This window comes from Pseudomonas sp. HP_14 (assembly GCF_055283875.1).
Genome location: NZ_JBTOQI010000007.1, coordinates 57,252 through 114,262 on the forward strand (window position 1 = coordinate 57,252; position 57,011 = coordinate 114,262).

Annotated in this window: 51 protein-coding genes (1 of these 51 only partly in view); 23 read left to right on the top strand and 28 right to left on the bottom strand. The window is 57.5% G+C overall.

Going from position 1 to position 57,011, the window contains the following annotated elements:
- Positions 1 to 159 precede the first annotated feature (159 nt).
- Entirely contained in the window at positions 160 to 834 is a 675-nt protein-coding gene (locus ACYASS_RS07070) for a gamma-glutamylcyclotransferase (protein WP_463585598.1), read from the bottom strand.
- Between the two features lie 376 nt (positions 835 to 1,210).
- Between ACYASS_RS07070 and ACYASS_RS07075 the strand changes: the two genes are divergently transcribed.
- Positions 1,211 to 1,654: a sn-glycerol-3-phosphate transporter gene (locus tag ACYASS_RS07075; protein ID WP_463585672.1), complete on the top strand. Its 444-nt coding sequence runs from the start codon at positions 1,211 to 1,213 to the stop codon at positions 1,652 to 1,654.
- Between the two features lie 12 nt (positions 1,655 to 1,666).
- Here the strand turns inward: ACYASS_RS07075 and ACYASS_RS07080 are convergent, their stop codons facing one another.
- The 5 genes from ACYASS_RS07080 to ACYASS_RS07100 form a co-directional block, all read right to left on the bottom strand.
- Complete coding sequence (locus ACYASS_RS07080; RefSeq protein ID WP_463585599.1) at positions 1,667 to 2,635, bottom strand: CDP-6-deoxy-delta-3,4-glucoseen reductase; 969 nt, start codon at positions 2,633 to 2,635, stop codon at positions 1,667 to 1,669.
- A complete protein-coding gene (gene ubiD, locus ACYASS_RS07085) occupies positions 2,635 to 4,101 on the bottom strand; it encodes a 4-hydroxy-3-polyprenylbenzoate decarboxylase (protein WP_122667047.1) in 1,467 nt (488 codons plus the stop codon). The genes ACYASS_RS07080 and ubiD overlap by 1 nt, the downstream gene beginning before the upstream one ends.
- A gap of 239 nt (positions 4,102 to 4,340) precedes the next feature.
- Positions 4,341 to 5,600, bottom strand: coding sequence for a transcription termination factor Rho (gene rho, locus ACYASS_RS07090; RefSeq protein ID WP_024689162.1), 1,260 nt, complete (start codon positions 5,598 to 5,600; stop codon positions 4,341 to 4,343).
- Positions 5,601 to 5,831: 231 nt separating this feature from the next.
- A complete protein-coding gene (gene trxA, locus ACYASS_RS07095; RefSeq protein WP_005792406.1) occupies positions 5,832 to 6,161 on the bottom strand; it encodes a thioredoxin TrxA in 330 nt (109 codons plus the stop codon).
- A gap of 287 nt (positions 6,162 to 6,448) precedes the next feature.
- A complete protein-coding gene (locus ACYASS_RS07100; RefSeq protein WP_243244334.1) occupies positions 6,449 to 7,153 on the bottom strand; it encodes a FadR/GntR family transcriptional regulator in 705 nt (234 codons plus the stop codon).
- Positions 7,154 to 7,405: 252 nt separating this feature from the next.
- Between ACYASS_RS07100 and ACYASS_RS07105 the strand changes: the two genes are divergently transcribed.
- Genes ACYASS_RS07105 through ACYASS_RS07120 form a run of 4 tightly spaced genes read left to right on the top strand, consistent with a single transcriptional unit; the run spans position 7,406 to position 10,257 of the window.
- Positions 7,406 to 8,191, top strand: coding sequence for a transporter substrate-binding domain-containing protein (locus ACYASS_RS07105; RefSeq protein WP_463585600.1), 786 nt, complete (start codon positions 7,406 to 7,408; stop codon positions 8,189 to 8,191).
- A 29-nt stretch (positions 8,192 to 8,220) separates the two neighbouring features.
- On the top strand, positions 8,221 to 8,886 hold the full coding sequence (locus ACYASS_RS07110; RefSeq protein ID WP_243243947.1) for an amino acid ABC transporter permease: 666 nt from the start codon (positions 8,221 to 8,223) through the stop codon (positions 8,884 to 8,886).
- Positions 8,883 to 9,533, top strand: a complete 651-nt coding sequence (locus ACYASS_RS07115) for an amino acid ABC transporter permease (RefSeq protein WP_243244335.1) — start codon at positions 8,883 to 8,885, stop codon at positions 9,531 to 9,533. The genes ACYASS_RS07110 and ACYASS_RS07115 overlap by 4 nt, the downstream gene beginning before the upstream one ends.
- Entirely contained in the window at positions 9,520 to 10,257 is a 738-nt protein-coding gene (locus tag ACYASS_RS07120; protein WP_463585601.1) for an amino acid ABC transporter ATP-binding protein, read from the top strand. Before ACYASS_RS07115 ends, ACYASS_RS07120 begins: the two co-directional genes overlap by 14 nt.
- Before the next feature lie 138 nt (positions 10,258 to 10,395).
- Here the strand turns inward: ACYASS_RS07120 and ACYASS_RS07125 are convergent, their stop codons facing one another.
- Positions 10,396 to 11,763, bottom strand: a complete 1,368-nt coding sequence (locus tag ACYASS_RS07125) for a CYTH domain-containing protein (protein ID WP_463585602.1) — start codon at positions 11,761 to 11,763, stop codon at positions 10,396 to 10,398.
- A gap of 337 nt (positions 11,764 to 12,100) precedes the next feature.
- Here ACYASS_RS07125 and argE point away from each other — a divergent pair, with 337 nt between their 5' ends.
- Complete coding sequence (gene argE, locus ACYASS_RS07130) at positions 12,101 to 13,249, top strand: acetylornithine deacetylase (protein WP_463585603.1); 1,149 nt, start codon at positions 12,101 to 12,103, stop codon at positions 13,247 to 13,249.
- A 125-nt stretch (positions 13,250 to 13,374) separates the two neighbouring features.
- A complete protein-coding gene (gene argA, locus ACYASS_RS07135) occupies positions 13,375 to 14,679 on the top strand; it encodes an amino-acid N-acetyltransferase (protein ID WP_463585604.1) in 1,305 nt (434 codons plus the stop codon).
- Between the two features lie 163 nt (positions 14,680 to 14,842).
- Here argA and gshA read toward each other — a convergent pair whose 3' ends face one another.
- The 3 genes from gshA to ACYASS_RS07150 all read right to left on the bottom strand — a co-directional run bounded on the left by gshA (position 14,843) and on the right by ACYASS_RS07150 (position 19,321).
- A complete protein-coding gene (gene gshA, locus ACYASS_RS07140; RefSeq protein WP_463585605.1) occupies positions 14,843 to 16,432 on the bottom strand; it encodes a glutamate--cysteine ligase in 1,590 nt (529 codons plus the stop codon).
- A gap of 181 nt (positions 16,433 to 16,613) precedes the next feature.
- Entirely contained in the window at positions 16,614 to 16,997 is a 384-nt protein-coding gene (locus ACYASS_RS07145; RefSeq protein WP_463585606.1) for a PaaI family thioesterase, read from the bottom strand.
- Positions 16,997 to 19,321 (bottom strand): Tex family protein, encoded by a 2,325-nt coding sequence (locus ACYASS_RS07150; protein ID WP_463585607.1) that lies wholly within the window; start codon positions 19,319 to 19,321, stop codon positions 16,997 to 16,999. The genes ACYASS_RS07145 and ACYASS_RS07150 overlap by 1 nt, the downstream gene beginning before the upstream one ends.
- Positions 19,322 to 19,613: 292 nt before the next feature.
- On the opposite strand from ACYASS_RS07150, the gene ompR reads away from it, so the two are divergent.
- Both ompR and ACYASS_RS07160 read left to right on the top strand, forming a co-directional pair.
- A complete protein-coding gene (ompR, locus tag ACYASS_RS07155) occupies positions 19,614 to 20,354 on the top strand; it encodes an osmolarity response regulator transcription factor OmpR (protein ID WP_027902703.1) in 741 nt (246 codons plus the stop codon).
- Positions 20,355 to 20,520: 166 nt separating this feature from the next.
- Positions 20,521 to 21,843, top strand: coding sequence for an ATP-binding protein (locus ACYASS_RS07160; protein ID WP_243243961.1), 1,323 nt, complete (start codon positions 20,521 to 20,523; stop codon positions 21,841 to 21,843).
- 143 nt (positions 21,844 to 21,986) lie between these two features.
- Here the strand turns inward: ACYASS_RS07160 and rimK are convergent, their stop codons facing one another.
- From rimK to rimA, 3 genes are read right to left on the bottom strand one after another with little or no spacing between them, the layout of a single operon-like run.
- A complete protein-coding gene (gene rimK, locus ACYASS_RS07165) occupies positions 21,987 to 22,892 on the bottom strand; it encodes a 30S ribosomal protein S6--L-glutamate ligase (RefSeq protein ID WP_020293260.1) in 906 nt (301 codons plus the stop codon).
- The gene (rimB, locus tag ACYASS_RS07170) at positions 22,889 to 23,371 is read right to left on the bottom strand and encodes a retropepsin-like aspartic endopeptidase RimB (RefSeq protein ID WP_027899917.1); all 483 of its coding nucleotides are present in this window, start codon (positions 23,369 to 23,371) and stop codon (positions 22,889 to 22,891) included. The genes rimK and rimB overlap by 4 nt, the downstream gene beginning before the upstream one ends.
- Before the next feature lie 16 nt (positions 23,372 to 23,387).
- Positions 23,388 to 24,170 (bottom strand): S6 modification regulatory phosphodiesterase RimA, encoded by a 783-nt coding sequence (gene rimA / locus ACYASS_RS07175; protein ID WP_243243963.1) that lies wholly within the window; start codon positions 24,168 to 24,170, stop codon positions 23,388 to 23,390.
- Between the two features lie 118 nt (positions 24,171 to 24,288).
- Here rimA and ACYASS_RS07180 point away from each other — a divergent pair, with 118 nt between their 5' ends.
- Entirely contained in the window at positions 24,289 to 24,693 is a 405-nt protein-coding gene (locus ACYASS_RS07180; protein ID WP_463585608.1) for an RNA-binding S4 domain-containing protein, read from the top strand.
- Positions 24,694 to 24,770: 77 nt separating this feature from the next.
- Here ACYASS_RS07180 and ACYASS_RS07185 read toward each other — a convergent pair whose 3' ends face one another.
- Positions 24,771 to 25,586, bottom strand: a complete 816-nt coding sequence (locus ACYASS_RS07185; RefSeq protein ID WP_463585609.1) for a phosphatase PAP2 family protein — start codon at positions 25,584 to 25,586, stop codon at positions 24,771 to 24,773.
- Positions 25,587 to 25,687: 101 nt separating this feature from the next.
- Between ACYASS_RS07185 and hslO the strand changes: the two genes are divergently transcribed.
- Both hslO and ACYASS_RS07195 read left to right on the top strand, forming a co-directional pair.
- Positions 25,688 to 26,581 (top strand): Hsp33 family molecular chaperone HslO, encoded by an 894-nt coding sequence (hslO, locus tag ACYASS_RS07190; protein WP_463585610.1) that lies wholly within the window; start codon positions 25,688 to 25,690, stop codon positions 26,579 to 26,581.
- Between the two features lie 178 nt (positions 26,582 to 26,759).
- Positions 26,760 to 28,304, top strand: coding sequence for a phosphoenolpyruvate carboxykinase (locus ACYASS_RS07195; protein ID WP_463585611.1), 1,545 nt, complete (start codon positions 26,760 to 26,762; stop codon positions 28,302 to 28,304).
- Between the two features lie 88 nt (positions 28,305 to 28,392).
- On the opposite strand, the gene ACYASS_RS07200 is transcribed toward ACYASS_RS07195, so the two are convergent.
- Positions 28,393 to 29,523, bottom strand: a complete 1,131-nt coding sequence (locus ACYASS_RS07200) for a hypothetical protein (RefSeq protein WP_463585612.1) — start codon at positions 29,521 to 29,523, stop codon at positions 28,393 to 28,395.
- A gap of 267 nt (positions 29,524 to 29,790) precedes the next feature.
- A complete protein-coding gene (locus ACYASS_RS07205; protein WP_463585613.1) occupies positions 29,791 to 30,612 on the bottom strand; it encodes a hypothetical protein in 822 nt (273 codons plus the stop codon).
- 185 nt (positions 30,613 to 30,797) lie between these two features.
- On the opposite strand from ACYASS_RS07205, the gene ACYASS_RS07210 reads away from it, so the two are divergent.
- Complete coding sequence (locus tag ACYASS_RS07210; protein ID WP_463585614.1) at positions 30,798 to 32,735, top strand: RecQ family ATP-dependent DNA helicase; 1,938 nt, start codon at positions 30,798 to 30,800, stop codon at positions 32,733 to 32,735.
- A 101-nt stretch (positions 32,736 to 32,836) separates the two neighbouring features.
- The gene (locus ACYASS_RS07215) at positions 32,837 to 33,268 is read left to right on the top strand and encodes an acyl-CoA thioesterase (protein WP_463585615.1); all 432 of its coding nucleotides are present in this window, start codon (positions 32,837 to 32,839) and stop codon (positions 33,266 to 33,268) included.
- A gap of 56 nt (positions 33,269 to 33,324) precedes the next feature.
- On the opposite strand, the gene ACYASS_RS07220 is transcribed toward ACYASS_RS07215, so the two are convergent.
- From ACYASS_RS07220 to ACYASS_RS07235, 4 genes are all read right to left on the bottom strand, one after another.
- Positions 33,325 to 33,786, bottom strand: coding sequence for a YMGG-like glycine zipper-containing protein (locus ACYASS_RS07220; RefSeq protein WP_463585616.1), 462 nt, complete (start codon positions 33,784 to 33,786; stop codon positions 33,325 to 33,327).
- Positions 33,787 to 34,107: 321 nt separating this feature from the next.
- Positions 34,108 to 36,444, bottom strand: a complete 2,337-nt coding sequence (locus tag ACYASS_RS07225; protein ID WP_463585617.1) for an FdhF/YdeP family oxidoreductase — start codon at positions 36,442 to 36,444, stop codon at positions 34,108 to 34,110.
- Positions 36,441 to 37,280: a formate dehydrogenase accessory sulfurtransferase FdhD gene (gene fdhD / locus ACYASS_RS07230; RefSeq protein ID WP_463585618.1), complete on the bottom strand. Its 840-nt coding sequence runs from the start codon at positions 37,278 to 37,280 to the stop codon at positions 36,441 to 36,443. Before fdhD ends, ACYASS_RS07225 begins: the two co-directional genes overlap by 4 nt.
- 94 nt (positions 37,281 to 37,374) lie before the next feature.
- Positions 37,375 to 38,262 (bottom strand): LysR family transcriptional regulator, encoded by an 888-nt coding sequence (locus ACYASS_RS07235; protein WP_463585619.1) that lies wholly within the window; start codon positions 38,260 to 38,262, stop codon positions 37,375 to 37,377.
- Between the two features lie 151 nt (positions 38,263 to 38,413).
- On the opposite strand from ACYASS_RS07235, the gene lysM reads away from it, so the two are divergent.
- Positions 38,414 to 38,863 carry a peptidoglycan-binding protein LysM gene (lysM, locus tag ACYASS_RS07240; protein WP_463585620.1) on the top strand — a complete coding sequence of 150 codons (450 nt, stop codon included), beginning with the start codon at positions 38,414 to 38,416 and terminating at the stop codon, positions 38,861 to 38,863.
- Between the two features lie 126 nt (positions 38,864 to 38,989).
- Here lysM and yrfG read toward each other — a convergent pair whose 3' ends face one another.
- Positions 38,990 to 39,652 (bottom strand): GMP/IMP nucleotidase, encoded by a 663-nt coding sequence (gene yrfG, locus ACYASS_RS07245; protein WP_463585621.1) that lies wholly within the window; start codon positions 39,650 to 39,652, stop codon positions 38,990 to 38,992.
- Between the two features lie 99 nt (positions 39,653 to 39,751).
- On the opposite strand from yrfG, the gene nudE reads away from it, so the two are divergent.
- Both nudE and cysQ read left to right on the top strand, forming a co-directional pair.
- Positions 39,752 to 40,318: an ADP compounds hydrolase NudE gene (gene nudE, locus ACYASS_RS07250; RefSeq protein WP_463585622.1), complete on the top strand. Its 567-nt coding sequence runs from the start codon at positions 39,752 to 39,754 to the stop codon at positions 40,316 to 40,318.
- Positions 40,315 to 41,157 (top strand): 3'(2'),5'-bisphosphate nucleotidase CysQ, encoded by an 843-nt coding sequence (gene cysQ, locus ACYASS_RS07255; protein WP_463585623.1) that lies wholly within the window; start codon positions 40,315 to 40,317, stop codon positions 41,155 to 41,157. The genes nudE and cysQ overlap by 4 nt, the downstream gene beginning before the upstream one ends.
- A gap of 238 nt (positions 41,158 to 41,395) precedes the next feature.
- On the opposite strand, the gene ACYASS_RS07260 is transcribed toward cysQ, so the two are convergent.
- From ACYASS_RS07260 to rfbB, 7 genes are all read right to left on the bottom strand, one after another.
- Positions 41,396 to 41,851 carry a thioesterase domain-containing protein gene (locus ACYASS_RS07260; RefSeq protein ID WP_463585624.1) on the bottom strand — a complete coding sequence of 152 codons (456 nt, stop codon included), beginning with the start codon at positions 41,849 to 41,851 and terminating at the stop codon, positions 41,396 to 41,398.
- Positions 41,852 to 41,868: 17 nt separating this feature from the next.
- Positions 41,869 to 43,236, bottom strand: a complete 1,368-nt coding sequence (locus tag ACYASS_RS07265) for a sigma-54-dependent transcriptional regulator (protein ID WP_122667018.1) — start codon at positions 43,234 to 43,236, stop codon at positions 41,869 to 41,871.
- Positions 43,233 to 45,047, bottom strand: a complete 1,815-nt coding sequence (locus ACYASS_RS07270; RefSeq protein WP_463585625.1) for a sensor histidine kinase — start codon at positions 45,045 to 45,047, stop codon at positions 43,233 to 43,235. Before ACYASS_RS07270 ends, ACYASS_RS07265 begins: the two co-directional genes overlap by 4 nt.
- A gap of 136 nt (positions 45,048 to 45,183) precedes the next feature.
- Entirely contained in the window at positions 45,184 to 46,065 is an 882-nt protein-coding gene (gene rfbD / locus ACYASS_RS07275; protein WP_463585626.1) for a dTDP-4-dehydrorhamnose reductase, read from the bottom strand.
- Positions 46,062 to 46,610, bottom strand: a complete 549-nt coding sequence (rfbC, locus tag ACYASS_RS07280; RefSeq protein WP_243243995.1) for a dTDP-4-dehydrorhamnose 3,5-epimerase — start codon at positions 46,608 to 46,610, stop codon at positions 46,062 to 46,064. Before rfbC ends, rfbD begins: the two co-directional genes overlap by 4 nt.
- Positions 46,607 to 47,482 (bottom strand): glucose-1-phosphate thymidylyltransferase RfbA, encoded by an 876-nt coding sequence (gene rfbA / locus ACYASS_RS07285; RefSeq protein WP_463585627.1) that lies wholly within the window; start codon positions 47,480 to 47,482, stop codon positions 46,607 to 46,609. The genes rfbC and rfbA overlap by 4 nt, the downstream gene beginning before the upstream one ends.
- On the bottom strand, positions 47,479 to 48,561 hold the full coding sequence (gene rfbB, locus ACYASS_RS07290) for a dTDP-glucose 4,6-dehydratase (RefSeq protein ID WP_463585628.1): 1,083 nt from the start codon (positions 48,559 to 48,561) through the stop codon (positions 47,479 to 47,481). The genes rfbA and rfbB overlap by 4 nt, the downstream gene beginning before the upstream one ends.
- 258 nt (positions 48,562 to 48,819) lie before the next feature.
- Between rfbB and ACYASS_RS07295 the strand changes: the two genes are divergently transcribed.
- The 6 genes from ACYASS_RS07295 to ACYASS_RS07320 form a co-directional block, all read left to right on the top strand.
- On the top strand, positions 48,820 to 51,732 hold the full coding sequence (locus ACYASS_RS07295; RefSeq protein WP_463585629.1) for an aminotransferase: 2,913 nt from the start codon (positions 48,820 to 48,822) through the stop codon (positions 51,730 to 51,732).
- 322 nt (positions 51,733 to 52,054) lie between these two features.
- A complete protein-coding gene (aguA, locus tag ACYASS_RS07300) occupies positions 52,055 to 53,161 on the top strand; it encodes an agmatine deiminase (RefSeq protein ID WP_463585630.1) in 1,107 nt (368 codons plus the stop codon).
- A 657-nt stretch (positions 53,162 to 53,818) separates the two neighbouring features.
- Positions 53,819 to 55,105, top strand: coding sequence for an OprD family porin (locus ACYASS_RS07305; protein WP_463585631.1), 1,287 nt, complete (start codon positions 53,819 to 53,821; stop codon positions 55,103 to 55,105).
- Positions 55,106 to 55,335: 230 nt separating this feature from the next.
- Positions 55,336 to 56,103, top strand: a complete 768-nt coding sequence (locus tag ACYASS_RS07310) for an AraC family transcriptional regulator (RefSeq protein WP_463585632.1) — start codon at positions 55,336 to 55,338, stop codon at positions 56,101 to 56,103.
- 146 nt (positions 56,104 to 56,249) lie between these two features.
- On the top strand, positions 56,250 to 56,423 hold the full coding sequence (locus tag ACYASS_RS07315) for a DUF1427 family protein (protein ID WP_122667007.1): 174 nt from the start codon (positions 56,250 to 56,252) through the stop codon (positions 56,421 to 56,423).
- A gap of 31 nt (positions 56,424 to 56,454) precedes the next feature.
- A protein-coding gene (locus tag ACYASS_RS07320) for a quinone oxidoreductase family protein (RefSeq protein ID WP_463585633.1) crosses the window boundary here: on the top strand, positions 56,455 to 57,011 show its 5' portion. It continues 403 nt past the right edge of the window; only the first 557 of its 960 coding nucleotides appear in the window; its start codon is at positions 56,455 to 56,457; its stop codon lies beyond the right edge, outside the window.

The window sequence follows — 57,011 nt, forward strand, 5'->3', positions numbered from 1 at the left end:
GAGCTTGCTCGCGATTTGGTCTCCTGGCCGACGAATTTTGTCGGTTGAACAGCCCCTATCGCGAGCAAGCTCACTCCTACAGTAAAAAGTATTCCAATCCGTGAGCCCGTCTGCGTTGCTGCCTCCCTGCCTCTTCCCGGATAAATCCGGTCCCACGGGTTAAGCCCCTTGCTCCTCAACCCAACACCGCTTCAACCTCGCCTCCAGATTCAGATCCGGCATGGCGTGGCTGCGCAGTGCGTTGGCGGTTTGTTCGACGTAGTCGCGTGTTGTGCCGTAGCGGCCGCTGGCGCTGGCCAGCACCTGACTGAGTACGCTATCTGGCAGGTTACCCGCATAGCTGGGCAAGTGTCGCTCCAGCACGAATCCGAGCGCTTGAACCCGGCGTCCATCTGCAAGGCGGCAGCTCAGCCAATGCGGACGGTAAGAAGGGAAGGGCATTTCTCGCTGCCACAAGGCAAGCAGAGATTCTTCAAGATTGTCCTCCGGCAAGCGGTAGGCAAAGCCGCTGCAAGAGCCGCCGCGATCAAGGCCAAACACCAGTCCGGGCATTTCCGGGGTACCACGATGTTCGTGAGACCACAGGTACAAACCTCGATGGTAGCCATGAATACGGCCGCGCTGGCGCTCGACAGCGGTGCATTCGGGCCGCCAGATTAATGACCCGTAAGCGAACAGCCATACGGGCCCACCTTCATGGCGTTGCATCGTGTTCTTCATCGAGAGCATCAGTTGCTCGCGGGTCAGTTGTGGACCCAGATCGATAACAGGCGGATACGTCAGCCCGAGACCGTCGTGTACGGCCGCTGACAAGCTATTGATTTGATTCTCCATTCGGGCTCCCCTGGCCGTTACGCTGCCAGTTGTAGCGGATCTAGTGTGGTGAGCGCAGTGACGCGGCGGACAATGTGGCTTGGCCAGTGCCTGCGAGGCTTCGACTTCAAGCGCTGGCAGGGCGTTTCACTGCTGAAACGATTCGATATCTTTAATGCAATTAGCAATCCATGCAAGTTACCTGTCGGCGGATCGCTCGGACTTCCCGATAAGCGACACAACGGGTCTATGTTTAATTCAAGGACCATTCCTACATAACGGCAGGACTATTCAACTATTGAGCCTTTGATGTGCGCTGTATAACGCCGAGCCTTGGAATGTATTAAGCGAAGCTCGGGGTACGAAGGTGGAATCAATAATCAAGCTGGCACTTTGTGTGGTGCTCTGTGCACTCACCGCTCAGGTTAAGGCCGATAAGCCTCAGCAGGGCTTTTGGGTCATACAGACCAGTGTTTATACCCGGCATTTTTCTCCCGCGCCGGAGCACAACAACCATCAGAATCTGATTGGTCTGGAGCGCAACGAGGCTTCAGGACTTGTTTATGGTGCGGCCACATTCCGTAATTCTTTCGCCCAACGCTCTGTTTATGGCTATATGGGGAAACGCTTCGACAGCAGTCGGTATCCGGTCTATGTGAAGGTGACGGGTGGGTTGCTGCACGGCTATCGGGGTGAGTACCGCGACAAGATTCCGTTGAATCGCTACGGTATAGCCCCGGTGGTTATCCCTGGGATAGGGGTTCATCTAGGGCCGGTCAACGCGGAGGTCATCCTGTTAGGAGCCTCCGCTGCGATGCTCAATGTGGGGTTTCGTTTCTAACGTCGTGGGGAATCAGGGCCGTGGCGCGTAGGCGAATACGTCGGCACGCATTTGATGTGCATCCATCCCGGCGCTGACCAGTGCGTCGAGGGTGCCGTAAATCATCGCGGGTGATCCGCTGGCATAGACATGGACTGCCGACAGGTCGTCGATGTCTTCGCAAACGGCTTCATGCAGCAGGCCGCAACGTCCTTCCCAGCCACACAGGTCGCTGACTACTTTGTGCAGGAACAGGTTGGGCAGCTTTTTCCACTCTTCCCAATGTTTGATTTCGTAGAAATCGTCCGGGCGGCGCGCGCCCCAGTACAGGTGCACCGGGTGGCTAAAGCCTTTGGCGCGGCAGTGTTCGATCAGGCTGTGCATCTGAGCCATGCCGGTACCGGCTGCGATCAGTACCAGCGGGCCATCGGGCAGGTCGGCCAGATGAGTGTCCCCGAACGGCAGCTCAATCCTGGCCATCTGATTGCGTTGGAGTTGCTCGATCAGGCTTTGTGCGCTGGCTTCGCGGACCAGTACGTGCATTTCCAGGTCGCGACCGCTGTGGGGTGCGGAAGCCAGCGAGAACGCCGATTTCTCGCCGCTGTCCTTGTGGATCATCAAGTACTGACCAGCGTGATAGCGCGGTGGCTTGCCAGCCGGAGCACGCAAGCCGACGCGCCAGACGTCGCCGCCCACTTCCACGCATTCGCTCAACTGACAGGCAAGCGTACGCACGGGTAGTTCACCCAGGGCGAGCACACCGTCCCATAGCACTTCGCAGTCTTCCAGCGGTTCTGCGAGGCAGGTATAGATCTCGCCGTGGGTCAGCTCGTCGTCGGCTTGCTTCACCCGCCCATGCACCAACAGGGCAGAGCACACGTGGCAATTGCCGTTACGACAGCTTTGCGGGCACTCATAACCCAGCCGTTGAGCCGCATCGAGGATCCGCTCGCCGGGTAAGGTTTCCAGCACCGCACCCGAAGGCTGCAAAGTTACGCGCATCAATCTATTCCCAACTGATTCCAGATTTCGTCGACCCGACGTGTAACAGCTTCGTCCTTGACGATAACCCGACCCCACTCACGCGTGGTCTCGCCCGGCCATTTGTGCGTTGCATCCAGTCCCATTTTCGAACCCAGCCCGGAGACCGGTGAGGCGAAATCGAGATAATCGATCGGCGTATTTTCGATCATTACCGTGTCGCGCTTGGGGTCCATGCGCGTGGTAATGGCCCAGATCACGTCGTTCCAGTCCCTGGCATTAATGTCGTCGTCAGTGACGATAACGAACTTGGTGTACATGAACTGTCGCAAAAACGACCATACACCGAGCATCACGCGCTTGGCGTGGCCGGGGTACTGCTTCTTCATGGTCACCACGGCCATCCGGTACGAGCAGCCTTCAGGCGGCAGGTAGAAGTCGGTGATTTCCGGGAACTGCTTTTGGAGGATCGGTACGAATACTTCGTTCAACGCGACGCCGAGAATCGCAGGCTCATCAGGTGGGCGGCCTGTGTAAGTGCTGTGATAAATCGGCTTGATACGATGGGTGATTCGCTCGACGGTGAATACCGGGAAGCTGTCGACTTCATTGTAATAACCGGTGTGATCGCCATACGGGCCTTCATCGGCCATCTCGCCGGGATGAATCACGCCTTCCAGAACGATTTCCGCGCTGGCCGGCACTTGCAGGTTATTGCCCCGGCACTTGATCAGCTCGGTACGATTGCCGCGCAGCAGGCCTGCGAAGGCGTACTCGGAGAGGCTGTCTGGTACCGGTGTCACTGCGCCGAGAATGGTTGCCGGGTCCGCGCCCAAGGCGACGGATACCGGGAACGGCTCGCCTGGGTGCTTGATGCACCATTCTTTGAAGTCCAGCGCGCCGCCACGATGGCTCAACCAGCGCATGATGACTTTGTTGCGGCCAATGACTTGCTGGCGATAGATGCCCAGGTTCTGCCGTTCTTTATTAGGGCCGCGGGTGACGGTCAGGCCCCAGGTGATCAGTGGCCCAACGTCGCCAGGCCAGCACGTCTGTACCGGCAGCATGCCCAGATCCACGTCATCACCTTCGATGACGATCTCCTGGCAAGGCGCATCTTTGACGACCTTGGGCGCCATCGAGATGACTTTCTTGAAAATCGGCAGCTTGGACCAGGCGTCTTTCAAGCCTTTAGGTGGCTCGGGCTCTTTGAGGAAGGCCAGCAGCTTGCCGATCTCCCGCAGCTCGCTGACTTCTTCGGCACCCATGCCCATGGCCACTCGTTCCGGTGTGCCGAACAGGTTGCCCAGCACCGGAATATCAAAGCCCACCGGCTTTTCGAACAGCAGAGCCGGACCCTTGGCGCGCAAGGTCCGATCACAGATTTCGGTCATTTCCAGTACTGGGGAAATGGGCATCTGAATGCGTTTCAACTCTCCGCGCTGCTCAAGCTGCTGCACGAAATCCCGTAGATCCTTGAATTTCATTAACCCGGCCACCGATAAAATAGGTTCGTATCGTACCTGCTCTGACGTTTTGTAGCAGCTTTGGTGTGTTGAAGGTGCAACCTGTTGGAGCGAGGCTTGCCCGCGAAGAAGGATAATGCGGTGTGCCTGCCTGACCGTGTCGTATGGTTCGCGGGCGAGCCTCGCTCCAACAAAGCCCGTATTCAGAATAAAAAATGGCGCCCCTGAGGGCGCCATTTTTTGTGCTGCAGTTCTGCCTGTTACTTGCGTTTCATCGACAGGAAGAACTCGTCGTTGGTCTTGGTCTGCTTCAGCTTGTCGATCAGGAACTCGATAGCAGCGACTTCGTCCATCGGGTGCAGCAGTTTGCGCAGGATCCACATACGTTGCAGCTCGTCATCGGCGGTCAGCAGCTCTTCGCGGCGGGTGCCGGAACGGTTGATGTTGATGGCCGGGAACACACGCTTCTCGGCGATCTTGCGATCCAGAGGCAGTTCCATGTTGCCGGTGCCTTTGAATTCCTCGTAGATCACTTCGTCCATCTTCGAGCCGGTTTCAACCAGCGCGGTGGCGATAATGGTCAGCGAGCCGCCTTCTTCGATGTTCCGTGCTGCGCCGAAGAAACGTTTCGGTTTCTCCAGGGCGTGGGCATCGACACCACCGGTCAGTACCTTGCCGGAGCTAGGAATCACGGTGTTGTAGGCGCGAGCCAGACGGGTGATGGAGTCGAGCAGGATCACCACGTCTTTTTTGTGTTCGACCAGGCGCTTGGCCTTCTCGATCACCATTTCAGCAACCTGTACGTGACGGGTTGGCGGCTCATCGAACGTCGAGGCAACCACTTCGCCGCGCACGGTGCGCTGCATTTCGGTTACTTCTTCCGGGCGCTCGTCGATCAGCAGAACGATCAGATGCACTTCCGGGTTGTTACGCGTGATGTTCGACGCGATGTTCTGCAGCATGATGGTCTTGCCCGCTTTTGGCGGAGCAACGATCAGGCCGCGCTGGCCTTTACCGATCGGTGCGCACAAATCGATCACACGGCCGGTCAGGTCTTCAGTGGAACCGTTACCGGCTTCCATCTTCATGCGTACGTTCGGGAACAACGGCGTCAGGTTTTCGAAGAGGATCTTGTTCTTCGCGTTTTCCGGACGGTCGTAGTTGATCGTGTCGACCTTGAGCAGAGCGAAATAACGCTCACCTTCTTTCGGTGGACGGATCTTACCGACGATGGTGTCGCCAGTACGCAGGTTGAAGCGGCGGATCTGGCTCGGCGAGACATAGATATCGTCTGGGCCGGCGAGATAGGAAGCGTCTGCAGAGCGCAGGAAACCGAAGCCGTCCTGGAGGATCTCCAGCACGCCATCACCGGAAATTTCCTCGCCGCTTTTGGCGTGCTTTTTCAGCAGGGAGAAAATCACATCCTGCTTGCGCGAACGGGCCATATTTTCTATGCCCATCTGTTCGGCCATTTCGAGCAGATCGGTAATCGGCTTTTGCTTGAGTTCAGTCAGATTCATAGGGGAATGACGTAATCATGTAGGGAGGGGAAAAATTAAGCTGTTGGGCTTAATGAGGCCGCGCCGCAGAGAAGGCGACAGGATCGCGTACTAAATCGAAAGGAGAGCGTCGGCGACGGCTAGCAGGGGGCAACGGAGAAGCCGTTGCGGGGCCGAATGTACCACTTGATTTTCAGGCCGTCTAGTACGACGGCCGAAAAAAAGCCCCGCAATTTGCAGGGCTTTGGCGCATCAGATGTTGGCGTCCAGGAACGCTGCCAACTGAGACTTCGACAGCGCACCAACCTTGGTGGCCTCGACGTTGCCGTTTTTGAACAGCATCAGAGTCGGGATACCACGCACGCCATGCTTGGCTGGAGTTTCCTGGTTCTCGTCGATGTTCAGTTTGGCGATGGTCAGTTTGCCTTTGTAGGTTTCGGCAATTTCGTCCAGAACCGGGGCAATCATTTTGCACGGGCCACACCACTCAGCCCAGTAATCAACTAGTACAGCACCGTCAGCCTTGAGGACGTCGGCTTCAAAGCTGGCGTCGCTGACATGCTTGATAAGGTCGCTACTCATGGAGTTCTCCGAGTTAGTAGGCTAAAAAACGTGGCCCATCATAGCGGGCCTTGCCCCGTTCAGGAAGTCGGCTTTGATTGAGTCTGGCTATAGACGTCCATGAGTCTGGTTATAGCGGGAGGGTTTCTGGTCCTCCATGGCGCCGCGCCGTCTCGCGGCGCACACGGACCTGTAGGAGCGACCTTGCTCGCGATAGCGTCAGGTCAGGCGATAAATTAGTCGACTGGTAGACCGAATCGCGAGCAAGCTCACTCCTACAGGGGCCGTGTTTACGACGGATTAACGCTCTAGCTCGCTGGCGAAACAAACACAATCCCGGTCCGAAGTGCCGCATTGCGAATGTGCTCGTGCATGGCCTTTTGCGCAGGGCCCGAGGCATGGCGGGCGAGGGCGCGGAGGATCTTGCGGTGCTCCTGCCAGGTTTCCATGGCCCTTGAGGGGCGGATGAAGGGCATTTTCTGGCTCTCCAGAAAAATATCGGCCCCTGCTGTGATGATGCCGAGCATCGCCTGATTACCGCTGGCGATCAGGATGTGCCGATGGAACTCGAAATCCAGTCGTGACGCTGATTCGAAATCCCCGGCGCGCAGTTCAAGGCGCATGGCTTCGACGTTGTCCTCCAGCACATCACGTTCGTCGGCGGTCAAGGTTACGGCAGCCAGCCCTGAAGCAAAGCCTTCCAGCGCATAACGCAGTTGAAAGGTGTCAGCCGGTGAAACCTGTGCGTCGAAAGGCCAGGAAAAACCGCTTGTGCGCTTTTCTGGTTCAGAAGTCGCCTGAACGAACACGCCTTTGCCTGGCTGCACGCTGACCACGCCAAGTGCGCTCAGCGAAGACAACGCTTCACGCAAGGACGCACGACTGACCCCAAGCAATGCCGCGAGATCACGCTGTGACGGCAGGCTGTCACCCGGCATATAGCCTTGCTCGGCAATCAGTTTACGGATCGCCCTCAGGGCAGATTCGGGTACGGCTAGTGGGCTATGGGATATCACTGTTCAGGCCAGTCAGTCCGCTAAAAGTCCCTTTTATAACCATCTGTGCAATCCGGCAAGCGACGCCCAAGCCTAGGGCGGCCGGGCATCAGGGCGCGCCAAAGCAGGGCGTCGAATGATCTTGCTGGTCAGACCAGTAAGACCGAAATAACGCGCAAAGCCTTGGTTTATGGCTGTGCATGATGGGATGGCATGGGCTGTGCACTGAGGTTGCGTACAAACACCTGTCGTCCACCACGGAGTCTTCCTATGACCAAGCGTTACAGCGCTCTGCTTACTGCCCTGTTTGCCAGCCTCATGCTCAGCCAGGCACCTGCCCACGCCGATGGTCTGGACGACGTCGTGAAACGCGGCACTTTGAAAGTTGCTGTTCCGCAGGACTTCCCGCCGTTCGGCTCGGTGGGCCCGGACATGAAGCCTCGTGGCCTGGACATCGACACCGCGAAGCTGATCGCTGACCAGCTCAAGGTCAAACTGGAACTGACTCCGGTCAACAGCACCAACCGTATTCCGTACCTGACCACTGGCAAGGTGGATCTGGTGATCTCCAGCCTTGGCAAAAACCCTGACCGCGAAAAAGTCATCGACTTCTCCAAGGCCTACGCGCCTTTCTACTTGGCCGTATTCGGTCCACCTGAAGCGTCGATCAAAGGTCTGGACGATCTGAAAGGCAAAACCATCAGCGTGACCCGCGGTGCCATCGAAGACATCGAGCTGACTGCTGTTGCGCCGAAAGAAGCGACCATCAAGCGCTTTGAAGACAACAACTCCACGATTGCGGCTTATCTGGCAGGTCAGACCGACCTCATCGCCAGCGGTAACGTGGTGATGGTTGCGATCAGCGAGAAGAACCCGAAGCGTATCCCTGAGTTGAAAGTGAAACTCAAGGATTCCCCTGTTTACGTGGGTGTAAACAAGGATCAGGCCGCCTTGCTGGCCAAGGTCAACGAAATCATCGAAGCGGGCAAGAAAGACGGTTCGCTTGAAAAGAACTCCCAGACCTGGCTCAAGCAACCTTTGCCCGCTGACCTCTGATACCTGCTCACTGATTTCGGAGGCTGCCAATGGCTTACAACTTTGACTTCGTACCGGTCATGCAGAATGCCGATCTGCTACTGCGCGGGGCGTTGTTCACCCTGGAGTTGACCGCCATTGGCACTGTGCTCGGGGTTGGACTGGGTATCATCGGCGCCATCGTGCGGGCCTGGAAAATTCAACCGTTCTCGGCGATTTTCGGGGTTTATGTCGAGCTGATACGCAACACCCCGTTCCTGGTGCAGTTGTTCTTCATCTTCTTCGGGCTACCGTCTCTGGGTGTGCAGATCTCCGAGTGGCAGGCCGCGATTCTGGCCATGGTGATCAACCTGGGCGCTTACTCGACGGAAATCATCCGTGCAGGTATTCAGGCGATCCCCAAAGGTCAGCTTGAGGCGGCTGCCGCACTGGCAATGACGCGAATGGAGGCGTTCCGATACGTGGTTTTGATTCCGGCGCTGGGCAAGGTCTGGCCCGCGCTGAGCAGCCAGATCATCATCGTGATGCTCGGTTCGGCGGTCTGTTCGCAGATCGCAACCGAAGAGTTGAGCTTCTTCGCCAACTTCATTCAGTCGCGTAACTTCCGCGCCTTTGAGACGTATATCGTCACCACGCTGATTTACCTCTTTATGGCGCTAATGGTTCGCCAGTTGCTGGCCTGGATCGGTCGTCGCTACATTTCGAGGAAAGGCTGATGGATTTCACCCTTTGGGATGTTGTGCGCAATTTGCTCACGGGCCTGCAATGGACGCTGGCGCTGTCACTGGTAGCGTTCGTGGGTGGCGGCGTGATTGGGTTGCTGGTCATGTGCATGCGCATTGCCAAACTCAATGCGCCAAGAGTGATTGCCAAGGTTTACATCGAGCTGTTCCAGGGTACACCGCTGCTGATGCAGTTGTTTCTGGTGTTTTTCGGTGTGGCGTTGCTGGGCTTTGATATTTCCCCATGGGCCGCGGCTGCACTGGCCCTCACGCTGTTTACCAGCGCGTACCTGGCCGAGATCTGGCGTGGTTGCGTCGAGTCGATTGCCAATGGTCAGTGGGAAGCATCTGCCAGTCTGGCGATGACGCCACTGGAGCAACTGCGTTACGTGATTCTGCCCCAGGCGCTGCGCATTGCCGTCGCGCCTACGGTCGGGTTTTCGGTGCAAGTCGTCAAAGGCACCGCAGTGACCTCGATCATTGGTTTTACCGAATTGACCAAAACCGGCGGCATGCTCGCCAACGCTACGTTCCAGCCCTTCATGGTGTATGGCTTCGTCGCTCTGGGCTATTTCATGCTCTGCTATCCCCTGTCGCTCAGTGCCCGTTACCTGGAAAGGAGACTGCATGCCTCTGCTTAGAATATCCGCGCTGCATAAATATTACGGCGACCATCACGTCCTCAAAGGCATCGACCTTTCCGTTGAAGAAGGTCAGGTCGTGGCGATTATCGGCCGTAGCGGCTCGGGTAAGAGTACGTTGTTGCGTACGTTGAACGGGTTGGAGTCGATCAACGACGGCGTTATCGAAGTCGATGGCGAGTACCTGGATGCAGCCCGCGCAGACCTGCGCTCGTTGCGGCAGAAAGTCGGCATGGTCTTCCAGCAGTTCAACCTGTTCCCGCATCTGAGTGTTGGCGAAAACGTGATGCTGGCACCGCAGGTGGTGAAGAAGGTTTCGAAAGCTGAAGCCAGGAAGATTGCCAAAGAGATGCTTGAGCGTGTCGGGCTGGGGGAGAAGTTCGACGCTTTCCCTGATCGGCTGTCAGGTGGTCAGCAGCAGCGCGTGGCGATTGCCCGTGCTCTGGCGATGTCGCCCAAAGTATTGCTCTGCGATGAAATTACTTCGGCCCTGGACCCGGAGCTGGTCAACGAAGTGTTGAGCGTGGTGCGCCAGCTGGCGAAAGACGGCATGACGCTGATCATGGTGACTCACGAAATGCGCTTCGCCCGGGAAGTGGGCGACAAACTGGTGTTCATGCACCAGGGCAAGGTGCACGAAGTCGGCGATCCGAAGATCCTGTTCGCCAACCCGAGAACGCCAGAGCTGGCGAATTTTATCGGGTCGGTGGAGCAGGGGGCTTAAAAGGCCTATACAACCAGATTTGAAAAGTAATCTCTTGTGGGAGCCGGGCTTGCCCGCGATAAGGCCAGGCGCGATCTAGAGTGAATCGCGTCCAGCCTTATCGCGGGCAAGCCCGGCTCCCACAGTTATCAGCGTTGCTTAGAGGCGCAGCAGCGTCTTCCACGCACGGCTCTGGAACACGACGATGGTCTGTTGTACGCGAGCATCCAGCACTTCATCGCTGATCGGTTGTTCAGCCAGATGCACCAGCTTGTTCAGCTCCCCGTACAGACGGTCCAGCTCCGGCAGATCCAGTGCACCACGTGCATGGTGCAGCCAGGCCTGAATGCGCTCGATACGCGGCAGTTGTTCAGCGAGATCTTCCGGCTGCTGCTGATAACGACCCAACTGCAATGCCGTGGCTTCATCGGCCAGAAAACGCGGCAACCAGCTGTCCAGCTGCGCAGCGCCCTGGCGATTGCCACGGTTATTGCGTTCTACCGTCCAGCTACGTGCCAGCAACCAACGCGACGTGGTCAGCGAGAACAGGCCCCAACGCGGGTCTTGCAGCTCTTCAAGGAACTGCTCGTGAGCGGCGCCGCGCACATCCTCATCCTCCTGGCCAGCTTGAACCAGCGGGCGCCAGTCTTCCAGCAAGGCATCCAGCGAGGAACGCAGTTCGCTGCTGGTGCTGCGTGGTGCGGCCTGACCGAGGCTACCCGTCAGCGCGCGCAACTCCGTGAGCAAGGCAACCCAGTCCTGAAGCAAGCGCCAGTGGCCGTTGAAACGGTACTGCTCGGCCAGACGCTGGCTGCTGCCCAACAAGTGCAAGGCCAGTGCGGCGTAAGCGTCATCCAGCGGCATTTCGGCGTGGAACTGCGGAGCAGGCAGCGTCAACGAGTAGCTGTTAGCGTCCAGCAGACGATAGCCGCGCTCGGCTTTGCTGATGTCGCACGGCATCAGTGGCAGGGTCACGGCCAGTTCAGCGGCCAGCTCCAGTAGTGCAGCCGGGTCGCCTTCGCGCAATTCCAGCTCCAGCTCGCAGATTTCCTCCTTCTGCTTGCCCGCTACCACGTGGCCGAGATCGAGTGCGGCTTCGATCACAACCTTGGTTTTGCCACGGCCCCAGGCGATTTCTGCCCGCTCACGAACGAAGTCAGTGGTGAACAGTGGCTTGATGGTTTTCTTGTCCAGATCAGCCAACTGCTCAGGCCAGCATTCGCCGTCGAGCTTCTTAAGGTCCAGCTTGGCCTTGGGCAGGTCCCAGTTGAACTCGTTACGCTCGGAAAACCCGGCAACGCTTTGGCCGCGAGTCTTCATGGTCTGGATGATTTGATCGCCATCACGACGCACGCGCAGTGCAACTTTGGCGTTGGCCAGATCGCGCTCCGGGGTATCGAAATATTGATTGGAAAGCTCCACGCTCTCCCAGCCGCTCTTGTTGCGCTTCTTCAGCAGCGGGTGATCGCGCAGTGCAGCGAGGGTTTCGCGGCTGACGCGGAGTTTGATTTCTGTTTCTTTCTGCATGGCCGGGAATCCAGACGCTTGTACTGATAACGGGGTGCAGCCGGTTGTTGCGTGGCTACTTAGGGTGGGCAGTGTACAGGACATGTGTCTTGAACAGGCTGGATCAAATCCCGTTGGCTGGGATGCCATACCTGTGGGAGCGGTGCTTGCCCGCGATAGAGACGCCTCGATTTACCTGCATAACCGCGTAATCGCTCATCGCAGGCAAGCACCGCTCTCACAGGCTCTGCGTTTCTCCGCCGCTGTGAGATGTCTGGCAAACCGCCCTTAACGGTTTATTCCCACCACCCGATAGCCCTATGATGGTCGGCACGCTCTCCCGTTAAAGGAATCGCACATGCCCTTGCCGCCCATGAAAGACCAATTCGCCGCATTGATCGCCGCGCCTTCGGTGAGCTGCACCCAGCCGTCACTGGATCAGTCCAACCGTGTGGTGATCGATCTGTTGGCGGGTTGGCTGGGCGACCTGGGTTTTGCGTGCGATATACAGCAGGTTTCACCGGGCAAGTTCAATTTGCTGGCGAGTTTCGGCAGTGGCCCTGGCGGACTGGTGCTCGCCGGGCATAGCGACACCGTGCCATTTGACGAGGCGCTGTGGAAAACCGATCCGCTGAAGCTGACCGAAGTCGATAACCGTTGGGTCGGGCTGGGCAGTTGTGACATGAAAGGCTTCTTCGCGTTGATTATCGAAGCTGTTCGGCCACTGCTGGATAAGCCTTTCAAGCAGCCGTTGTTGATTCTCGCCACCTGTGATGAAGAAAGCTCCATGGCAGGCGCTCGTGCGCTGGCTGAGGCGGGACGGCCGCTGGGTCGTGCGGCTGTGATCGGCGAGCCGACGGGCCTCAAGCCTATTCGTCTGCACAAGGGCGTGATGATGGAGCGCATCGATATTCTCGGGCGCAGTGGCCACTCTTCTGACCCAAGCCTTGGGCACAGCGCGCTGGAAGCGATGCACGATGCGATCAGCGAGCTCAAGGGGCTGCGCACGCAATGGCAGCTCGAATACCGCAATCCACAGTTCAGTGTGCCAACGCCAACCCTTAATTTCGGTTGCATCCATGGCGGCGATAATCCCAACCGGATTTGCGGCCAGTGCTCCCTGGAGTTCGACTTGCGGCCGTTGCCGGGCATGGACCCAAGCGTGCTGCGCGCCGCAATCCGTCAGAAGCTTGAACCACTTGCCGAGCTGCATCAGGTCAAAATTGACTACGCGCCGTTGTTCCCCGAAGCCCCACCTTTCGAGCAGGCAGCCGATGCGGAACTGGTGCGCGTTGCCGAACGTCTTACAGGACACCGGGCTGAAGCTGTAGCATTCGGCACCGAAGCTGCTTACTTTCAACGTCTGGGCTGCGAAACTCTTGTGCTGGGACCCGGTGATATCGCTTGCGCGCATCAGCCGGGCGAGTATCTGGAAATGTCACGTTTGCAGCCTACAGTGCGTCTGTTAAGCCAGTTGATTGAACATTATTGCCTGAACCCGCAATGAGCCGGGTCATGCCAGAGATAGAAATAAGGAGAGTGCGCGTGCAGCCATGCTTGTTCCGACGATAACCACCACACGGTTGTGAGTGTTTCTGTCTTTCGTCCTTTTATCAGCAGGCTCTTCAGGTTATGCACGAATACGTCAATTGGCTTCGCCACGCGTCTCCCTATATCAATGCCCACCGTGAACGCACCTTCGTCGTGATGTTGCCCGGTGACGGCGTTGAGCATCCGAACTTCGGCAATATCGTTCACGACCTCGTGCTCTTGCACAGCCTCGGTGTACGCCTGGTATTGGTCCATGGCTCGCGGCCGCAAATCGAAAGCCGTCTGGCTGCACGCGGCCTGACGCCTCAGTTCCACCGTAATTTGCGCGTCACCGATGCTGCAACACTCGATTGTGTGATCGATGCTGTCGGCCATTTGCGCCTCGACATCGAAGCGCGCCTGTCCATGGACATGGCGGCTTCGCCAATGCAGGGGTCACGCCTGCGGGTGACTAGCGGCAATCTGGTCACTGCACGGCCCATTGGCGTATGGGAAGGCGTGGATTACCAGCACACCGGCGAAGTACGTCGGATCGACCGCAAAGGGATCAATCGTCTTTTGGATGAGCGCCATATCGTTTTGCTGTCGCCCATCGGTTATTCGCCAACCGGCGAGATTTTTAACATTGCTTGCGAAGACGTCGCTACCCGCACCGCTATCGATCTGGGTGCCGACAAGTTGCTGCTGTTCGGTGAAGAGCGCGGCTTGATGGACGAGCAAGGACGATTGGTGCGCGAGCTACGTCCGCAGCAAGTGCCTGCGCATATCCTGCGGCTGGGCAGCAACTACAACTATCAGGCGGAATTGCTGGATGCTGCGGCTGAAGCTTGCCGCGGTGGCGTGGGTCGTAGCCATATTGTCAGCTATGTCGAAGACGGCGCGCTGCTCACCGAGCTGTTCACCCGCGATGGTGGCGGCACGCTGGTTGCGCAGGAGCAATTCGAACTGGTCCGTGAAGCCGCCATTGAAGACGTCGGCGGTTTGATGGATCTGATTACGCCGCTGGAAGAGCAGGGCATTCTGGTGCGCCGTTCCCGCGAAGTTCTGGAGCGGGAGATTGAACAGTTCAGTGTGGTTGAGCGCGAAGGGTTGATCATCGCCTGTGCGGCGCTGTATCCAATTGCTGACTCGCAAGCCGGAGAGTTGGCCTGCCTGGCGGTCAACCCTGAATACCGCCATGGCGGCCGGGGCGACGAGTTGCTTGAGCGCATCGAAACCCGTGCTCGCGAACAGGGGTTGAAGACCTTGTTCGTCCTTACCACACGTACCGCGCACTGGTTCCGCGAGCGCGGCTTTGAGCCAAGCAGCGTTGATCGTCTGCCTAGCGCCCGGGCGTCGTTATATAACTACCAACGTAATTCGAAGATTTTCGAGAAGGCGTTGTAAAAGCTGGATTCTCGGCAAACACCGATTTTGTAGGAGTGAGCTTGCTCGCGATGGCGTCAGGTCAGACGATAATTTATCGAAAGATAAATCCAATCGCGAGCAAGCTCACTCCTATAGGTCATTGTTTGGTTTGCCGCGAATCTCAGGGGATAGTGCTTCTACCTCAGTTACTAATCCGCAAAATACTCGCCTGATACGCGCCGACGAAGGTGTCGAAATCCACCTGCTCTTCGGTTTGCTCCAGCTCCGCCTGTTCGGCAATAGAGGTGCTCGCCAGTGCTTCAAAGTGCGCCTGCTCTTCAGCGCTCAGCGGGTTGCTGCGGAAGTATTCGGCATGCGCCTGGCTTTGACGCAGTGAGAACGCAGTAAAGCCTTCGTTGTGCTGCTTCATGCTGGCCAGCACTTTCGCCGATGGGGTCAGTGAGGCGTCATCGATCCTGGCTTGTTGCGCCTCGATGGATTTGATGTGCTCGTCGGTACCCTGTGCCTGATCGAGCAGTTGCGCGATTGGCTTGATCTTCTCCAGCAGCTCGGAGCCCCAGGCTTTCAGGTCAATAGTGCTGTCATTGCGATTGAGCTTGAGCCCTGGTCGACGACCTTCCTTGACCACGGTCAGGAAGTTAGAGGCCGCATTGGCGCACTCGTTGTTGGCCAGTTGCGGGCTTTCCTGCAACGCGCAGTACAACACGAAGGCGTCCACGAAGCGGGCTTGCTGCAGATCGATGCCTGTTGGCAGGAACGGGTTGATGTCCAGGCAGCGAACTTCAACGTATTGCACGCCACGCGCCATCAAAGCCTGAATCGGGCGCTCACCCGAGTAGGTCACGCGCTTGGGACGGATATTGGAGTAGTACTCGTTTTCGATCTGCAACACGTTGGTGTTGAGCTGGACCCAATCGCCTTCGGCGTCATGCGTGCCGACTTCGACATAGGGTGCGTACGGCGTGGCGACCGCTTTGCGCAGGCTGTCCGTGTAGCTGATCAGATCGTTATAGCAAGGCGTCAAGTCCGCCTGGGCGTTGCTTTGATAACCCAGATCGCTCATGCGCAGGCTGGTTGCGTACGGCAGATAGAGGGTCTCGGCGTCGAACTGCTCCAGCTTGTGGGCACGGCCTCGCAGGAAGCCTGCGTCCAGCGCAGGTGATGCGCCGAACAGGTACATCAACAGCCAGCTGTAGCGTCGGAAATTACGGATCAGGCCGATATAGGCGTGCGATTGATAGTCGCGGGCATCACCTTCGAAATGCTCGGTTTGCTTGAGCAGTGGCCAGACACTTTCCGGTAGCGAAAAGTTGTAATGGATACCCGCAATGCATTGCATGGTCTTGCCGTAACGCAGGGCCAGCCCTTTGCGATAAACGTATTTGAGTTTGCCGATATTCGACGTGCCGTAGTAGGCAATCGGGATATCTTTTTCTTCCGGCAACGGACACGGCATCGACGGGCTCCAAAGGAGCTCGCTACCCAGCTTGCTGTAGGCAAAGCGGTGGATTTTATCCAGGCTGTCCAGAGTTTCGACCGGGTTGGCCAATGCAGGAGTGATGAACTCCAGCAGTGACTCGGAATAGTCTGTAGTGATCTGGCCATTGGTCAGTGCCGCGCCCAAGGCTTGCGGGTGCGGCGTCTGCGCCAACTGGGCATCGCCGGTTACGCGCAGGCACTCGCGCTCAATACCGTGCAGGCACTGCTCCAGCAGGGAGAGGTTAGTGCGCTCGCTAAGCAAAGCCAGGCGGCGGTTGAGAAGTTCGCTCAAGTTGGATTCCTTCACGCGTCAGTCGCCCCAATATGGGGGTGGATATGACGGTGTACAAGGGTAGGGCACTGGCGTTGTCGCCTAGTTTCAGGATCTGCACGAAAACGCCGTCCGGCGGCGACGGATTAATCCCGGCGCCACATTCATAGCGCCGAAATTACCTTAAATTGACCTGTCTGTACTAGACGACAGCGAACGTGCCTTGTGCCTTGGCGACAAGTTTCTCGCCCTGAAGCACTTCAGCCTCAACCACCAGCGTGCGACGGCCTGCGTGCAGCACCTTGGCGATGCATAACACTTCGCCCTCAGACACCCCACGCATATAGTTGATCTTGCATTCGATGGTCACACTGCGCTGGTCGAAACCATGGGAGCTGGAACAGGCCAGCCCCATCGCAATGTCGACGAGGCTGAAAATCGCCCCGCCGTGCATCACGTTGCCACGATTGCGCAGATGATCCTCCAGCGGTAGTGCAACTTCGGCAACGCCCACGTCCAGGCTGCGCAGCTGGCAGCCTATCGCCCGGAAATACGCGCTTTCGGTATAGCCCGCCGGAATGTCCATCAGCGTTTCTTCAGCTGTTTGGCGTTGGCGAACAATGACGCCATGGCGTTGTTGGCCGGTGCTGCAGCTACGGTTTCCTTGCGGGGCGCACTGCTTTGCTGCTGGCGTGGGGCCGAGCCAGGGCGCGAACCACGAGCACCATCGACTTTCTCGCCCGGTGTGTCACTCATGCGCATCGACAGGCCCACGCGTTTGCGCGGGATGTCGACTTCCATGACCTTCACTTTAACTACATCGCCCGCTTTCACCGCTTCACGCGGGTCCTTGATGAACTTCTCGGACAGTGCCGAGATGTGCACCAGACCGTCCTGATGCACGCCGATGTCGACGAAGGCACCGAAGTTGGTCACGTTGGTCACCACACCTTCGAGGATCATGCCTGGCTGCAAGTCTTTGAGGTCTTCAACGCCGTCCTGGAACTCGGCAGTCTTGAACTCTGGACGCGGGTCGCGGCCTGGTTTCTCAAGCTCTTGCAGAATGTCGGTCACGGTCGGCAAACCGAATGTTTCGTCGGTGTACTTTTTCGGGTCCAGACGCTTGAGGAAGCTGGCGTCGCCGATCAGTGAGCGAATATCGCGGTCGGTTTCAGACGCGATGCGCTTCACCAACGGATAGGCTTCCGGGTGAACGGCCGACGAATCCAGCGGGTTATCGCCGTTCATGACACGAAGGAAGCCTGCAGCCTGTTCGAAAGTTTTTTCGCCCAGGCGTGGGACTTTTTTCAGCGCCGCACGGGATTTGAATGCGCCGTTCTCATCGCGGTGCGCCACGATATTTTGCGCCAATGTGGTGTTGAGGCCTGAAATCCGCGCCAGCAACGCCACCGATGCCGTGTTCACGTCCACGCCCACGGCGTTTACGCAGTCTTCGACGACAGCGTCCAGGCCGCGTGCCAGCTTGAGCTGGGACACGTCGTGTTGGTATTGGCCTACGCCGATGGATTTCGGATCAATCTTCACCAGCTCAGCCAGCGGGTCTTGCAGGCGACGGGCGATAGACACCGCACCACGGATCGACACGTCCAGGTCCGGGAATTCTTTGGCCGCGAGTTCGGAAGCCGAGTAAACCGATGCACCCGCTTCGGAGACCATAACCTTGGTCATTTTCAGGCCTGGATATTTTTTGATCAGTTCGGCGGCCAGCTTGTCGGTTTCGCGGCTAGCGGTACCGTTGCCGATGGCGATCAGGTCTACCGCGTGCTTGGCGCAAAGCGCGGCCAGCACAGCGATGGTTTGATCCCACTGGTTTTTCGGAACGTGCGGGTAAACCGTGGCGTAATCCAGCAGTTTGCCGGTCGAGTCGACCACCGCGACTTTGCAACCGGTGCGCAGGCCCGGGTCCAGCCCCAGCGTGGCGCGAGGGCCAGCCGGTGCTGCGAGCAGCAGGTCATGCAGGTTATGGGCAAAAACGTTGATTGCTTCGGTTTCCGCGCCATCGCGCAGCTCACCCAGCAAGTCGGTTTCAAGATGGCTATAGAGCTTGACCTTCCAGGTCCAGCGCACCACTTCGGCCAGCCACTTGTCAGCCGGACGGTTCTGGTTTTGCAGGCCGAAACGCTCACCGATCATCAATTCGCACGGGTGCATGGTGCCGGGCAGTTCTTCACCCACTTTCAAGGCCGAACTGAGGAAGCCTTCGTTGCGACCACGGAAAATAGCCAGGGCGCGGTGCGACGGCATGCTTTTCAGCGGCTCGTCGTGTTCGAAGTAATCGCGGAACTTGGCGCCTTCTTCTTCCTTGCCCGCCACCACGCGTGCGCTGATCACGGCTTCCTGCTTGAGGAAGCTGCGCAGTTTGTCCAGCAGGCTGGCGTCTTCGGCGAAGCGCTCCATGAGGATGTACTTGGCACCTTCCAGCGCAGCTTTGACGTCTGCAACGCCCTTTTCGGCGTCCACGAAGCGCGCCGCTTCGGTTTCAGGGCTCAATGTCGGGTCGTTGAACAGGCCGTCGGCCAGTTCGCCAAGGCCCGCTTCAAGAGCAATCTGACCTTTGGTGCGGCGCTTTTGCTTATAAGGCAGGTACAAGTCTTCAAGGCGGGTCTTGGTGTCGGCAAGCTTGATGTCGCGGGCTAGCTCGGGAGTCAGTTTGCCTTGCTCTTCAATGCTGGCAAGGATGCTGATGCGACGCTCGTCGAGTTCGCGCAGGTAGCGCAGGCGCTCTTCAAGATGACGTAATTGAGTGTCATCGAGGCTGCCGGTCACTTCCTTGCGGTAACGGGAAATGAAGGGAACGGTAGAACCTTCATCCAGTAGAGCGACGGCCGCTGCGACCTGTTGTGGGCGTACGCCAAGTTCTTCGGCGATGCGGCTGTTGATGCTGTCCATGAGACCACCTGGAGTTGTGAGCAAAATACCTGATTACAAAGTGGCCGCGAGCTGCGCTGACCGACTTTCGCAAGAATACTGTCGAACTGCCATGTTCAGGCGTTGCCTGACTTTGAGGGCGGCGCATTATACCCAGCGCAGCCCGATTAGGGGACGAGCCGACAAAAGCGCTGTTTTTGCTCAGCGAAAGCAAGGCTTGAGTGGCAGCCCCGGTAAAATCTGCTAACAATGCACACGGTGCGTATCACAGCAGCTACGCCATAATGCGCCCCGAGATCAAAGGAGCATCTGAATGAGCAGCACTGCACAAACTGCCGAAGGCGAAAAAATCCTTATTGTTGATGACGATCCGGGTTTGAGCAGCCTGTTAGAACGTTTTTTCACCAGCAAGGGTTATCGTGCCCGTGCTGTGGCCAACGTTGAGCAAATGGATCGCTTGCTGGCCCGCGAAGTTTTCAATCTTGTGGTGCTTGACCTGATGCTGCCGGGCGAAGACGGGCTCTCAGCCTGCCGTCGTTTGCGCGCCGCTAACAATCAAGTACCCATCATCATGCTGACTGCCAAAGGCGATGAGCTGAGCCGGATCAAAGGCCTTGAGCTGGGGGCTGATGATTATCTGGCCAAGCCCTTCAACCCTGACGAGCTGATGGCGCGTGTCAAAGCTGTATTGCGTCGTCAGGCCGCTCCTGTACCGGGCGCACCGGGCAGCGAAGACGAGTCGGTCACCTTTGGTGATTACGAGTTGTCGCTGGCGACTCGCGAACTCAAGCGTGGTGACGAAGTACACATGCTCACCACGGGCGAGTTTGCGGTACTCAAGGCGCTGGTAATGCACGCTCGTGAACCGCTGACCCGCGACAAGCTGATGAATCTGGCCCGTGGCCGCGAATGGGATGCGCTGGAGCGCTCTATCGACGTGCAGATTTCCCGTCTGCGTCGCTTGATCGAGCCGGATCCTTCCAAGCCGCGTTATATCCAGACGGTCTGGGGTGTTGGTTATGTATTCGTTCCGGACGGTGCGGGTACTCGATAATCGAGCGCTTTTAGGAGCACATCCTGCCGCGTTGATGACCCGTCACGTCGATAGTCCCGAACAGGGCTATCGACGTTTTGGTTTTCGTTGATACGGCGTCGGTTGTCGTTCGCGTTTCGCAAACCTGCGAGCCTGGCTCGCTCCTGCAAAGTGTATAGCTGCAAATATGAAAACCCCGCTCTGGTTCCCGCAAAGCTTTTTCTCTCGCACCTTATGGCTGGTGCTTATCGTCGTGCTGTTCTCGAAAGCGCTGACCCTTGTCTATCTTTTGATGAACGAGGATGTGCTGGTCGACAGGCAATACAGCCATGGTGTTGCGTTGACACTTCGCGCTTATTGGGCGGCCAACGAGAACGACCGTGAAGCGATTGCCGACGCGGCAGGTCTGATCCGCGTGGTCGGTGGCGGCGTTCCTGAAGGTGAGCAGCACTGGCCGTATAGCGAAATCTATCAGCGTCAGATGCAGGCGGAACTGGGCGACGACACTGAAGTTCGCCTGCGCGTGCATGCGCCGCCGGCGTTGTGGGTTCGGGCACCAAGCCTGGGCGATGGTTGGTTGAAAGTACCATTGTACCCGCACCCATTGCGTGGCCAGAAAATCTGGAGCGTGCTGGGCTGGTTCCTTGCGATTGGTTTGTTATCCACAGCCTCGGCGTGGATCTTCGTCCGGCAACTCAATCAGCCTCTCAAACGCCTGGTCTTTGCTGCGAGACAATTAGGGCAGGGGCGCAGTGTTCGCCTGCCGGTCAGTGATACCCCCAGCGAAATGACCGAGGTTTACCGCGCTTTCAACCAGATGGCCGAGGATGTCGAACAGGCCGGGCAGGAACGGGAACTGATGCTCGCGGGTGTTTCCCATGATTTGCGTACGCCTTTGACCCGCTTGCGGCTGTCGCTGGAGTTGATGAAGGATGAAAATGAACTGACTGAAGGCATGGTCCGAGACATCGAAGACATGGATGCCATTCTTGATCAGTTCATGGCGTTCATTCGCGATGGCCGCGATGAAGAGATTGAAGAGGTCGACCTTAGCGAGTTGGTGCGTGACGTCGTCGCCCCATTCAACAATCCCGAGAATCCTGAAGAGCAGATTCGTCTGTGCCTTGAGCCCATTCCGCCGTTCCCGTTACGGCGCGTTTCAATGAAGCGGTTGCTCACCAACCTGATCGGCAACGCCATGCACCACGCAGGCAATGGCATCGAGGTGGCGGCTTATGTGTCCGGCGATACCAGCGCGCCTTATGTGGTGCTAAGTGTCCTGGACCGGGGCACCGGGATTGATCCGTCGGAGCTTGAGGTTATTTTCAACCCGTTCATTCGCGGTGATCGTGCCCGAAGTGGCAAAGGGACCGGGCTGGGATTGGCCATCGTCAAACGAATCGCGGCAATGCACGGCGGCAACGTCGAATTGCGCAATCGTTCGGGCGGCGGACTGGAAGCGCGAGTGCGCTTGCCGTTGGGGCTGATGTTGCCGAGAGGGGCGGTTTAAACGCCCCGCAACTATTGAACTGGAGTGCTGTTTTCTGTGGGAGCGGTGCTTGCCCGCGATAAGGTTTCGATGATCTGACTGGAACCGCGGCGCCTACATCGCGGGCAAGCACCGCTCCCACAGGGTATGTATCGAGGCGGGTATTAACCCTTCCCCTTGGTCCGCGTCATGTGCGGGCCGCTGTTCTTCTCCAGATACTCGATGATCATCCCGGCGACGTCCTTGCTGGTGGTCACTTCAATACCCTCCAGCCCCGGCGAAGAATTGACCTCCATCACCAGCGGCCCGTGATTGGAGCGCAGAATGTCGACACCGGCGACGCTCAGACCCATGACCTTGGCTGCGCGAATGGCGGTCATGCGTTCTTCGGGGGTGATCTTGATCAAGCTGGCGCTGCCGCCACGGTGCAGGTTGGAGCGAAACTCGCCGGGCTTGGCCTGACGCTTCATCGAGGCAATGACCTTGTCACCGACCACGAAGCAGCGGATATCCGCGCCGCCCGCTTCCTTGATGTATTCCTGAACCATGATGTCCTGCTTGAGACCCATGAACGCCTCAATCACTGATTCTGCTGCGGTTGCCGTTTCGCACAGCACCACGCCGATACCCTGAGTGCCTTCCAGCACCTTGATGACCAGCGGTGCGCCATTGACCATCTGGATCAGGTCAGGGATATCGTCCGGAGAGTGAGCAAAGCCTGTCACCGGCAAACCGATCCCGCGACGCGAGAGCAGTTGCAGAGAACGCAGTTTATCCCGCGAACGAGCGATGGCCACCGACTCGTTGAGTGGAAAAACGCCCATCATTTCAAACTGACGCAGTACCGCGCAGCCATAAAAAGTCACCGAGGCGCCAATACGCGGGATGACCGCATCAAAGCCCTCCAACGGTTTGCCGCGATAGTGAATTTGCGGCTTGTGGCTGGCGATATTCATGTAGGCACGCAGGGTGTCGATCACCACCATCTCATGGCCACGTTCAATACCAGCTTCGACCAGACGACGGGTTGAATACAGACGCGGGTTACGCGAAAGCACAGCGATCTTCATGCAGCACCTGTGGCAGAGGTAGTCGAGACCGGGAAAACCGGTTTGTCCTGAACATAAGTAATGCCCGGATTAACGACCAGTTGGCCGTCGATCAAAGCGTTGGAGCCGAGCAGCAAGCGATAGCGCATTGCTTTACGGCAGGCCAGCGTGAATTCCACTGGCCAGACACGATCACCCAAAGCCAGGGTGGTGCGAATGACATAGCGGACCTGCGCGTGACCGTTGGAGCTTTTAATGGTTTTCATGGCGACCAGCAGCGCTTCGCAACGGCGATGGCGCAACTGGACCACAGTGCCCAGATGGGCATTGAAACGAACCCACTTCTGGCCGTCGCGTTCGAAAGGCTCGATCTCGGTGGCGTGCAGGCTTGAGGTGCTCGCGCCGGTATCGATTTTCGCCCGCAGGCCTGCTACCCCAAGATCGGGCAGCGCCACCCACTCGCGCAGGCCGATGACTGTCAGATGATCAAATGTTTTCAATGGGTTTCCGTACTTCTCATGCTTTCTGCCAGGCCCCGGAATCAACCTGGGCCAATGCTTTGAATGCAGGTTTGGCGAACCAGTAACCTTGCATCAGATAAATCCCGCAGTCCGCGAGGAAGTCACGCTCTTCGGCGCATTCGATGCCTTCGGCAATGACTGTAACTCCCAACTCTGCACACATTGTGACAACCCCACGAACGATAGCCTGACGCGGCCGGTCGCGGTGAATATCTCTGATTAATTGCATGTCGAGTTTTATCAGGTCCGGCTGAAAATCGGCCAGTAGCGTCAGCCCCGAGTATCCGGCGCCAAAGTCGTCAATGGCGGTCATGAAGCCGAATTGGCGGTATTCACGCAGAATATTGGTTAAATGGCGATTGTTATCGACGTGCTCACTTTCGATTGTCTCGAAGATCAGCCGATCCAGTGGAAAATTGTGCTGGCGAGCCGCCTCAAGCGTGCTCCGGATACACAACTCGGGTCGATAAACCGCATTGGGCAGGAAGTTGATCGAAAGGCGTTCAGTCATGTTCAGCGCAGCCGCTCCCGCAATGGCGTGGGTGCGGCATAGCTGATCGAATCGATAGCGGTTTTTGTCCGTGACCTGGCTAAGCACCGATAACGCACCCTCGCCATTGATGCCGCGCACCAGTGCCTCATGAGCAAAAATCGTGTTTTCTCGCAGGTCCACGATTGGCTGGTAGGCGAAAGCAAATGAAAAGTCGAGATCGGGGCTGTTTTTGCAGCCGTCGCATCCGCGTGCAGGTGAGGTCAATGACGTTGGGAATTCGGTCATTTCGCACTCCATGAGTAAGGGGTTTCGGGGATGCCAACGCTGCTGATTGTCGCAATCGCGTACTGCACGCCACGTGTGACGTAGTACAGTCTGACTACGACCTGATTGAGGAATTCATATGGCTCAGAAGTCAGACGAAGACGATAAAGTCCGTTTGGATAAATGGCTATGGGCGGCGCGTTTCTACAAAACGCGTGCCTTGGCAAAAACGGCAATTGAAAGCGGTAAGGTGCACTGCAGGGGCGAGCGTTGCAAGCCAGGTAAAGAGCCGCGTATTGGTGATCAATTTCAGATTCGTACTGGCTTTGACGAGCGTACGGTCGTGGTTGAAGCGCTGTCCATTGTTCGCCGTGGTGCTCCCGAAGCTCAGGCGCTTTATAGCGAGACCCCCGAGAGCGTTACCAAACGCGAAAATGAAGCCGCGCAACGCAAGGCCGGGAATCTGGGGGTTACCACAGACGGCAAGCCGACCAAGAAACAGCGTCGGCAACTGTTCGATTTCCGTGGCGCGGCGCGCGATTGAGGGTGCTTGAATCTGTAGGAGTGAACTTGTTCGCGAGGCGTTCTTTCTGACACACCGCCTCGCCAACAATGTGGCTCCTACAGAACGGCTGGATCGCCTTGCCGCACCACACTCATCCTGTTCACCAGCGGCAACTTTCCGGCCAGCCTGAAAACAGGTGCGGTCGCCTTCAGCCACAGATTGCTCGCCACTGCAGCAAACGGCGTGTAATAGCCCCAGCCTAATGCGAGCAGCGCAATCAGCACGCCGCCAATGTAATCGTCCTGGCCCCAATGAGCGCCCGCGACCAGGCGCGGCATCATGAACAGCAGCGCCAGGCTCCAGATCACTACGCGCTGGATAAGTGTGCGGCTGAACACCGACATGAACAGCGCCCAGATCAACAGCACTGAAGCATGGTCGCCAGGAAAACTTTGGCTGGAGCGATCCTTGAGCTCCCAGGCTTTTTCCAGATGAGGGAACATTTCACTCAAGCGAATTGCCCCTTCAAGCACCATCGACGGGCTGTCGTGTTGCAGGCTCGAATGATCCAGCCATTTGGAGAAGAGCGTACGAATGATCAGCAGCAACAGCAGGATCGAGACAAACCCGAACAGTGCCGCGCGCACCTGGATGGCTTCGAACACCCAGTCACCTTTGATCAGCAGGCACAGCAGGATCACGCCGACCACGGCATCAAATGGCCGCATACTGGCAACTGTCCATATGTCCCGCCACACTACGCTCTGCTCCAGGGGTTGATTGAGCAGGTGAAATAAACCCTCATCAAACTGGTTAAACAGGGCATGGCCGGTTGGCCACATCCAGATCCCGAGCAGCCCAAGGGCGACTAAATTGCACAGCACGAGTCTGCTGATGTTCCACTTCGCTTGGAAGAGTGTGGGATAGCCCATAAAATGGCCCTCATCTACATGGCAAGACGCACCCCTAGGGCGCTAAACCGCGCTTTATAGCGGCTTGTCATCACTTTGTCATCAATTCAGATACCTTCCCAATGACTGATATCGACTACACCCAGCGCTTCATTTTCGACGAGAGCGACGTTCGCGGTGAGCTGGTCGCGCTTGAACGCAGCTATGCAGAAGTGCTGGCCAAGCACCCGTATCCGGAGCCTGTCGCGCAACTGCTGGGCGAACTGCTGGCGGCGGCAGCTCTGCTGGTCGGCACGTTGAAATTCGACGGTTTGTTGATTCTTCAGGCACGTTCCAGTGGTGCGGTTCCATTGCTGATGGTCGAGTGCTCCAGCGAGCGCGAGCTGCGCGGCATTGCCCGTTACGATGAGTCGCTGATCACCCCCGGCGCCGGTCTGCAGGACCTGATGCCTGAAGGCTCACTGGCCATGACCATTGATCCGCGCCAGGGCAAGCGTTATCAGGGCATTGTTGCTCTGGATGGCGTCGACCTTTCCGAAAGCCTGTCGAGCTACTTTGTGATGTCCGAGCAACTGGGCACACGCTTCTGGCTAAAGGCTGACGGGCATCGCGCACGTGGTTTGCTGCTGCAGCAATTGCCCGTGGCACATCAACCCGATCCCGAAGAGCGCGATGCTACCTGGGAGCACGTCACCACGCTGGCCAGCACCCTGACCGCCGAAGAATTGCTGAGTCTGGACAACCAGACCGTCCTGCATCGTCTGTTTCACCAAGACCCTGTGAGAATGTTTGACGTTCAGCCGCTATGCTTCCGTTGCAGTTGCTCTCGGGAACGTTCAGCCAATGCGCTGGTCAGTCTTGGACTGGAAGATGCGCAGCAACTGGTTATCGAGCATAACGGTACGGTCGAGATCGACTGTCAATTCTGCAACCAACGCTATCTTTTCGATGCCACTGATATCGCCCAGCTGTTCGCTGGCGGTGGCGTTGATTCGCCATCTGATACGCGTCACTAATTACGCACGGATAACGCCTCACTGCATGCTGTGGGCAGCGGTGAGGCAGTTCTGACGGGAGGCCTACCAATCTTGGGCTTTTCTGGCATAATCCGGCCCACTTTTCCGCTGTAGTAGTGGTTGTTTTTTTACTACAAAACCGTTTGGAGCACTCGGCCACTGGCCGACGGGGACCCTCATGACTCAAACCAATAACGCTGTGTACACCGATCTGAGCATCGACGACCTGGTCAAGCAAGCGCTTGCCCGCGGCGAAGGCGAACTTTCCGACACTGGCGCTCTGGTTGTGAGAACAGGCCATCGTACTGGCCGTTCGCCGGTCGATCGTTTCATCGTTGAAGAGCCTACTACTCAGGACGCAATCGCCTGGGGCCCGATCAACCGCAAGTTCCCGGCTGACAAATTCGACGCACTGTGGGATCGCGTTGAAGCGTTCAACAACGCGCAAGAGCATTTCGTTTCACACGTACATGTAGGTGCTGCAGAAGACCACTACCTGGCTGTGAAAATGACCACTCAGACTGCCTGGCAGAACATGTTTGGCCGCTGCCTCTTCATTAATCCGGCCCAGTACAACCCGGCTGGCCGTCAGGAGTGGCAGGTTCTCAACGTCGCCAACTTCGAATGCGTTCCAGAGCGTGACGGCACCAACTCCGACGGTTGCGTAATCCTCAACTTCGCGCAAAAGAAAGTTCTGATCGCTGGCATGCGTTACGCCGGTGAAATGAAGAAAGCCATGTTCTCCGTGCAGAACTTCCTTTTGCCAGCCGCTGACGTGCTGCCAATGCACTGTGCTGCCAACATCGGCGAAGAGGGTGATGTAACTCTGTTCTTCGGTCTGTCCGGTACCGGCAAAACTACTCTGTCCGCTGATGAAAGCCGTTACCTGATTGGTGACGACGAGCACGGCTGGGGTGAAGGCGTAGTGTTCAACATCGAAGGCGGTTGCTATGCCAAGTGCATCGACCTGTCCGAGAAGAACGAGCCTGTCATCTGGAAAGCGATCAAGCATGGTGCAGTACTGGAAAACGTCGTCATCGACGAGACCACCAAGCACGCCGACTATGCCGACGTCAGCCTGACTCAGAACAGCCGCGCCGCTTACCCGCTGGAGCACGTTGCCAAGCGCTCCGAGAAAAACCTCGGTGGTGAGCCGAACGCTGTGATCTTCCTGACTTGCGACCTGACCGGCGTGCTGCCGCCAGTGTCGATCCTCAGCGAAGAGCAAGCGGCTTACCACTTCCTGTCGGGCTACACCGCCCTGGTTGGCTCCACTGAAATGGGTTCGGGCAGCGGCATCAAGTCGACCTTCTCCACCTGCTTCGGCGCACCGTTCTTCCCGCGTCCGGCTGGCGAATACGCAGAGCTGCTGATCAAGCGCATCCGCGGTTTCGGCTCCAAGGTCTATCTGGTTAACACCGGCTGGACTGGCGGCGGCTACGGCGTTGGCAAGCGCTTCAACATCCCGACCACTCGTGGTGTGATTGCAGCCATTCAGAGCGGCGCACTGATCGGCGCAGCCACCGAGCACCTGGACACCATCAACCTCGACGTGCCACTGGCCGTACCGGGCGTTGAAACCGAGCTGCTCAACCCTCGCAACACCTGGGCTGACAAAGCTGCTTACGATGAGGCTGCCAAAGCACTGGCCGGTCTGTTCATCGAGAACTTCAAGAAGTTCGAAGTAAGCGACGCAATCAAGGCAGCGGGTCCGCAGTTGTAATTCGGACTGGTTGAACAAAAAACCGCCCCGTTGGGGCGGTTTTTTATTGAAAAGAAGCTGTCGTTAATCAGCCCGGTTTCAATTTGACTCAATGAATATGGCTGTAGGCATCATTACCTTTGGCCAGTGAAGCGGATAAGCCTGCCTGAGGCGCGAACGTTTTACCGGTTAATGAGGAAAAATTAGCTCCTTTATCGCCATGACTGACATAACGCTCATCCTTACTGGACTCTGTCAGTACGGTATATGAAATCTTGCGCATCGCTATGAATTTGGATTCATGCATAACAATACTTTGATGCAGGCGACTGATTTCAGCTGCAGACAAGTTCAGCTTTTTGCCGAGAAGCGTGCCCCAGCGCGTCAGGCATACTTCTGCATAGTGTCTGACCAGATTGCCAGCTTCTACTAAAGAACCCGGTCCGTCGGAGCCTTTGAGGGAGGCATTGCCGACCAAAGTTGCATGTCGGCCAGCCATTGGATAAATACTGACCTTGGTTGCTGGATCTGTCTTCGGGATAACGCAGGCGAAGCCTTTTGATCTTTCATCCCGAGCGAAAAAACCGACGTATTCTTTGACGTTTTTCCCTAAGCTGACCTTTTCAAGCTGAAAGTTCCCAGTGCCCGGCACTGGATCCACCGCGAAAATGTTGACCGGAATATTACGCAGAGCCGGATCGCCCGCCATGGCATTCGCCAGCATGTGGCAGCTGACACCACCACGGCTCCAACCTACCAGATTGACCTGAGACGGGATGAGCCCGCCCTTGCGGAAGGTTTTGATGATTTTTTCTTGCAGGTCTTGCTGGCTAATTTTGCGGTTGCCGTAATCATAGTGCCGCCACAGCCATGACCCTTCTGTTTCGACATCCTGAATCGGTACGCCCGATGCTTTTAACTTGTTGTATTCAGCCTCTGTCAGCTTGGTTCGTTTCCAGTCTGCCTTGCCTTTGATAAGGTTTACTGCATGTTGAACATTTTCATACCAGCCTTTACCAAAGGCCGTGCCCGTCCATCCGTAACCTTTAGGTTCAGTGAACAGCTCATCTGCTTGTAAATTGCCACTGCCGGGGCCATCAATAACAATCCAGTCAGCGAACTCTCTGCTGGTCATGTTAGCGGCCAGAGTCGAGACTAATTCTCCGCTCCAGTAGTTGTCATTCAGGGTGTCGTATTTGGTAGAGCCTGTGCCGCAAAAGAATATCGTAACTACACTCATGAGAAACCTCCGTGTTTGATGAGTACGGAGCAGATTAGAAGAGTATTTCTACGGGTGCTCAAGTGCGTTGTTACTTGATGTTGTTGGCTGTCCGGTTTAACTGGATATCGCTGCTGGCAGATGGGCCTCATCAAACAAATCAAAACAATTTTATTTGAAATGACGTTTTGTAGGAGCGGCCGCAGGCTGCAAAAGCATTCTTGCTGATACATCGCTATCGCAGCTTGCGACAGCGCCTACAGGATTAGTATTTCATTGAGCTTTGTACTACCCCGCCTCAAAGGTCCTGTTCGCCTCGCAATAGCGTTCCTGAGTCTGCTTGCTTTGTTCATCCCGGTCTCTGGCGGCGCGTTTGGTCCATTCCAGGCAGGATTCCTTGAAGAACACGACGGCAGCGCGGCGGCATTCGCGCTTTTCGACGCTGCCTTTGCTGAAGTTCATGCACACACTGCTGTTGTCGACGCGGTTATTGAGCACTCGAAAATCCGCGTGATAACGACTGCGACTGTCCACAGCGCGAAAGCTGACACTTGCGACGCTGTAGGCTCTCGTTGACCGTTCAGAATGAGGGCGGGAAAGGTCTGATTTGAAGTCCGCCATGTAGCTGGATGACACCATGCCTTTGGCTGGCTCGCGCTCGGTAGGCCGTGGCACTTGGCCGAAGCGACAATTGAGGACATTTTCGTCGATCACGTTGCCATTTTTCATGCATTCATCAAGCGGCTGGGCGCTTGGGGGGGGTAGTTCTCGTCTAACCACGTTAGGGCCAAGATACGGCTCGACAGCTGAAGCTGGAACGGGCTGTGGCGGGGTTTCGATCAAGGCTTGCGCAGGTTCAGGCGCGACGGCAACCTGCTCGATTACTGGTCGAGGTGCGGCTGGAAGTGGTGTTGCCCGAGGAAAAAGCAGATAGGCACCTAATCCTGCTATGGCCAACGGAATAACCAGCGACGAGTAGCCGCGACCCTTCGTGCGGTTTACAGGTCTGCGTTTCCCTGGATGCGCGCCCAGTACGATATCGACCTTGCCGGGCGTCAGACGCTCTATATGGGTAAGCCCATCGTCGCGTGATTGGTCGCTGGATTCCATTCCTGTTCCTTTCGCCTTGATGATGACGCTGCGTGATGGGCGAGAGGTTAAACCGGGTAAATAGCCTTTTGCTAGTAGCTGTTGTCTGTATCCTTATTCATTTTTGTAATGCTTTGGTTGTTTTCTGACCAGGCTGACCGCGCTAAGGTCTCGCACCTTGGTCGAGGTCAATGGAGTGGCAGCTTATGTACAAGCGTCTTGAGCAGGTTTTCGGGTATTCAGAGTTTCGTCCGGGGCAGGAGGCGGCCATCAGTGCGGTATTGGCAGGCCGCTCTGCAGCGGCGATTTTCCCGACGGGGTCGGGTAAGTCACTGTGTTACCAACTGCCCGCGCTGATGCTTTCGCACCTGACATTAGTGGTTTCGCCGTTGCTGGCGCTGATTCAGGATCAGTTGGCGTTTTTACAGCGCCACGGTATTTCGGCAGCCAGTATCGATTCAGCGCAGAGCCGTGATGACGTTGCACAGGTCATGGCTCGGGCGCGCTCAGGTGAGCTGAAGATCCTGATGATTTCCGTGGAGCGGTTGAAGAATGAGCGCTTTCGCCACTTTATCTCGCAGGTGCCGATTTCCTTGTTGGTGGTAGACGAAGCGCACTGTATCTCTGAATGGGGCCACAACTTTCGACCTGACTATCTCAAGCTTCCGGACTACCAGCGCGAATTCAATATCCCTCAGGCGTTGCTGCTCACTGCCACCGCCACGCCGCAGGTCATTGACGACATGCAGGCCAAGTTTGCCATCGAGCCGCAGGACGTTGTCACCACGGGGTTCTATCGTTCTAACCTGAATCTGTGGGTCGAACCTGTGACAGGGTGGGACAAGCGACGGCGACTTGTGGAGTGGCTGGGCGCCAAGCCCGATCAACCGACGATCGTCTATGTCACGCTGCAGAAAACCGCCGAGTACACCGCTGCGCACCTGGCGCAGAACGGTATTGCTGCCAGTGCTTATCACGCCGGGTTGCCCCACGATCAGCGCGAGTCTATCCAAAGACAGTTTATGGACGGCCAGCTCAATTGCATCGTGGCAACCATTGCCTTCGGCATGGGCATCGACAAGAGCGATATCCGCAACGTGGTGCATTTCGATCTGCCCAAATCCATTGAGAACTACAGCCAGGAAATCGGCCGCGCCGGGCGTGACGGCGCTCCCTCTGATTGCCTTGTGTTGGCCAATCGCGACAGCCTCAATGTGCTGGAAAACTTCGTTTACGGCGACACGCCGGAGTTGTTCGGCATTCGTTATGTCCTTGAAGATTTACTGGATGCTGGCGCGCAAGGGCAGTGGGAATTTTTGCTTGGACCATTGGCGGAGCAGGCCAATATTCGCCAACTGCCGCTGAAAACCTTGTTGGTGCAGCTGGAGCTGCGCGGCATTATCGCGCCACGCTATGCGTATTTTGCGGAGTACCGCTTCAAGTTCCTGATCGAGACGGAGGCGCTGGTGCAGCGTTTCGAAGGGGAGCGTCGGCAGTTTGTAGACGCTTTGGTTGCGACGTCCACGCGGGCGCGAACCTGGGCAACGGTGGATTTCGATGCAATGTATCAGCAGTACCAGGCTGAGCGTGGGCGGGTGGTTACGGCGCTGGACTACTTTCAGGAGAAAGGCTGGATCGAGCTGGAAAGCAAGCAGATGACTGAGGTCTACAGCCTGCTCGTCACCGATTTTGATGTTCAGGCGCTTAGTGTCGAGCTGCATGAGTATTTCAGCGAGCATGAGACCTCGGAGGTTAAGCGGATCCATGCGATGCTTGAACTGTTCGCCAGTGAGCAATGTTTAAGCAGTCGGCTGGCGGATTACTTCGGTGATCACAAGGCGCCACGCCGCTGTGGACATTGTTCGGTATGTGCCGGACATGTCGCGCGGCTGCCGGAGCCTCCTGCGTTGGCACCGCTGGAAGCGCAGAGCTTCGAGCAGTTGTGCGGTGCGTTCATCCTCAAACATCAGGAGTACAGAGACCATGTTCCGAGTGCCGATTGCGTGACTCGATTCCTGTGTGGCATCAGCGTGCCGTTATTCACCAAACTCAAAGCGCGGGGGATCCCTGGTTTTGGTCAACTGGAGGATTATCCGTATGCGGCGGTCAGGGATTGGGTGCGGGTTAATATCCACTCTGAATAGTTGTAGGAGCTGCCGAAGGCTGCGAGCGCTGTGTGTCAGACAAATAATCTTCGCAGCCTTCGGCAGCTCCTACAGATGCCAACTTACGACAAGAGAGCTCTATGACCAACACAACCGCGCAACGCACCGAATACCGCCACTTCCAGCCCATCACCACGCGTTGGCACGACAACGATATCTACGGCCATGTGAACAACGTGACCTACTACAGCTTTTTCGACAGCGCAGTGAATACCTACCTGATCGAGCGCGGCGGGCTGGATATTCATGACGGTTCGGTGGTGGGCTTTGTGGTGAGTTCTTCGTGTGATTACTTCGCGTCGATTGCCTATCCCGACCTGATTGAGGTCGGCTTGCGGGTTGCGAAGCTGGGCAACAGCTCGGTGCAGTACGAGCTTGCGGTGTTCAGGGCAGGCGAAGATGAGGCCTGTGCGGCGGGGCGTTTCGTTCATGTGTTTGTCGACAGGGCGTCGAATCTGCCGGTATCCATCCCTGAAACGCTCCGCGAGGCGCTGCAGGTTTTAGCGGTGTGAAAACAACACTGGCCGCTTCATGGGCGGCCAGTGTGCTTGTCAGGTCAATACGTCACTCAACGATGACGGTAGTGGTGTTTGTTTTTGCGATGGCCATGAGCATGTCCGCGCGGACCACGGTCACCGCGATAGCGACGGTTATCACGTTCGTCGGCGCGGCTTTCGTTGCCCATGTAGTTACCCAATGCACCACCAGCACCGCCACCTGCGGCTGCGCCGACCAGGCTACCCGTGCTGCCGCCCACGCTGCGACCAATTACGTTACCGCCAGCAGCGCCCAGACCGCCGCCTATGGCTGCTTCTGTACGATTGCGACGGTCGGCACCCACGGCAGCGCCACCTGCACCGCCCAGGCCTGCGCCAATCGCTGCACCTGTGTTGCCGCCCAGTTGTTGGCCGACAACCGAACCGAGTACCCCACCCAATGCACCGCCCACGCCCGACTCAACCGTACCGCCTGCTGAGGCGAGACCACTGGCCAGAGTGAGTGACAACAACAGAATCGAGGAATACTTCATGCAATGAACCTCAAAGGGATGACGGCGCCGATCCTGAGGTTCTGCCGAGATTGTGGCAACGCAAATCCGACGAGTAACACGACTGGTACACAAATAGCTAAGTTACTGTTTTTGCTAAGGAACTTAAGTATGTTTTGACAGTCTGAGCTTACTTGATCAAGGCCCGTTTCTCGCGAAACGGGCCTTTTTTGTTCGTTTGAAAAGGCTTCTGTAGGAGCTGCCGCAGGCTGCGATTGCATCATCACTGACACAACGGGATTCGCAGCCTTCGGCAGCTCCTACAGAGGTAGTGTGTTCCTCTGGGATCAGGCTAAACCCTAATCAAACAATCCGTGCTGAATCAGCCGAACGCTCCAGTTTGATCGCCACGAACTTCGAGGTTGGCGTGCTGCTGCCATCGCCGACGCTTTCCAGCGGTACCAGCGGGTTAACTTCCGGGTAGTAAGCCGCAGCTTGCCCAGCCGGAATGTCGAAGGCCAGTAAGGTGAAGTTCTTCACGCGACGCTCGCGGCCATCACCCCAGATCGAAATCAGATCGACCTTTTGCCCTGGCTGGTAGCCCAGACGGACGATATCGGCCTCGTTGACGAACACCACGTCACGCTGACCTTTCACGCCGCGATAGCGGTCGTCCAGGCCATAAATAGTGGTGTTGTACTGATCGTGGGAACGCATGGATTGCATGATCAGATCCGGTTCCTGACCCGTGGAGCGCACGCTGGCGTGTATCAAATCAAGCGGCAGCATGTTGGGCTTGAAGTTGGCGCGTTCGGTCGCAGTGTTCCAGCGACGGGCACCTGCGGCGTTGCCCAAGTAGAAGCCACCTGGATGTTCAAGGCGCTGATTGAAGTCCTTGAAGCCAGGAATGGTGTCGGCGATCAGCTCGCGGATGCGGTTGTAATCTTCCACCAGCCACAGCCAGTCAACCGGCTGCTTGCCCAGAGTCGCGTTGGCGATGCCAGCGAGAATCGCAGGCTCTGAACGCATGTGGCGAGACGACGGTTGCAGCTGGCCATTGGAGGCGTGAACCATGCTGAAGGAGTCTTCCACGGTCACCGCTTGCGGGCCGTTGGCCTGGATATCGATGTCGGTACGACCGAAGCACGGCAGGATCAGCGCTTCTTTACCGTGGCTCAGGTGGCTGCGGTTCAGTTTGGTGCTGATCTGCACGGTCAGGTCGCAGTTGCTGAGGGCGGCAACGGTGCGGGCACTGTCCGGCGTAGCCTGGGCGAAGTTACCACCCAGTGCGATGAAAACTTTGGCGCGGCCTTCGGCCATGGCGTGGATAGCTTCAACCACGTTGTGACCATTTTCACGCGGTACTTTGAACTGGAAGCGACGCTCCAGCGCATCAAGGAAGAACGCCGGTGGGCGTTCGTTGATGCCCATGGTGCGGTCGCCCTGCACGTTACTGTGACCGCGCACCGGGCACAGGCCTGCGCCCGGACGGCCGATATTGCCACGTAGCAGCATCAGGTTAGCGATTTCCTGAATCGTCGCGACCGAATGGCGGTGCTGGGTGATGCCCATCGCCCAGCACATGATGACGTTCTTGCCCTTGAGGTACATGCGCGCGGACTTTTCGATATCCACCAGCGTCAGGCCAGACTGCTCGACGATCTTTTCCCATGGGGTGTCATCGATAGTCGCCAGGTAGTCGAGCACGCCTTGGGTGTGTTCGTTCAGGAACGCGTGGTCGAACACCGACGGCTCGTTGGCCGCTTGTGCATCGCGCTCCCATTGCAGCAGGAACTTGGCCATGCCGCGCAGCAGCGCCATGTCGCCACCCAGTGCCGGGCGGAAGTAGGCCGTGTTGGTCGGACGGTCACCGTTGGTGAGCATCTCGATCGGGTGTTGTGGATGCTGGAAGCGCTCCAGACCGCGCTCTTTCAGTGGGTTGACGCACACCACCTGAGCACCGCGCTGAACGGCTTCACGCAGCGGTTCGAGCATGCGCGGGTGGTTGGTGCCTGGGTTCTGACCCCAGACGAAAATCGCATCGGCGTGCTCGAAGTCGTCGAAGGTCACGGTACCCTTGCCGACGCCGACACTCTGCGACAGCGCAACGCCGCTGGCCTCGTGGCACATGTTCGAGCAGTCAGGGAAGTTGTTGGTGCCGTACGCGCGAACGAACAACTGGTACAGATAAGCGGCTTCGTTGCTGGCCCGTCCCGAGGTATAAAACTCGGCCATGTTCGGGTTTGGCAACGCTTTAAGGTGTTTGGCGATCAGAGCGAAAGAATCGTCCCAGCTGATCGGCTTGTAGCGATCGGTTTCGGCGTCATACACCATTGGCTCGGTCAGACGGCCCTGATATTCCAGCCAATAGTCACTTTGTTCACGCAGGGCGCTGACGCTGTAGCGGGCGAAAAATGAAGGGTCTACGCGACGCTTGGTCGCTTCCCAGTTCACTGCCTTGGCGCCGTTTTCGCAGAATTTGACCATGCCGCTTTCCGGCGAATCACCCCATGCACAGCCTGGGCAGTCAAAGCCGCCGTTCTGGTTGGTTTTGAGCATCATGCGCAGGTTTTTCAGTGCGTTGTCGCTGGTCAACCAGGCATGAGTCACGCTGATCAGTGCGCCCCATCCGCCGGCGGCACCTTTATAGGGCTTGTAGCGCGGGGTAGGTTTGAGGTCGGCTTCTTTATGCAGGCTCATGCTTGATTCTCCATCACGGGACTGTAAACCCGCGGCGCACTGTGTTGCGGCAGGTGAATTAGGTTCAGGTTATGACGACGTGCCCATTGCAAGGCCAGGCCGGTAGGCGAGGACAAGCTGACCAGCGTCTGGATACCCGCGCGCAGCACTTTCTGGATCAGCTCCAGACTGCAACGGCTGGTGACGATGGCGAGGCCGCCGATTATTGGAATTTCCTGACGCACAAGGGCGCCGATCAGCTTATCCAGGGCGTTGTGTCGACCGATGTCTTCCCGGCCCAACAGCAATTTCCCTTGGTTATCCATGAAGACCGCTGCATGTACTGCACCGCAGTGACGACCCAGCGGCTGGAATTCACCAATCCGCTGACGCAAGCCTTCAAGCCACTCGATGGGCGGCAAAGGCGCCCCCGGTAAAACGTCCAGTTCAGGCAGTGCCTGTTCAACGGCTTCGACGCCGCACAAACCGCAGCCACTGGTGCCCGCCATCTGCCGACGTTGCTGTTTGAGGTCCCAGAACGCCCGGCTGGCGATTTCTACTTCCGCCTGCTGTGCAGAGCCGCAGCCGCTGAGCTTGATGTCGTAGATCTCATCCGGTGAGGCAATGATGCCGCTGCCCAGACTGAAACCAACGACAAAGTCCTCCAGGTCAGTCGGCGAGACCAACATGACTGCCTGGCTGATGCCGTTATAGGCAATGGCCAAGGCTACTTCTTCGGCTAGATCGGCAGGCGCCAATACATCGCGTTCGAGGTTGGAGTAGCTGTAGGGCTGGCTTGCGGCGGGCGCGGGCGATTGTTCTGCGGGCGCCGTACTGACCGTTCGCTTGGCGTGCATGGGAACGTACCGGCAGAGTGACATCTCACAAGACTAGGCCTCTTGTCGGATATCGTCTAATCGCTAGTTCCAATGCGCTGATAGATGACGTCGATCAATGTTTTTCGTTGAGTTTCTGATAGAGCGCAAAACACGCTTCAGCCAGCACTGACCGGGGCGCACCCCGCCGCATGATCATGCCCAGGCGCGCCATTGTGCGGGCATCGTCGATGGGTTGCAGGCGCAGGTCCTCGGTCAGGTTTTCCAGTTCACCCTCCAGCGGCATGATCGCGCAGCAGAAACCGCCGTGAACGGCCTGAAGTAACTGATGAACGGCATCGGTCTGTAGCAGCGGATTGAACTGCAGACCACGGCTATGGAAGTTGTGATCGATGGACTGGCGGAAGTGCATACCGCTGGTCAGCAAACCCAGCGGCAGCGCTATCAGGTCTGCCCATGTCAGCGGCCGATCGCCAAAGGTGAAGTGGCGATGATCATAAAGCAGCCCCATGCGGGTTTCTGCCAGGGTCAGGGAATCGAAACGTTCGCTGTCCAGATGTTCCATATAGGAAACGCCCAGATCAATGCGGTTGCTCGCCAGTTGCTCGAGTATCTGTTCGGAGCTCAGCGCTGACAGTTCGAAACGCAGGTTAGGGTGGCTTTCGTGCAACAGCCTCAATAATGGCAGCGGGTCAAAGCTCGACAACGGTACTACGCCCATGCGCAGGGTGCCGACGAGATTGCCCCGGCAGGCGGCTGCTTCTGCCTGCAAGCCGTCATAGGCGGCCAATACCGTGCGTGCCCACGCCAGAACGCGTTCGCCCGGGGCAGTAAAACCCTCAAAGCGCTGCCCGCGAACGACCAGTGGCAGCTCAAGTTCTTCTTCCAGGTTGCGCAGGCGCATCGACAGGGTCGGTTGGGTGATATTGCAACGTGCGGCGGCCTGGCCAAAATGCCTCGTTTCATCGAGGGCGATCAGGAATTTGAGTTGTTTGATGTCCATATTCGCTCCGTTGGGCACAGCAAGCGCGTGATTCTAGCCTGTTGATGTGTCGGATGGGCGGTCGGCTGCCGGTCGGACGTTGGTTCCTGAGGGCTCGTTACGACTAACCTTGTCTGTTGGGTCCGACAATAACAATCAAGGAGAACCACGCATGAGCATTTTCAGTTTCCTGAAAGAGGCCGGGGAAAAAATCCTCGACGCAATTACGCCTGGCGATGCGAATGCCTCAGGCGAGGCGCTCAAGAAGCACATTTCAGATGTCGGCTTAGGCAACCCTAATGTCGATACCACCGTGGAAGGCAGCAAGGTTACGGTCACCGGCGAGGTTGCCAGTCAGGAAGAGAGGGAAAAAATCCTGCTGACAGTGGGCAATATCAAGGGTGTGGAAACGGTCGATGACCAGATGACCATCACTGCAGGTAACGCGGCGGCTACTCAGGCGAAATTCGTTACCGTCGAAAAAGGCGACACCCTGAGCGCCATATCCAAACGGGTCTACGGTGACCCGAATAAGTATCAGAAGATCTTCGAGGCCAATAAACCGATGCTCAAGGATGTGGACAAGATCTATCCGGGGCAGCAGTTGCGAATTCCCGAGTAGTGCGCCTCGATCCCTGTAGGAGCCAACTTGTTGGCGAGGCGGTCGAACCGATGACATATATGCATCGGTCATCACAGCGTTTCGCCAACAAGTTGGCTCCTACAGGCGATCGCGTTTGGATTGATTTTACAACCCCTCAATCAACTCCCGATAATCCTTCACCGCTGCAAACTCTTCGGTGTCTTTCGGCCCTTTCTGGCTGTTCGGTTCGCTGACCGCAAGCAAATGGCCGATGCCGAAGGTGCGGGCGCTGCGCAGGATCGGCAGGGTGTCGTCGATAAACAGACTGCGCGTCGGGTCGAAGGCGATGTCGGCCTGAAGTGCGTCCCAGAAGTGCGGACTTTCCTTGGGGAAGCCGTAGTCGTGGGAACTGATCAGACGTTCAAAGTAAGGCGCCAGCTCGATGCGCTCCATTTTCAACGACAGCGAATCGCGATGGGCGTTGGTGATCATGATCACGCGCTTGCCTGCCTGCTTGATCGCGGCGAGGAATGTTTCGGCGTCTGGACGCAGGGCAATCAGGTCGGCGGTTTCCAGCTTGAGGTCGCGTACTGACAACTTCAGCTCGGCGCTCCAGTAGTCCAGGCAGTACCAGTTGAGCGTGCCCGCATTTTTTTCAAACAGCGGCTTCATCTCCAGCAACGCCATCGCCAGGCTGACGCCGTGCAGCTCGGCATAGCGCTGCGGCAAATGCTGCAGCCAGAAATGCTCGTCGTAATGAAGGTCGAGCAGGGTCCCGTCCATATCAAGCAGAACGGTATCGATGTCGCGCCAGGGCATGGAAGGCATTCAAGTCTCGCAAGGTATAGATGGGTGACGTCAGCATATCCGAGACAGACAATCGGAAAAGCCACGGTATAGTAACCCGTCCACGCAAAGGAGCCTGTCATGCGCCAGAAACCCACCGTACTTGCCCGCGAAATCGTCGCCAGTAGCCGTCTGTTCCGTGTAGAGGAGCTGCAACTGCGCTTCGCCAACGGTGTGGAGCGCACTTATGAGCGTTTGGTGGGGCGTGGTAATGGCTATGGCGCGGTGATGATCGTTGCAATGCTCGATGCTGATCATGCGGTCTTGATTGAAGAGTATTGCGGTGGCACTGATGAGTACGAGCTGTCTTTGCCCAAAGGGCTTATCGAGCCTGGCGAAGACGTGCTTGCTGCCGCCAATCGTGAACTCAAGGAAGAGGCGGGCTACGGCGCTCGACAGCTGGAGCACCTGACCGAGCTTTCCCTGTCGCCTGGCTACATGAGCCAGAAAATCCAGGTGGTACTGGCCTCCGATCTTTACGAAGAGCGTCTGGAAGGCGATGAACCGGAACCGATGCGTGTGGATAAAGTGAATCTGCGCGAGCTGTCGAGCCTGATCGAGCACCCGCAATTCAGTGAAGGCCGTGCTCTTGCTGCGCTCTACCTGGCGCGGGATTTGTTGACCCAACGTGGACTGTTTTTGCCATGACCGATGTTTTCAACGACCTGCCGCACCCGCTCCTGGAACCTGTAATCAAGCTTGCCCGTCTCGCCGGGGAAGTCATCTTGCCGCACTGGCGCGCCAATGTGACGGTCACCTCAAAGGCGGATGATTCGCCCGTCACTGCGGCGGACATCGCTGCCCACCAGTTACTCGCTGAAGGCTTGCTGGCGCTGGCACCGGATATTCATGTCCTGTCCGAAGAAGATGCCGATATCCCGCTGAGCGAACGTGCGAAGTGGGAGCGCTGGTGGCTCGTTGATCCGCTGGACGGCACCAAGGAGTTTATTTCCGGCAGTGAAGAGTTCACCGTCAACGTTGCTCTCATAGAGAAAGGCCGTGTCGTGTTTGGTGTGGTCTCGATGCCGACCAATAACCGCTGCTACTTTGGAGGCGCCGGATTGGGCGCGTGGCGCAGTGATGACGATGATCACCTCACACCAATCAGCGTGCGTCAGGAGCCGGGCGTCGGTCATGACTTCACCGTAGTCGCCAGCCGCCGCCACACCAGCCCTGAGCAAGAGCGCCTGCTGGCCGGTTTGTCTGCTGCGGTCGGACATCTGCATTTGACCAATATCGGTAGCTCGTTGAAGTTCTGCCTGTTGGCCGAAGGCGCTGCCGATTGCTATCCCCGGCTGGCACCGACATCACAGTGGGATACCGCTGCCGCGCAAGGCGTGCTGGAAGGGGCGGGCGGAGAAGTACTTGAGCTGTCTGGCGAACCGTTCAGTTATCCGCCCCGTGAGTCGCTGCTTAATCCGTTCTTTCTGGCACTGCCTGCCGGGGCGCATTGGCGAGAGAGCTTGCTGGAGTTGGCGCGATCCTGATTGCACATGCGTTTTCTGTAGGCGATTGCTGTGTGTCTCTGGCACAGCGCTGCCGCGCAGCAAACACTTACCCTGTAGGAGTGAGCTTGCTCGCGATAGCTTCAGCACAGGCGATATATTCCTCGGCTGACAGACCGAATCGCGAGCAAGCTCACTCCTACAGAAGCCTTATTTCAAATTAGATAGTTATTCGTTGTTTGGAAGACCCAATAGTACTGTTTCTGGGGCACGCGGCGCGTTACCGATGCAACACAAACTGCCCGATAAAACGCACTGCTTCCTCATCGCTTCCTCGCGCACAGATCCGCGTTGGTAGCGTCAATCGCGCCCGGCCGCGACGTTGATAAGTCGTGACGAACTTTTCCCAGACGGCTTGATCCGGCGCATCGCATATCGCCACCGCGTCTTCGCGAACCGGCAGGGGATAACTGATTTGCCCATCCTGAATCACGATGTGCCCATCTTCGATTCCGGCCTCTTTCAGGCGCACGTGCAACCAGCCCCAACCCGCCAAAACGGCGCCGCAGTAAAGGCTTCCGCCGAACAAAGTGCTTTTATGATTGATGTTCGGGCCGAGCGGTAAATGCAGCCGCAGTTGGTGATCCTGCCAACTCAAGACTTTCACCCCCATCGCCAGGGTGAGCGGGATGTCGTGATGCAGCACCTGTTCCAGTGCAGCGGCCTCTAGTGACATCTGGTTATCCTCAGGCTTCATTCCTGCTCATCCGCGCCGCCGCCGAAGCTCAGTCCGTGTTTGCGCAGTTTGTCGTGCAGGGTTTTACGCGGCAGACCGAGCGCCTCCGCGAGGCTACGCACGGAGCTGTGCGGTCGGGTTAATTCAGCGGCGATCAAGGCGCGCTCGAAGCTTTCGACCTGTTCGCTGAGGCCTCCGGTGATCGTCGGCACCACCGGCACTTCGTTGCCTTCCAGAGCAAGCTCCAGACCCAGAGCAAAACGCTCCGCGGCGTTTTGCAACTCACGGACATTGCCCGGCCAGGTGTGGCGCAACAATAAGGCGCGTTGCGCGGGTTGCAGTTCATGTTTGGGGAGTCCGTGGCGCATGCTGGCCGCATCTGCATAGTGCTGAAACAGCATCAGCGCGTCTTCGCCCCGCTCACGTAACGGCGGTATGCGCAGCGGTGCCACATTGAGTCGGTAATACAGGTCGGCGCGGAAGCGGCCTTGATCCGCCGCCTGACGCAAGTCTTCCTTAGTCGCCGCGATCACTCGAATGTCCAGCGGGATTTGCTGGTTGCCCCCCAGTCGCTCGACCATGCGCTCTTGCAACAGGCGCAGCAGTTTGACCTGCACGTCCATGCTCATGCTTTCGATTTCATCCAGGAACAGCGTGCCGCCATTGGCGAATTCGAACTTGCCGATACGGCGTTTCTGCGCCCCGGTAAACGCGCCCGGCTCGTGCCCGAACAGTTCGCTTTCGACCACGGATTCTGCAAGCGCGCCCGCGTTGATCGCTACAAATGGCCCGGTCCGGCGGTTCGACAAATCGTGCAGCGCCCGCGCCACGACCTCCTTGCCCGCGCCGGTTTCCCCAAGGATCAGCACGTCAGCCTTGGTTGCGGCCAAGGCACCGATCTGCTGACGCAAGCGCAACATGGGCGCCGACTGGCCGACCAGTCGTGCGCTCAATTGCTGCCGGTCGCTCAGCGCCAGGCGCAGGCTGCGGTTGTCCAGCACCAGACGGCGCAAAGCCAGCGCGCGACGCACACTGTCCAGCAACGCGTCGCTGGCAAAAGGTTTTTCCAGAAAGTCGTAAGCCCCGGCGCGCATCGCCTGCACGGCCAGCGGTACATCGCCGTGGCCGGTAATCAGCAGGACCGGTAATTCTGGATCCCTGCCATGCAGGTCGCTCAACAGCTCAAGGCCATCCATCCCTGGCATACGAATGTCGCTGACTACTACGCCGGGCCAGTCACGTTCGATGCGTGCCGCGAGGCCGTTGGCTTCCGGCAGGGTCAGGACTTTCAGCCCGGCGAGATCCAGCGTCTGGCTCAAGGCTTGACGCAGGTGCGGGTCGTCGTCGATCAGCACTACCTGGATCTGGCTGTCGATGGCGGTCATGCAGATAAATCCTCTGGCGGTTGAAGGTTGACCCCGGATGCGCCATCGCGCAGGCGCAAAGTCAGTAGTGCGCCTCCGGTCGGATGATTATCGAACAGCAGTTCACCGCCCAGGGCGCGCATCAGGGTATCGCAGATCGCCAAGCCGAGCCCCAGGCCCTGTGTTCGGGTCTTGGTGGTAAAGAATGGCTCTCGGGCACGGGCCAGTGCTTCCTGCGTAAAACCCGGTCCATTGTCCCGGATGAACAGATTGACGCCATCTGGCGTTTGCTCGGCACTGATCCAGATTTTGCGCGGTGGCCCTTTTTCAGTCAGCGCGTCCAGCGCATTGGCCAGCAGGTTGCCGAGTACCTGACGCAACCTCGTTTCACCGGCCTGCACCCACAGCGTGGCGTCGGGCAAGTCGCGAATCAGTTCGACTTCCATGGCGCGACGCCGCTTTGCCAGCAGCGCCAGAGTGTCGTCCAGCGCAGGTTGCAGGGCAACGCTTTCCGGCGCATGACGGTCGCGCCGGGCGAAGGCGCGCAGGTGGGCGATGATTGAAGCCATGCGGCCCGTCAGTTCACCGATCTGCTTGAGGTTGCCGCGCGCATCATCAGTGCGTGAATGATCCAGCAGAATTTCTGCGTTCTCCGCATAGCTGCGGATAGCGGCCAAGGGCTGGTTGAGTTCGTGGCTGATACTTGCTGACATGGTGCCCAGCGCAGACAGCTTGCCAGCTTGTACTAATTCATCCTGGGCGCGAACCAGTTCCTGTTGCGCCTGCTCGCGCTCCAGGACTTCCTGCCTCAGACGGCTGTTCAGGCCTTCCAGGTCGCTGGTGCGTTCTACCACTCGGACTTCCAGCTCACGCCGGGCCTTGGCCTCGAAGGCGATTCGGTCCAGGTAGTGCCGTCGCCGTTGAATCATGATGCCGAGCAACAACATGACGACCAACAAGGCTGCACCGCCGATGGCCACCACCGTACGTACCGGACGATCAATCAGCGCACGCGGGGCCAGGATATTCACGCTCCAGCCGGTTTCATCAATTTGCTGGCTCTGGGTCAGCCAGGCTTTGTCGTCGAGCAGCAAGGGACGCGGATCGCGAGTCGGGTAAGGCTGGATCGCCACAATGGCCTGCTTTTCCTCTTCGCTCAGCGTACGCGTTGCACGGAAGCGCCACTCAGGTCTGGAGGTCAGCACGACCACGCCGTTGTGATCAGTGAGCAGTAATTGTTCGGGGGTTTTACCCCACAGGTTTTCGGTGTGGTCCAGATCAATTTTGACCACCAGCACTCCGATCACTTTGCCGCCGTCGCGCACCGCCGAGGCGAAGAAATAGCCCCGCTTGGCAGAGGTCGTACCGAGGCCAAAAAAGCGTCCCAGATTGCCCGCCATGGCATCGCTGAAGTACGGGCGGAAGGCAAAATTACGGCCCACAAAGCTGTCACGTTTGTCCCAGTTTGACGCCGCAATCGTCGTGCCTTCGGCATTCATCAAGTACATGACTTCAGCGCCAGTCTGGCGAACGATGGTCTGCAGCAGCTGGTTGGCAGATTGCTGTGTGTCGCTCCCCTGTGGCGCTTTCAATGCGGCGGGCAGACCCGGCAGCTGGCTAAGAATTTGCGGCAAGGTTTCGTAGCGGTGCAGCGTGCCCAGCAGGTTGGCGACGTAGAGGTCCAGGGTCTGGCGATTCTGGCTCACTAGCTCGTTACGGTAATAACGCTCGGCCAGGTGCTCCAGCGGCCACAGCAGCGGCGCCAGACATAACGCCAGCAGCGCAAGGCTGCGCCAGCGCGGGCGGGGTGGGAGTGTGGAATGGCTGGTCATCGTCGGAGTGCACTACGGGTCGGCTTTGGGGACACCTTAGTGACGCTATCGCGAGCAAGCTCACTCCTACAGGGTATGGTGTTGTCTCTGTAGGAGTGAGCTTGCTCGCGATGGGGCTGGTCCCGGCAAACAAATACTAACCCTGCTCGGCCAGGCACTCCAGTAACGCGCTGTGCCAGTCGGGTTGTTGCACGCCCCATTCACGCTGGAGAAGGCTACAGTCGAGCCGCGAGTTGAGTGGGCGAGTTGCAGGTGTCGGATAGGCGCTGGACGGAATAGGCTCCAGTGCCGCGCACTTTTTACCTTGCACAACCAATTGCTCGCCAATGGCTTGAGCAAAGCCAAACCATGACGTTTCGCCGCTGGCGGTCAGGTGATAAGTACCCCAAGGTCCAGCTTGCCCGTCCCGCCAGCGCTCGATCAATTGGCGTGTGCTTTGGGCAATGGTTCCAGCCCAGGTCGGTGCTCCGATCTGGTCGGCAACTACATTCAGCGAGTCTCGCTCTTGCAGCAGGCGTTGCATGGTCAGCAGGAAATTACGCCCTGCCGTTGAGTAAACCCAGCTGGTCCGCAGGATCAGATACTGCCCGCCAACGTATTCGATAGCTTGCTCTCCCGCCCACTTGCTGGCGCCATAAACGCCTAAAGGTGCGGGCTTATCCTGCTCGGTCCAGGGTGTGGCCTTGCTACCGTCAAACACGTAGTCCGTAGAGTAGTGAATCAGCGGGATACCTAGTTCTTTTGCCTGATCGGCCAGCATGCCGGCGGCAATGGCGTTCACTGAAAGCGCGGTCTTCTGGTCCGTTTCGGCCTGATCAACCGCAGTATAAGCCGCCGCATTGATGATCAGGTCGGGCTTGAAATCCTGGATCTGATCGAAGTCTGCCATCTGATCGCTCAGGTCCAGTCGATCGCGGCCCAGAACGATCACTTCGCCAAGGTCCGCGAGGGTTTTCTGCAGAGCCAGAGAGACCTGACCGTGCTGACCGATGACGACGATTTTCAGTGGCTTGCTCATGGGAACAGGTCAGCCTCTTTGAATGTTTTACCGTTTTGATCCTTGGCTGACAGTTGCGGCGTACCGTCCAGCTGCCAGTCGATTGCCAGGTCCGGGTCATCCCAGCGAATGCAGCGCTCGGCTGCCGGTGTGTAGTAGTCAGTGGTTTTGTAGAGGAACTCGGCGTAGTCGCTGAGCACTACAAAACCATGGGCAAAGCCCGCCGGGATCCACAGTTGCCGAGCATTTTCGGCAGATAACCTGACGCCGGTCCAGTGACCAAATGTTGGCGAGCTTTTGCGGATATCGACCGCAATGTCCAAAACCTCACCCGCCGTCACCCGCACCAGTTTGCCCTGGGCATTTTCGATCTGGTAATGCAGGCCGCGCAGTACGCCCTTGGCGGAACGAGAGTGGTTATCCTGAACGAAGGTCAAGTCACGCAGCCCAGTGGCGTCAGCGAAGGCTTTGGCATTGAAGCTTTCATAGAAAAAACCGCGTTCGTCACCGAATACACGGGGCTCCAGGATCAGTACCTCTGGGATATCGCTGGGAATTACATTCACCGTTTTTCCCCCGCAAGTTTGAACAGATATTGACCGTAGCCGGTCTTGCCGAAGTATTGAGCACGTTCGAGCAACTGTTCGCGACTAATCCACTCATTCTGGTAGGCGATCTCCTCAAGGCAGGCGACTTTCAGGCCTTGACGATGCTCGATGGTCTGCACGTATTGCGAGGCCTCCAGCAGGCTGTCATGAGTGCCGGTATCCAGCCATGCGAAACCGCGCCCAAAACGCTCGACACGCAGATCGCCACGTTGCAGATAAGCGTTGTTGACGTCGGTGATTTCCAACTCGCCACGGGGCGAAGGTTTGACGTCTTTGGCGATACGGATGACTTCGTTGTCGTAAAAATACAAACCCGTCACTGCATAGCTGGATTTGGGTGCTTTGGGTTTTTCTTCGATGGATAGCGCCTTGCCATCCTCATCGAAATCGATGACCCCGAAACGCTCTGGATCCTTGACCCAGTAGCCGAATACTGTGGCACCACTTTCGTGAGAGGCGGCTGTCTTCAACTGCTCGCCGAAGTGCTGACCATGGAAAATGTTGTCGCCCAGAATCAGACACACCGAATCGTCGCCGATGAACTCTTCGCCAATCAGGAAGGCCTGCGCCAGGCCATCTGGCTTAGGTTGCTCAGCGTACTGCAGGCGCACACCAAACAGGCTGCCGTCGCCGAGCAGGCTGCGGTACTGCGGCAGATCCTGCGGTGTGGAAATGATCAATATGTCCTGAATGCCGGCCAGCATCAGCACCGAGATCGGGTAATAGATCATCGGCTTGTCATAGATCGGCAGCAGTTGTTTGGAAACACCCAGAGTGATGGGATGCAGGCGCGTGCCGGAGCCTCCGGCCAGAACGATTCCTTTGGTCATGCGATCAAATCCTTGTGGTCGGTAAAGCCCAGTCGTTGGCCCTGGTAGCTGCCGTCTTGTACGCGGCGGCACCATTCCAGATTATTCAGGTACCACTGCACGGTTTTGCGTAAGCCTGATTCGAAGGTTTCTTCTGGGGTCCAGCCCAGTTCACGTTCGATCTTGCTGGCGTCGATGGCGTAGCGCTGATCGTGACCGGGGCGATCCACCACATAGGTGATCAGGTCAGCATAGTGCGCGATACCGTCCGGACGTTGCGGTGCGAGCTCTTCGAGCAGCGCGCAAATGCCGCGCACCACATCGATGTTCTTCTGTTCGTTGTGGCCACCAATGTTGTAGGTCTCACCCACAACACCTTCGGTGACGACTTTGTAGAGGGCACGTGCATGGTCTTCGACGAACAGCCAGTCGCGTACTTGCAGCCCATTGCCATACACCGGTAGTGGTTTACCCGCCAAAGCGTTGAGGATGACCAGCGGGATCAACTTTTCAGGGAAGTGATACGGGCCATAGTTGTTGGAGCAGTTGGTCACCACAACGGGTAATCCATACGTCCGTTGCCAGGCGCGAACCAGATGATCAGAGGCCGCCTTGCTGGCCGAGTAGGGCGAGCTTGGCGCGTAAGGTGTGGTTTCGGTAAACAGGTCATCGACGCCGTGCAGGTCGCCGTACACTTCGTCGGTGGAAATATGGTGAAAGCGGAAGGCCGTTCGCTCGGCCTCAGGCAACTTCTGCCAGTAGCCACGTACGGCCTCAAGCAGGCTGTAGGTGCCGACGATGTTGGTCTGGATAAACTCGGACGGGCCATCGATGGAGCGGTCGACATGAGACTCGGCAGCCAGGTGCATGACCGCGTGTGGTTCAAAACGGGCGAGTACCTCGCTGACTTTGGCCTGATCGCAGATGTCTGCCTGAACAAACTCATAGCGGGTGTCGGTGGCGATGCTTGCCAGTGATTCAAGGTTGCCCGCGTAGGTCAGCTTGTCGAAATTGAGCACGTCATGGTCAGTGTTCTGTATCAGATGACGAATCAATGCCGAGCCAATGAAGCCCGCGCCGCCAGTAACGAGTATTCGCATAGGTTTGCCTTGTGCCTTCCAGGTCTTAAGACTGATGGAGCATAGCTTGTTGTTGTAACGCGAGCGGTGCAAGCAGGATTAACCAAGAACAGGCATATAGTTAATGAAAAGAATTGATCATGCCGGGACGGAGCGCCATTAAACCGGCAGCTGGGTGTGTCGGGGTTCACACATATTTGGTGGTCAGCTTCCCGCGCACCTATAGTTGTCGCTCTGTGAAACCTATTCCGTTGTGTTAACCAGACTGAGGTTTGTTGCATGCCGCTCGCCACGTTGATTCGTCGTTCCAGCCTGCCTTGTCCAGAGGTCACTGCCGAGCAGGCGCTGCAGATGCTGGAGCAGCATTACGGATTAAGCGGCACGCTGAAGGAGCTGGGTAGCCAGCAGGATCGCAACTTTCTGCTGGACACCGGAGAGCGGCGCTTCGTGTTGAAGATCTGCCACGGGGCTTACTCGCCGCTGGAACTGGACGCACAGCATGCGGCGTTGTGGCATCTGGGTGCTGGTTCGTCTGTTCGGGTGCCGGGTGTGAGGCTGGCGGATACCGGCGAGAAGCTCTTGTCACTGGAGATCGGCGGACATGCCGTGCACGCCAGGCTACTGGATTTTATCGACGGTCAGGCTCTCAGTCATCTGGGCCATCTGCCGCTCGATGTTGTGGTGGGGCTGGGCGAGCTGTGTGCCCGGGTTGATCGCTCCCTTGCCAGCCTTGAACACCCAGGCCTTGATCGCGTTCTGCAATGGGATCCGCGCCACGCACAGGCATTGATCAAGCATTTGCTGCCGGTTATTGATAGTGATGACGAGCGTGCGTGTCTCGCGCAGGCTGCCGAGCAGGCGCAAAGACGTCTGGCCCCGCTGATCGCGAAGTTGCCGGTGCAGACCGTGCATCTGGATATCACTGAATACAACGTGGTGTGGGCACGGGATGCTCACTTGCAATGGCAGTTGCAAGGCTTGATCGATTTTGGTGATCTGGTCAGTACGTGGCGAGTGGCCGACCTGTCGGTGACCTGCGCCGCGCTATTGCACCATGCCGATGGCGACCCGCTGTATATCTTGCCGGCCATTCGCGCTTATCACGCTATCAATCCGCTGCAACTTGAAGAGCTTCAGGCCCTATGGCCATTGATCGTGGCCCGCTCGGCGGTGTTGGTGCTCAGCAGTGCACAGCAAGCCAGTATCGAACCTGACAATGCCTATATTCAGGCCAACATCGACAGTGAGTGGGGCATCTTCGACGTTGCCACCTCGGTGCCGATGGTGTTGATGGAGGCCGCAATTCTTGCCGCGGTAAACATCAGTGGTCCGCAGGTTTTGACCCAGGATTTCCAGCCATTATTGCCCAGCCTCGGCGGCCGTGAATTTCAACGGGTGGACCTCGGGGTTCTCAGCGAACATTTTGCAGCGGGTAACTGGACGCAGAACGGCATCGACGAGCTTTTACTCAAGCAAGCCGCGCATGTGAGCGGCCAGTCAGCCAGCCGGTTCGGTGAGTATCGGTTGTCACGCACGTTGATCGATACCGCCAGGGAGCCTGAAACCTTCGCCCTGCACGTCGAGCTGCACTTGACGAATACCACCGCGTTGCATGCACCTTTCGGCGGTACGCTGCGGCTTACCGCAGACTCGGCGCTGCTGCTGGCTGGCACCCACATGAGCCTGAGGATCTGGGGGGCAACCCTGGAGTTGACGCCGGGTGCCAGCGTTGCTGCGGGTGAGTTGATCGGTCACGCCAACGCGGCGTTGCTGTTGCAGCTGTGTTCGGTTCCAGACCTTAATCCGCCATTGTTCGCGACGCCATCCTGGGCAACAGCATGGCGAGCGTTATGCCCGTCACCTGCTGTGCTGCTGGGGTTTGACTGTGATGCACCTTCGCTGCCGGATTCCGCCGAGTTGCTGGCGCGGCGTGACGCCAGTTTTGCCCGCTCGCAAAAACACTATTATCAGGTGCCACCGCAGGTCGAGCGGGGCTGGCGCAATCATTTGATCGACATGCAGGGCCGTTCTTACCTGGACATGCTCAACAATGTGGCGGTACTCGGTCACGGTCATCCACGCATGGCGTTGGAAGCCGGTCGGCAATGGTCGCTACTCAACACCAATTCCCGCTTTCATTACGCAGCAATCGCCGAGTTCTGCGAACGTCTGCTCAAACTGGCGCCGGAGGGCATGGATCGCGTCTTTCTGGTTAATAGCGGCACCGAGGCCAATGACCTGGCGATTCGTCTGGCATGGGCCTACAGCGGCGGACGCGACATGCTCAGTGTGCTGGAGGCGTATCACGGTTGGTCGGTAGCAACCGATGCCATTTCCACTTCTATTGCCGACAACCCCCAAGCGCTGAGTACGCGACCCGACTGGGTGCATCCGGTGACCGCGCCGAATACCTACCGTGGTGAGTTCCGAGGCTCAGACAGTGCGCCGCAGTATGTGCGCAGTGTCGAGTACGTATTGCAGCAACTGGCTGCTCAGCAACGTCAGGTAGCGGGCTTCATCTGTGAGCCGGTGTACGGTAATGCGGGCGGGATTTCACTGCCGCCGGGTTATCTGCAGCAGGTTTACCAGAAAATCAGAGAGCAGGGCGGCGTGTGCATAGCCGATGAAGTGCAGGTCGGTTACGGCCGCCTGGGCCATTACTTCTGGGGGTTCGAGGAGCAGGGAGTGGTACCGGACATCATTACCATGGCCAAAGGTATGGGTAACGGCCATCCGTTGGGAGCGGTCATTACTCGGCGCGAGATTGCCGAAGCGCTTGAGGCCGAAGGGTATTTCTTCTCGTCGGCAGGCGGCAGCCCGGTCAGTTGCCGAATCGGCATGGCAGTGCTGGACGTCATGGAAGAAGAAAAGCTTTGGGAAAACTCCGAGACCGTTGGCGCGCACTTCAAAGCCCGGCTGCAAGCCCTGATTGATGTCCACCCGCTGGTAGGCGCGGTTCACGGCATGGGGTTTTATCTGGGCGTTGAGTTGGTGCGTGATCGCCAGAGCCTGGAGCCAGCCACAGAAGAAACGGCCTACCTGTGCGACCGTCTGCGAGACTTGGGCATCTTTATGCAGCCCACCGGCGATTACCTGAACATCCTCAAAATCAAACCGCCGATGTGCACCACCCGCCAGAGCGTGGACTTTTTTGTGGACAGCGTGTCGAAGGTGTTGGCTGAGCTGGAGTGACTGCTGACGCCCTCGCAGCTAAAGCCGCTTTCATAAAACAATAGGCAACCACTGGATTGAAATGCATTTCTGTAGGAGCTGCCGAAGGCTGCGAAGCATTTCTCCTGATACACCGCGATCGCAGCCTTCGGCAGCTCCTATAGGGTTCTATGATGCGCGACGGCGGCGCGTCTAGACATAATTTGCAGATTTATATCGGTTTTGGTTTTTGAAATATAGCTGTATTTTCCATTTTTTGGCTTTTAAGCCCGATTTTTATCGTCTATAAAGGCGCCAATTATCGATTGTTCGATTCGACGCCTCACTGGAGTTCTGATCACCCATGACCACTCTCAACAGCACGCCACGCGCCGACGGTTTTCATATGCCCGCCGAATGGGCTCCGCAGACCCAGACCTGGATGGTCTGGCCTGAGCGCCCTGACAACTGGCGTCTGGGTGGCAAGCCGGTCCAGACCGCACATGTCGCCGTCGCCAAAGCTATCGCCCGCTTTGAGCCGGTGACCGTTGCTGTGTCCGCTGCGCAATACGACAACGCCCGTGCGCGCCTTGATGTGCCAAACATCCGTGTGGTGGAAATCAGCAACGATGATGCTTGGGTGCGTGACACTGGTCCTACTTTCGTAATCAACGATAAGGGCGAAGTGCGTGGCGTCGACTGGGATTTCAATGCCTGGGGCGGTTTCGATGGCGGCCTTTATTCCCCGTGGAATCTCGATTCACAACTGGCCAGCAAAGTGCTGGAAATCGAAAGGTGCCCACGCTACGAAACTCCAGGCTTTGTGCTGGAAGGCGGCTCGATCCACGTAGATGGTGAAGGCACGCTTATCACGACCGAAGAGTGTCTGCTCAACCGTAATCGTAATCCGCACCTTACCCGTGAAGAGATTGAGGCGGTACTCAGTGCCAATCTGGCGGTGGACAAGATCATCTGGTTGCCGGACGGGCTGTTCAACGACGAAACCGACGGGCATGTCGATAACTTCTGCTGTTACGTGCGCCCTGGTGAGGTGTTGCTGGCCTGGACCGATGATCCCAAAGACCCCAACTACCCAAGGTGTCACGCCGCATTGAGTATTTTGGAAAACACCCGCGACGCAAAGGGCAGGGCATTCATCGTTCACAAGATGCCAATCCCTGGGCCTTTGTTTGCTACCGAAGAAGAATGCGCGGGCGTCGATCAGGTGCACGGCAGCCAGGAACGCAACCCTTCGGTGCGTCTGGCAGGCTCCTATGTCAACTTTCTGATCGTAAACGGCGGCATCATTGCCCCCAGCTTTGACGATCCGATGGACGAAAAAGCCTTTGAAATCCTGCAGCAACTGTTTCCAGAGCATGAGGTAGTCATGGTGCCAGGCCGTGAACTGTTGCTGGGCGGTGGCAACATCCACTGTCTGACTCAGCAGCAGCCCGCGCCTCATCGGGCCTGATTTTCAGGTCGCGGTTACAATCGCGTTACACAGTTGGCTCCGTTCTTGCTGTGATCAAGCCCATCCAGGTGATGGGCTTTTTTGTGGGTGACGCTTCTGGCGTGCGACCTTCTGGATAGGTCGACGGCCGGTATTGAAACGTCCACTTCTTAGCCTTTCTGTCACAAAGCGTCAGTACATTGAGCCCCTCACGACTTAAGAGGTTGTCCTATGAATGCAGGTATAGAGCATCGCGCTCGTGGTTTGTCTGCTAGTAGCGAAGCGCGCCAGATGATGGCTGACTGGTTAAGGACGACCAGTATGCGTAAACCTCAGCGCCCGGATGTAAGGCAGATGTTGCTGCAGCGTTACCCGGCAGGCCTTTTTGATGAGGCCGAACTTGAGGCACTTTTAAGCGTGCTCAAGGACTGAGTACGGCGCTTCCCAAAGGGCTGAGCCAGACAGTTCTAAGCATAGAAAGTTTCGTAAATTGACAGTTTTATGACCGGCGGCTAGGATTCGTCTCCTCCGCCTGTGGCACTGCGCCATGTACGTGCATCAGTAGTCCACTGCGATGACTTCGTGCGGACTCCCCGAATATGACATTCGGGAGTCGCAGATAACCCCAGGGTTATCACCACAGCGCGTGATCAATTCGCGGAAAAAGGACGACTAGAAATGCTTAACAAACGCATCAGTTTGCTCGCACTGGGCCTTATCAGTGCTGGCCAGGTCATGGCAGACAGCCAGGCAGATTCCAAAGGCTTTGTAGAAGACAGCCACCTGAATCTCGCACTGCGCAACGCTTATATCAATCGTGATTACAAAAACGTCGCGCCGAATTCGGATCGCGCTGAATGGGGCCAGGCGTTCACCGCCAACTTCGCATCCGGTTTCACCCAAGGCACCATCGGCCTGGGCGTCGACGCTTTCGGTCTGTACGCTGTTCGTCTGGACGGCGGTAAAGGCCGTAGCGGCGCTGGCGGTATCGACTTCTTCAAGAAGGGCGACAGTGGTGAAGCTGCTGATGATCTCGCTCGTGCCGGCGCTGCCGTCAAGGCACGTATCTCCAATACTGTCATCAAGTACGGCGACCAAATGCCTGCTCTGCCAGTCTTGAGCTATGACAACGGTCGTCTGTTGCCAGAAAGCTTCACCGGTACTTTGGTCACTTCCAAAGAGATCGATGGCCTGGAAATCAACGTGGGTCGCTTCACTCAGGAAGCCCGCAAGTCTGCTGAAGCGCGTGATAGCGGTCGCCTGAAAAGTATCAACGTTTACGGTGCCAGCTACAAGTTCACCGATGAGTTGACTGGTGCGTTCTACGCTTCCGACAACGAAGACGTGTTCAAGAAGCAGTACGTGAACCTGAACTACGTTTTTGCTCTGGCTCCTGATCAGTCGTTGACGTTCGACTTCAACGGCTACAAGACCAAGATGGACAAAAACTTCTCGGCCGCTACTGAAGCTGGCGCCCGCGACAACAAAATCTGGAGCCTGGCGGCTACCTGGGCTGTGGGTATTCACTCCTTCACCCTGGCGCACCAGCGCAGCACCGGCGAAACCGGCTACAACTACAGCGGCTACCAGAGCGCAGGCGGTTTCGGTGATGGTGGTAACACTATCTATCTGGCGAACTCCTACTGGTCCGACTTCAACGGCAAGGACGAGCGTTCGTGGCAAGCAGCCTACGGCGTTGACCTGTCCGGTCTGGTCACTCCAGGTCTGAGCTACAAGACGGCCTATGTGCGCGGTAGCAACATTGATGACGGCACTACTCGTGGCAATGGCACCGAGCGTGAAATCTTCAGCCAGCTGACTTACGTCGTACAAAGCGGCCCGGCCAAGGACTTGTCCCTGCGTCTGCGCAACTCCTTCCTGCGTGTGTCCAACAACGCCAGCGAATACAACGTTAGCGGCAACGAAACCCGTATCTTCGTTGACTACCCGATCAACGTTTTCTGATGATCGCGTAGGGGGCGTGTCGCGTTGCTGACGCTGCACGTCCTCGAGCAACACCTCGCACCACCGTAGGACTGGCTTTAGCCGGGAGGACGTTATTGCTGACGACGTATGTGCAGCGAATATACAAATCTTCCCCAGGCTAAAGCCGACCCTACAGCGCCTGGATACAATTTTCCCGTCTCAGGTCCGGCTACTATGTGCTTCAACTTAGCCTGACTCGGTCACTCCCCATGGCCCTAGCTGCACCACCCGACCTTTCTGATACCGCCGTGCCTGTTCAGCCCTTGGCGCGTACCTACCCGCGTGGACGTTATATCGAGCCTCATGAGCATGTGTGGGGGCAGGTGCTGTACGCCACTTCGGGTGTGATGTGGGTTGAAACGCCGATGGAGGCCCTGGTTGTACCGCCGCAGCGTGCCGTGTGGCTGCCGCCAGGCGTAGTGCACGGGATTCGCGTCGTCACTGATCTGGAAATGCGCAACATCTACCTGCGCCCGGCCATTGCCGACACGCTGGAAAAAACCGTTCAGGTTTTTGAAGTCGGGCGATTGCTGCGTGAGTTGATTCTCGGGCTGGTCACTCAGGCTGATGATCAGGAGACTGAGTATTACGACGCATTGGTGACACTGGCGCTTCTGGAGTTGCAGCGCGCCAAGCGCTCGATTCTCAAAATCCCCATGCCGGACAACTCGGACCGGCGTCTGCTGAGTCTTTGTCAGGCGGTCATGAGCGAGCCTTCTCTGGACATTGCGTTTGAGCAACATGCTGAAAATGCGGGTGCAAGCGTGCGAACGCTGGCGCGCCTGTTTCAAGGCGCGCTAGGGATGGGCTTCGCGGAGTGGCGCAGGCAGGTGCAACTGGCGACTGCTGTGGCCGAGATCATTCAGGGCGTACCCGTCAGCACGATCGCCCGCTCGCTGGGCTATTCCCCGAGCAGTTTCAGCGACATGTTCAAGCGCGAGCTGGGCATCGCCCCTTCGCAGTATTCTGTTCTGTAGGAGCGCGCTTGCAAACCTGTGGGACAGCGTGGTGCCAAGGCCCCTTCGTGTATTCACCCTGGCCGATAATCAGAAGTCCTTGGCCGATAGCTTTTCTTACCCGCCCCTAAACTGCGTGCGTTAGCAAATTTTGCACGGGGTTCATCATGAGTTACCTCATTTCCATCGTCATTGGCATCGGCGTCGGCCTGCTCTACGGCGCTCTCGATTTCCGTTCACCCGCACCGCCTGCCATCGCGCTGGTGGGTCTGACCGGCATGCTGCTGGGTGAAAAGCTTTGGCCAATGGGCAAGCAACTTGTTGCCACCTGGCTCTCCTGATCATTCATTTCTCACTTAAAAGGAGGCTTCCATGAAAGCCCTGCAATTTTCCAGAACCGGCGACCTTGAAGCGCTGCAATACGTCGACCTGCCAATGCCTGTGCCTGCTCAGGATGAAGTCCTGATCGAGGTCAAGGCGGCAGGTCTGAATCCCAGTGACGTAAAAAACGTGCTCGGTCGTTTTCCTTACACCACCTTGCCGCGCGTGCCGGGTCGGGATTTTGCGGGCGTAGTCATTGAAGGCCCCAAGGAGCTTGTGGGACGGGACGTCTGGGGCACCGGTAAAGAGCCGGGTTTCTTTCGCGACGGTTCTCATGCGCAATTTCTGACGCTTCCTGCGCAGGGTGTCGCGCTCAAGCCCAAGGCGTTGAACTTCAGTCAGGCGGCGAGTCTCGGCGTGCCTTACACCACCGCGTGGGATGCCTTGCAGCGCAGCCTGGTCACTGCGCAGACACGTCTGCTGGTCATCGGTGCCAACGGCGCAGTGGGTAGTGCGGCGTTGGCATTGGGCAGAATTCTGGGTGCCAGAGTGCTCGGCGCAGTGCGTCGTCCGGAACATATTGCTGTGCTGCAAGAGCAAGGCTTCGA

What these genes read in the sequence shown, in the direction of transcription:
- ACYASS_RS07070 (WP_463585598.1), bottom strand. Translation starts at nt 834, where the DNA reads ATGGAGAATCAAATCAATAGCTTGTCAGCGGCCGTACACGACGGTCTC.
- ACYASS_RS07080 (WP_463585599.1), bottom strand. Translation starts at nt 2,635, where the DNA reads ATGCGCGTAACTTTGCAGCCTTCGGGTGCGGTGCTGGAAACCTTACCC.
- ubiD (WP_122667047.1), bottom strand. Translation starts at nt 4,101, where the DNA reads ATGAAATTCAAGGATCTACGGGATTTCGTGCAGCAGCTTGAGCAGCGC.
- rho (WP_024689162.1), bottom strand. Translation starts at nt 5,600, where the DNA reads ATGAATCTGACTGAACTCAAGCAAAAGCCGATTACCGATCTGCTCGAA.
- trxA (WP_005792406.1), bottom strand. Translation starts at nt 6,161, where the DNA reads ATGAGTAGCGACCTTATCAAGCATGTCAGCGACGCCAGCTTTGAAGCC.
- ACYASS_RS07105 (WP_463585600.1), top strand. Translation starts at nt 7,406, where the DNA reads ATGACCAAGCGTTACAGCGCTCTGCTTACTGCCCTGTTTGCCAGCCTC.
- ACYASS_RS07110 (WP_243243947.1), top strand. Translation starts at nt 8,221, where the DNA reads ATGGCTTACAACTTTGACTTCGTACCGGTCATGCAGAATGCCGATCTG.
- ACYASS_RS07120 (WP_463585601.1), top strand. Translation starts at nt 9,520, where the DNA reads ATGCCTCTGCTTAGAATATCCGCGCTGCATAAATATTACGGCGACCAT.
- ACYASS_RS07125 (WP_463585602.1), bottom strand. Translation starts at nt 11,763, where the DNA reads ATGCAGAAAGAAACAGAAATCAAACTCCGCGTCAGCCGCGAAACCCTC.
- argE (WP_463585603.1), top strand. Translation starts at nt 12,101, where the DNA reads ATGCCCTTGCCGCCCATGAAAGACCAATTCGCCGCATTGATCGCCGCG.
- argA (WP_463585604.1), top strand. Translation starts at nt 13,375, where the DNA reads ATGCACGAATACGTCAATTGGCTTCGCCACGCGTCTCCCTATATCAAT.
- ACYASS_RS07145 (WP_463585606.1), bottom strand. Translation starts at nt 16,997, where the DNA reads ATGGACATTCCGGCGGGCTATACCGAAAGCGCGTATTTCCGGGCGATA.
- ACYASS_RS07150 (WP_463585607.1), bottom strand. Translation starts at nt 19,321, where the DNA reads ATGGACAGCATCAACAGCCGCATCGCCGAAGAACTTGGCGTACGCCCA.
- ompR (WP_027902703.1), top strand. Translation starts at nt 19,614, where the DNA reads ATGAGCAGCACTGCACAAACTGCCGAAGGCGAAAAAATCCTTATTGTT.
- ACYASS_RS07160 (WP_243243961.1), top strand. Translation starts at nt 20,521, where the DNA reads ATGAAAACCCCGCTCTGGTTCCCGCAAAGCTTTTTCTCTCGCACCTTA.
- rimK (WP_020293260.1), bottom strand. Translation starts at nt 22,892, where the DNA reads ATGAAGATCGCTGTGCTTTCGCGTAACCCGCGTCTGTATTCAACCCGT.
- rimA (WP_243243963.1), bottom strand. Translation starts at nt 24,170, where the DNA reads ATGACCGAATTCCCAACGTCATTGACCTCACCTGCACGCGGATGCGAC.
- ACYASS_RS07180 (WP_463585608.1), top strand. Translation starts at nt 24,289, where the DNA reads ATGGCTCAGAAGTCAGACGAAGACGATAAAGTCCGTTTGGATAAATGG.
- ACYASS_RS07185 (WP_463585609.1), bottom strand. Translation starts at nt 25,586, where the DNA reads ATGGGCTATCCCACACTCTTCCAAGCGAAGTGGAACATCAGCAGACTC.
- hslO (WP_463585610.1), top strand. Translation starts at nt 25,688, where the DNA reads ATGACTGATATCGACTACACCCAGCGCTTCATTTTCGACGAGAGCGAC.
- ACYASS_RS07195 (WP_463585611.1), top strand. Translation starts at nt 26,760, where the DNA reads ATGACTCAAACCAATAACGCTGTGTACACCGATCTGAGCATCGACGAC.
- ACYASS_RS07200 (WP_463585612.1), bottom strand. Translation starts at nt 29,523, where the DNA reads ATGAGTGTAGTTACGATATTCTTTTGCGGCACAGGCTCTACCAAATAC.
- ACYASS_RS07205 (WP_463585613.1), bottom strand. Translation starts at nt 30,612, where the DNA reads ATGGAATCCAGCGACCAATCACGCGACGATGGGCTTACCCATATAGAG.
- ACYASS_RS07210 (WP_463585614.1), top strand. Translation starts at nt 30,798, where the DNA reads ATGTACAAGCGTCTTGAGCAGGTTTTCGGGTATTCAGAGTTTCGTCCG.
- ACYASS_RS07215 (WP_463585615.1), top strand. Translation starts at nt 32,837, where the DNA reads ATGACCAACACAACCGCGCAACGCACCGAATACCGCCACTTCCAGCCC.
- ACYASS_RS07220 (WP_463585616.1), bottom strand. Translation starts at nt 33,786, where the DNA reads ATGAAGTATTCCTCGATTCTGTTGTTGTCACTCACTCTGGCCAGTGGT.
- ACYASS_RS07225 (WP_463585617.1), bottom strand. Translation starts at nt 36,444, where the DNA reads ATGAGCCTGCATAAAGAAGCCGACCTCAAACCTACCCCGCGCTACAAG.
- fdhD (WP_463585618.1), bottom strand. Translation starts at nt 37,280, where the DNA reads ATGCACGCCAAGCGAACGGTCAGTACGGCGCCCGCAGAACAATCGCCC.
- ACYASS_RS07235 (WP_463585619.1), bottom strand. Translation starts at nt 38,262, where the DNA reads ATGGACATCAAACAACTCAAATTCCTGATCGCCCTCGATGAAACGAGG.
- lysM (WP_463585620.1), top strand. Translation starts at nt 38,414, where the DNA reads ATGAGCATTTTCAGTTTCCTGAAAGAGGCCGGGGAAAAAATCCTCGAC.
- yrfG (WP_463585621.1), bottom strand. Translation starts at nt 39,652, where the DNA reads ATGCCTTCCATGCCCTGGCGCGACATCGATACCGTTCTGCTTGATATG.
- nudE (WP_463585622.1), top strand. Translation starts at nt 39,752, where the DNA reads ATGCGCCAGAAACCCACCGTACTTGCCCGCGAAATCGTCGCCAGTAGC.
- cysQ (WP_463585623.1), top strand. Translation starts at nt 40,315, where the DNA reads ATGACCGATGTTTTCAACGACCTGCCGCACCCGCTCCTGGAACCTGTA.
- ACYASS_RS07260 (WP_463585624.1), bottom strand. Translation starts at nt 41,851, where the DNA reads ATGTCACTAGAGGCCGCTGCACTGGAACAGGTGCTGCATCACGACATC.
- ACYASS_RS07265 (WP_122667018.1), bottom strand. Translation starts at nt 43,236, where the DNA reads ATGACCGCCATCGACAGCCAGATCCAGGTAGTGCTGATCGACGACGAC.
- ACYASS_RS07270 (WP_463585625.1), bottom strand. Translation starts at nt 45,047, where the DNA reads ATGACCAGCCATTCCACACTCCCACCCCGCCCGCGCTGGCGCAGCCTT.
- rfbD (WP_463585626.1), bottom strand. Translation starts at nt 46,065, where the DNA reads ATGAGCAAGCCACTGAAAATCGTCGTCATCGGTCAGCACGGTCAGGTC.
- rfbA (WP_463585627.1), bottom strand. Translation starts at nt 47,482, where the DNA reads ATGACCAAAGGAATCGTTCTGGCCGGAGGCTCCGGCACGCGCCTGCAT.
- rfbB (WP_463585628.1), bottom strand. Translation starts at nt 48,561, where the DNA reads ATGCGAATACTCGTTACTGGCGGCGCGGGCTTCATTGGCTCGGCATTG.
- ACYASS_RS07295 (WP_463585629.1), top strand. Translation starts at nt 48,820, where the DNA reads ATGCCGCTCGCCACGTTGATTCGTCGTTCCAGCCTGCCTTGTCCAGAG.
- aguA (WP_463585630.1), top strand. Translation starts at nt 52,055, where the DNA reads ATGACCACTCTCAACAGCACGCCACGCGCCGACGGTTTTCATATGCCC.
- ACYASS_RS07305 (WP_463585631.1), top strand. Translation starts at nt 53,819, where the DNA reads ATGCTTAACAAACGCATCAGTTTGCTCGCACTGGGCCTTATCAGTGCT.
- ACYASS_RS07310 (WP_463585632.1), top strand. Translation starts at nt 55,336, where the DNA reads ATGGCCCTAGCTGCACCACCCGACCTTTCTGATACCGCCGTGCCTGTT.
- ACYASS_RS07315 (WP_122667007.1), top strand. Translation starts at nt 56,250, where the DNA reads ATGAGTTACCTCATTTCCATCGTCATTGGCATCGGCGTCGGCCTGCTC.